This window comes from Pseudomonas artemisiae (genome assembly GCF_057128685.1).
The window spans coordinates 1-57,671 of the sequence record NZ_JBSKHS010000005.1 but is presented as its reverse complement, the minus strand read 5'-3'; the positions used below and the strand labels follow the sequence as shown (position 1 = coordinate 57,671).

Below are 57,671 nucleotides of genomic sequence, written 5' to 3'. Positions count from 1 at the left end.
ACGCCCAGGAAGCTCAGGCCTTCGGCGCGCAGGGTATCCATCAGCAGGCGGGCGGTCACGAACGAGTAGTTCGGCTCACGCTCCACCAGGGTACGGGCGGTCATCACCAGCGCGGTGTTGACGTCCTTCTGGGCAACGCCGTCGTACAGGTTTTTCAAGGTTTCGCGCTGGATCAGCTCGCCATCGACTTCCGCCAGGCCTTCGCAGGCCTCGGTGATGATGGTGTTCATGCGGCCCATGTCCAGCGGCTCCAGGGTGCCGTCGGCGCGGGTCACGCGGATGCTCGGGTGCGGCTGGGCCGGCAGGCCGGCGCTGCTGCGGCTGGCGCGCTCCTTGGCCCGCTGGTCGCGGTAAATCACGTAGTCGCGCGCGACCTTTTGCTCACCGGCGCGCATCAGGGCCAGTTCGACCTGGTCCTGGATTTCTTCGATATGAATGGTGCCGCCGGACGGCATGCGTCGACGGAAAGTGGCGGTGACCTGCTCGGTCAGGCGCGCCACGGTGTCATGGATGCGAGACGACGCGGCAGCGGTGCCGCCTTCCACTGCGAGGAACGCCTTGGTGATGGCCACGGTGATTTTGTCGTCGGTATAGGGAACGACAGTACCGTTGCGCTTGATCACGCGCAGTTGGCCGGGCGCGGTGGCGCTCAGCTCCTGAGCGGAGCCCACGCCCTGGGGCGCGTGGCCTTGCGGGTGCTCGCGAGTGGTGTCGGTATGCATAGGTTCTCCACGATCTCAATGTGAAATATAGGCCCGGCGGGTCACTGCCGTTCCATGCGCTGCGCTACCCGCAACCAAACGACCGGCCATAAAGGCCAGCAGCCAGCTTGGCCGGTATGCCGCGACTTCAAGTAAAAAAAGGAGGTGCCAAACACGCCTCCTTGGCATAGCAGGGTTCGGCTGGTCGACGCGCGCGTTGGCGTATCAGCCACCCGTTTCGCTGCCGTAAACCGGCTGCGAAAAGGGCTTGAAATATTTACGGGACTAGTGCTCAAGCGAAACGGCTAACCACTACATGTAGTGGGTTTTGCGCCAACGGGCTACACGATAATGCGGTTGACGGGCCATTGCAACATCGAGAAATGTGGATAAGGTGTGGGCAAAATGTGGGGTAAAACCCTTCGCATGGCTGAGAGCCGCGCCACCACTGGGTTGTAGGAAACCCCTTAGGAATTTCGCCATTCGTCATGTAGGGCAGGGACAGAAACCAGAGTCAGCACCTGTTGCTCAAGGACGCAAAACTGGCCATCGAGTTCCGTACCCGCAGGCCAATCCGACCCTAGGTCATGGAGCAACCTCATGCGAGCGCGACCGTCCATGGACCACGCCAGCACTTCGGCGGCCTCGAAATAAAAGCGTTGCCTCACCAGCGGATACAGCGCCTTGAACAGGCTTTCTTTCAACGAAAAGGTCAGGGTAACGCCCAGGGCTGCACGGTCAGGCCTGTCAGGCAATCGGGCCAGCTCGGCGGGGGTGAGAATTTCCCCCGCCAGGCGCTGCGCGCGCTCGGGCGCCAGCAGGGTTTCAACGTCTAGCCCTAGGCCCCGCTGGCTGCGCGCCGGGGCGGCGATAGCGGCGGCCCAACCGTCGCCATGGGTAATGGCGCCCACCAGGCCAGCAGGCCATTGCGGCGCCCGGTCCTCGCCGATGGCCAGGTTTTGACCTGCCAGGCCCAGTAGCGCCAACGCCCGACGCGCGCACAGGCGCCCTGCGAGAAATTCTGCCTGCCGCTTGGCCACCGAGCGCTGGATGCTGGGGGGGTAGTCCACGCCGCAAGCAAGAAAGTCGCCCGGCACAAAGTGCGAAGGCGCAAAGCCGCAACTGGCAAAGGTACTGCCCGCTACCGGGAAGGGCAGCGGGCAGTGCTCAATCAGGGGGGTGCAGCAGTTAGGTAGAGCGGCGTTATCGGTCATGGGCGTTAGTGTGCGGGGCAGCGCGGGGATTGCCCATCAGCGTGATGGTTTTTAGAAGAACACCTTGACTAGCAGGCTTGCGGTGTTCTGGTCGGTATCGAAGTAAGGGGTGTCCTTGATGCCGTATTTATCGCTCCAGTAATCATATTCGATCCCCACATACAGCTGACGCTCGGTCATGTTCAGGGCTTTGCCCAGGTCATACTTGATTTGGGGGTTAAAGTGCAGGTTGGCGTGATAGTCACCGTGGCGGTTGCTGTCGTTGCCCACTACCCAGTCCATAAAGCCGTCGATCAATACATCCGACTTGCCCACCGGCAGGGTGTAAGACCATACCGGCGTGATCTGCCAAACGTTATCCCCGGCCCTCGGGCCATCAATGACACGCTTATAGACGTTGAGCTGGAAGAAATCGAAGCCCGGTACGTTTAGGTCGAAACCTGGGCCGAACAGGTAGGCCTCGGTGTCGCCTTCGCCAAACTCATAGGTCAGGGCCAGCAGTACATCTTTCACCGGGCCGAAACTCACCGGCCGGTTGAAGATCTTGCTGGCGGACAGGCGTGGACTGAACTCACCGTAGTAGGTGTTGGTGCCGGCGCTGGCCGAAGGCTTGCCGTTGTAGAAGATCTTGTCCACAAACAGGAAATTATCACCGTACTTCCACGCATCGGCGTGCTCGAAGGTAAAGGTCTGCTGGATATGCGGGTCAACCGTAAAATCCCTGCCGTTGAGGTACGTCAGGCTGTTGCTCTGCCATTGCAACCAATCCCCCGCCGCCTGGGCATCATTGCCTGCCGCGAGCAGGCCGCCCGCAACCACAAGGCCGGAAAACGTACGGTTCATTCAGAAACTCCCAGTAATGGCGGCGGCGCGAAAGGCGGTGATGGCACCAGCCGTGCCTAAGGCGGCTGGCAAAGGGCGCGCAGCATAATGAGGTGCATTCTGAAAGGCAACGCCCTAGGCCTAAGCAGGCTATAAAAACTCGGTCCGCGCTCGAAAACCTTACGGTCGCCTCAGCGCTGGTGCACCAACTCCCCATAGGCATAGGTACGCTGTATCGCGCGGTCATCCCCCAGGGTCATCAGCACGAACAAGGTTTCTTCAATGCTTTTACACTGGGCCAGGCGGTAGTCCAGCAGGGGCGTGGCTTTGAGGTCCAATACAAGAAAGTCTGCCTCACAGCCTACGTCCAGGCTGCCGACCTGGCCTTCGAGGGCCAATGCCCGCGCGCCACCAAGGGTCGCCAGGTACAGGGACTTGAATGGGCTCAGAGGCGCGCCTTGCAATTGCATCACCTTGTACGCCTCGTTAAGGGTTTGCAGGATGGAAAAACTCGTGCCGGCGCCCACGTCCGTACCTAGGCCCACCTTGACCTTATATCGCTCGGCCATGGGCAGGTTGAACAGGCCGCTGCCCAGGAACAGGTTGGAGGTGGGGCAGAACGCAACTGCCGAGCCGGTTTCGGCCAGGCGCGCGCATTCGGCTTCACACAGGTGCACGCCGTGAGCGAACACCGAGCGCTCGCCCAGTAGCTGGTAATGGTCGTAGACGTCCAGGTAGCCCTGGCGCTCAGGGAACAGCGCCTTTACCCATTCGATTTCCTTGAGGTTCTCGCTCAAGTGGGTTTGCAGGTACAGGCCGTCATGCTCGCTCAGCAAGCGGCCGGCCAGGGTTAATTGCGCCGGGGTGCTGGTAGGGGCGAAGCGCGGGGTAACCGCGTAATGCAAGCGGCCCTTGCCGTGCCAGCGTTCGATCAAAGCCTTGCTCTGGGCATAACTGCTTTCGGCGGTATCAGTAAGGTAGCCTGGGGCGTTGCGGTCCATCATTACCTTGCCAGCGATCAGCCGCAGGTTCAGCCCCAGCGCGGCTTCGAACAAAGCGTCGACGGATTCAGGGTGCACGCTGCCGAACACCAGGGCCGTGGTAGTGCCATTGCGCAGCAACTCGGCCAGGAAGCGCCCAGCCACTTCATCGGCATGGGCCTTGTTTTCGAACTGCCGCTCACAGGGGAAGGTATAGGTGTTGAGCCAATCCAGCAGCTGCTCACCGTAGGCGCCGATCATGCCGGTTTGCGGCAGGTGAATGTGGGTGTCGATAAAGCCTGGGGTAATGAGCGCGTGCGCCAGATGCTCCACCGGCGTGCCCGCGGGCAGGGTTGGCAGCAGGGCCTGCGCATCGCCCTTTGCAAGGATTCGACCGTCTTCTACCACCAGCAAGCCGTCGCTGAAATACTCATAGGAGGCGTTGACGCCGACCTCGGTAGGGTCGCCCAAGCTGTGCAGCAGGCTGGCGCGGTAGGCTGTACGGGTATGGCTCATGGAAATCTCTGTAGTACCGAAGGGGCACACGGCGCGTGTTGCGGCAGTGGGCAAACCCGGTTCGAGGGGCATGGGCCGAATGTAGTAGCCGAAGCGCGGGCGGGTCAATGGCTTTCTGACCTTGGAGTCAGCTTTACGCCCAGGCTTACGCGCGCGCTAGCGCTGACTGCTGCACCGGTTCGGTCGGGCAACATTTGCTATACAATCGCCGCCTTGCGTATAGACCACAGCCTGTAGAGACCCCCATGACGTTCAAGGCTTCGGACAGCCTCGCCGAGCAGATAGCCCGCCACTTGGCCGACCGCATCGTGCGCGGCGAGCTGCGCCCGGGTGAGCGTATCCAGGAACAGAAAGTGACCCAGGCGCTGAACGTCAGCCGAGGGTCGGTGCGCGAAGCACTGCTGATACTGGAGCGCCGTCACTTGGTGGTGATCCTTGCGCGGCGGGGCGCGCAGGTCAGTGAGCTCAATGCCCACCATGCGCGTAGTCTATGTGCCCTGATGAGCGAGCTGTACATGCTGTTGGGCTATGCGGTGGCCGAACACTGGCGTACCGAAGCAGACCTGGCGCCCTTCCTGGCCGTGCAGCAACGGCTCACCGCCAGCGCCGAGACCGGTGCCATACAGGCCTTCGTGGATGACAGCTTCAATGTGATGCGCGCCGCGTACCCTTTCGCCAATAACCCTTACCTGCGCGACACCGTGGAGAATTTGCAGCCGGCCATGAACCGCAATTATTACCTGGCCCTGGAGCAACGCAAAGCTGCCATGGCTGATTACCTGGCGCTGTTCGAAGCGCTTCTGGCTGCCGTGCGCGCCCGCGACCTGCCCAGCATCCGCACGCAATTGCAGGCCTATGGCCAATTAAGTTGCCAACTGGTGCTGGCCGCCTTGGGTAAGCCCTGACCATGCGCCTTAAATGCATACGCTTGGCCGGGTTCAAATCCTTCGTAGACCCCACCACGGTGAACTTCCCCAGCAATATGGCGGCCGTGGTAGGGCCCAATGGTTGCGGTAAGTCCAACATCATTGATGCGGTGCGCTGGGTCATGGGCGAAAGTTCGGCCAAGAACCTGCGCGGCGAGTCCATGACCGATGTGATTTTCAACGGTTCCACCAGCCGTAAACCGGTCAGCCAGGCCAGCATCGAACTGGTGTTCGATAACAGCGAAACCACGCTGATTGGGGAATACGCCGCGTACGCGGAAATTTCCATCCGCCGCAAGGTGACCCGAGAGGGCCAGAACACCTATTTTCTCAACGGCACCAAGTGCCGGCGGCGAGACATCACTGACATCTTTCTAGGCACCGGCCTGGGCGCGCGCAGCTATTCGATCATCGAGCAGGGGATGATCTCGCGGCTGATCGAGGCCCGCCCGGAGGAACTACGCAATTTCATCGAAGAAGCCGCAGGCATTTCCAAGTACAAGGAGCGCCGTCGGGAAACCGAAAGCCGCATCCGCCGTACTCAGGAGAACCTGGAGCGCCTTACCGACCTGCGCGAAGAGCTCGACCGCCAGTTGGAACGCCTGCACCGCCAGGCCCAGGCCGCGGAAAAATACCAGCAGTACAAAGGCGAGGAGCGCCAGCTCAAGGCCCAACTGACGGCCCTGCGCTGGCGCGCCTTGGACGAGCAGGTGGCTCAGCGCGAAGGCCTGATCGGGGAGCAGGAAGTGGGCTTCGAGGCCTTGGTGGCCGACCAGCGCAGCGCCGATGCCAGCATCGAGCGGCTGCGTGACGGCCACCATGAGTTGTCGGAGCGCTTCAACCAGGTACAGGCGCGCTTTTACTCGGTAGGTGGCGACATCGCCCGGGTAGAGCAGAGCATTACCCATGGTCAGCAACGCTTGCGCCAATTGCAAGACGACCTGCGCGAAGCCGAACGCGCCCGACAAGAGACCGCTTCGCACCTAGGCCACGACCAAACCTTGCTGGCCACCTTGGGTGAAGAGCTGGCCATGCTCGAACCCGAGCACGCCATGGCGGCCGCGACCGCTGAAGATAGCAGCGCCGCGCTGGAAACCGCCGAGGCGGCCATGCACAGCTGGCAAGAACAGTGGGATGCCTTCAACACCCGCTCCGCCGAGCCGCGCCGTCAGGCCGAAGTGCAGCAGGCGCGCTTGCAGCAGTTGGAGCAAACGCTGGAGCGCCTGGCCGAGCGCCAGCGCCGCCTGGCCGAAGAACTGGCCGGTTTGGCGGCGGACCCTGAAGACGCCGCCTTGGTGGAGCTTAACGAACAGTTGGCCGAAAGCGAGCTGCTGATCGACGACCTGCAAGCCCAAGAGCACGCGCAGGCCGAGCTACTGGAAACCCTGCGGGCCGAGCTGCAAGGCTTGAGCGACACGCAGCAGTCAGGGCAGGGTGAGCTGCAACGCCTGGGCGGCCGCCTGGCATCCCTCGACGCCTTGCAACAGGCCGCGCTCAACCCCGGTGGTGGCGTAAGCGACTGGCTGGCCGAGCAGGGCTGGCAGGCATTGCCGCGCCTGGCCGATGGGCTGCGGGTGGAAGCGGGCTGGGAGCAGGCCGTAGAGGCGGTGCTGGGCGCGGACCTGCAAGCGGTGCTGGTGGATGCCCTCAGCGCCGATAGCCTGGCAGGTTTTGCCCAAGGCGAGCTGCGTGTGGCACAGCCGCTGGCCACCCCCGCCATGGGCAGCAGCCTGCTGGATAAAGTCAGTGGCCCGGTAGACCTCTCTGCATGGCTGGGGCAGGTGCGCCCCATGGCCAGCCTGGATGAAGCCCTGGCCGTTCGGCACCACTTGGCACCGGGCGAAAGCCTGGCGACCCGCGATGGGTTCTGGGTAGGCCGGCACTTCGTACGGGTCAGCCGCGGCAGCGATACCCAAGGCGGCGTGCTGGCCCGTGCTCAGGAGCTGGACCAGCTACAGGCCACCCGTGAAGCCGCCGAAGCCGCGCAGGCCACGCTGGACGCTCGCTTGGCCGAGGGCCGGGAGCGCCAGCGCGCTGCCGAGCTTGCCCGTGAGCACTTGCGCCGCCGCCTGCAAGATGAAGCCCGCCAACTGGGCGAGCTCAAAGCCAAACGCTCGGCCAGCCAGGCCCGTGCTGAACAACTGGCGTTGCGCAAGCGCCGGCTGGATGAAGAAACCTTGGAGCTGGCCGAACAACGGGCCATGGAAACCGAAGCCATTGGCGAAGCCAGGCTATTGCTGCAAGAGGCCCTGGACGCCATGGCCGACGACAGCGGCCAGCGCGAAACCCTGGCCGCGGCGCGCGAACAACTGCGCGAGCAACTGGAGCGCGTGCGCCAAGACGCCCGCCAGCACAAAGACAGCGCTCACCAATTGGCGCTGCGGCTTGGTTCGTTGCGGGCCCAGCACACCTCCACCCGCCAGGCCTTGGAGCGTCTTGAGCTGCAATCGGCGCGCTTGGCCGAGCGCCAGGAGCAACTGACCCTGAGCCTGGAGGAGGGCGAAGCCCCCTTGGAAGACTTCCGGCTCCACTTGGAAGCCTTGTTGGAACAACGGCTGGCCGCCGATGAAGACATGCGCTTGGCTCGGGCCGCCCTGGACGACGCCAATCACGAGCTGCGCGAGGCCGAAAAGCGCCGTACCCAGGCCGAGCAACAATCCCAACTGCTGCGCGGGCAAATGGAACAGCACCGCTTGCAATGGCAAGCCCTCAACGAGCGCCGCAAGGCCCTGCACGAGCAGCTGCAACAGGATGGCTACGACCTTCACGGGGTACTGCAAACCCTGGAAGCCGACGCCAGCGAGGCTGCCACCGAGCAAGCCTTGCAAAGCCTGGCCGCGCGGATCGACCGCCTGGGCGCGATCAACCTGGCGGCGATCGAAGAATACCGCCAGCAGTCCGAGCGCAAACGTTACCTGGACGCCCAGGACGCCGACCTGGTCGAAGCCCTGGAAACCTTGCAAAGCGTAATCGGTAAAATCGACCGGGAAACCCGCAATCGCTTCAAAGACACCTTCGACCAAATCAATGCCGGCTTGCAGGCGTTGTTCCCCAAAGTGTTCGGTGGCGGCAGTGCTTATTTGGAACTGACCGGCGAAGATTTACTCGATACTGGGGTCACAATCATGGCTCGGCCGCCGGGGAAGAAAAACAGCACCATCCACCTGCTGTCAGGTGGCGAAAAAGCCCTTACCGCCTTGGCCCTGGTATTTTCTATCTTCCAACTCAACCCCGCGCCGTTTTGTATGTTGGACGAGGTGGACGCGCCCTTGGACGACGCCAACGTGGGGCGTTATGCGCGGCTGGTCAAGGAGATGTCTCAAACCGTGCAGTTCATCTATATCACGCACAACAAGATCGCCATGGAAATGGCCGATCACCTGATGGGGGTCACGATGCATGAGCCCGGCTGCTCAAGGCTGGTGGCTGTAGACGTAGAAGAAGCATTGGCCCTGGTGGATGCCTAGGCGCGGCTGCATAAACACATGCAGTCAACGGTGTAAAGTTGCCTTTGGTCGTGATAGTTTATTGTTCATATTTTAGTGCGCGTGGGAAAACACCAACCAGAACAGCGGCTTGGCACCACGTTTTAAAGGGTTTTTAACCCTATTTCAGTTCACCCTTTTTATCGAGGCACAGGACTACATGGAAATCGGTCTGCGCGAGTGGCTGATCCTCATCGGCATCATCGTGATCGCCGGCATTCTTTTCGATGGCTGGCGCCGTATGCGCGGTGGTAAGAAGGGCAAGCTTAAATTCAGGCTGGACCGTAGCTTATCTAACTTGCCCGACGAAGAAGGCGCCAACAACGAGGTACTGGGCCCCCCCAGGGTGTTAGACCATCAGGAACCCCAACTGGATGAAGCCGATCTGCCGTCCATGACCGCACCCACCCGCGAGGGTCGACGCAGGCGCCAGGAAGCGCCCCGGGCGGCCGAGGTGGCGGTGGAGGAGCCGCGCATGTCCGCTCGCGAGGCCCGTGATGACTATGCGTTGGACGACGGCCCAGGCCTGGGTGACGATGCCGCGCCGGTAGAAGAAGTGCTGGTGATCAATGTGATTTCCCGCGACCCCAACGGTTTCAAGGGCCCGGCGCTGCTGCAGAATATTCTGGAAAGTGGCCTGCGCTTCGGTGACATGGACATCTTCCACCGTCACGAGAGCATGGCAGGCAATGGCGAGGTGCTATTCTCCATGGCCAACGCAGTCAAGCCAGGGGTGTTCGACCTGGATGACATCGATCACTTCACTACCCGCGCGGTAAGTTTCTTTATGGGCTTGCCAGGCCCGCGCCACCCGAAACCCGCCTTTGAAGTCATGGTCGCGGCAGCCCGTAAACTGGCCCATGAACTGGATGGGGAACTCAAGGATGACCAGCGCAGCGTGTTGACCGCGCAAACCATCGAGCACTATCGCCAGCGTATCGTGGAATTCGAGCGTCGCGCGCTCACTCACAAGCGCTAACCTTAGTAGGTTGAAGCGCCAGCCTTGCTTGCGAAGCGTTATTGCTTTAGCAGGCACAGGCTGGCGTTTTCGTTTTAACGCTTTGAACAGCGATTTAACTTGCCCCGGCCGGACAGACGCCAGATGAATAACGCCGACACCCGCATCCTCGAACTACGCCATGAACTGGACGAGCATAATTACCGTTATTACGTGCTCGACGAACCCAGCATCCCCGACGCCGAATACGACCGCCTGTTCCGTGAACTCAAGGCGTTGGAAGAAGCCAACCCGCACCTGGTAACACCAGATTCTCCCACCCAGCGGGTGGGCGGCGCGGCCCAGGCCACTTTTAGCCAAGTGCGTCATGAAATCCCGATGCTCAGCCTGGGCAATGCCTTCGAAGAACAGGACCTGCTGGACTTCGACCGGCGTGTGCGCGACGGGCTGGAAGCCCAAACGGTGGAGTACAGCTGCGAGCCAAAGCTGGATGGCCTGGCGGTCAGCCTGCTGTACCAGGACGGGCAACTGGTGCGCGGCGCCACCCGCGGCGACGGCACCACCGGCGAAGACATCAGCGTGAACGTGCGCACCATTCGCAATGTGCCCCTCAAGCTCAAGGGCAGCGGCTGGCCCGCTACCCTGGAAGTGCGCGGCGAAGTGTTCATGAGCAAAGCGGGCTTCGAGCGGCTTAATGCCGCCCAAGCGGAAATAGGCGGTAAAACCTTCGCCAACCCCCGCAATGCTGCTGCTGGCAGCCTGCGGCAGCTGGATTCTAAGATCACCGCCAGCCGCCCGCTGGAATTCTGCTGCTATGGCATCGGCCAAATCAGCCACGACATCGCCGACACCCATATTGGTAACCTCAAGCAGTTGCAGCAATGGGGCCTGCCCATCAGCCGCGAGCTAAAGGTGGCCACCAGCGCCCAGCAGTGCTTTGAGTACTACCAGGACATCGGCACCCGCCGCCAGGCCCTGACCTACGAAATCGACGGCGTGGTGTTCAAGGTCAATGCCATTGGCGCCCAGCGCGAGCTAGGCTTCCGCTCCCGCGAACCGCGCTGGGCCATTGCGCATAAATTCCCTGCGTCTGAAGAACTTACCGAGCTGCTGGATGTGGAATTCCAAGTCGGCCGCACCGGCGCGGTTACCCCCGTGGCCCGGCTTAAACCGGTGAAGGTGGCAGGCGTGACCGTGGCCAATGCCACCCTGCACAATATGGACGAAGTGGCCCGCCTGGGCCTGATGATTGGCGACACGGTGATCATCCGCCGCGCCGGGGACGTGATCCCCCAAGTGATGCAAGTGGTCACCGAGCGCCGGCCCGCCGATGCGCGCCCTGTGCCTATCCCGACCCATTGCCCAGTATGCGGCTCGGAGGTGGAGCGTACTCAATTGATCAAGCGCAGCAAAGGCCGCCAGGTTGTCAGCGAGGGCGCGGTGTACCGCTGCGTGGGCCGTCTGGCCTGTCATGCCCAGCTCAAGCAGGCGATCATCCATTTCGTTTCCCGCCGCGCCATGGACATCGACGGCCTGGGCGACAAGATCGTCGAGCAGTTGGTCGATAAAAGCCTGGTGGCTTCACCGGCGGACCTTTACACCCTCACCCAAGAACAGGTGCTGGGCCTGGAAGGCTTTGCACAAATCTCCAGTCGCAACCTGGTCAACGCCATCGAGCACAGCCGTACCCCGGCCCTGGCGCGTTTTATTTTCGCACTGGGCATCCCGGAAGTGGGCGAGGAAACCGCCAAGGTGCTGGCCCGCTCATTGGGTAGCCTTGAGCGCATCATGGCCGCCAAGCCCCTGGTACTCACCTACCTGCCGGACATCGGCAACGAAGTGGCCTACGAGATTGGCCATTTCTTCGAGGAAGCACACAACCGCACGGTAATCGCCCAACTGCTGGAGCGCGGGGTTCAGCTGCAAGGGGAGGGCGATGTGCATGCCGAATTCGCCGCCGCTACCACCTTCGAAGGCTTGGTAGCCAAGCTGGACATCCCTTATGTGGGGCCAGGCGCTGCACAAAAGCTCGCGCACCGCTTTGGTTCGCTGGAAGCACTGGCCCACGCCGACTGGCTGGACCTGCGCCAGGTGGTGGCCGAACGCACCGCCAAGGCGGTACGGGATTACTTCGACGACGAGCCGCGCCGTACCGAGGCACTGGCCGTTGAAGCCCAGCTGCGTGACTTTGGCATGCACTGGGCCAGCATCAAGAAGGTGGTGCAAGGGCTGCCACTGGCAGGGCAGACCTGGGTACTGACCGGCACCCTGGAACGCATGAGCCGGGACGAAGCCAAGGACAAGCTAGAGGCGCTGGGGGCCAAGGTGTCCGGGTCGGTATCCGCCAAGACCCACACCGTGGTGGCGGGGCCGGGGGCGGGGAGCAAGCTGGCCAAGGCGCAGCAGTTGGGGGTGGCGGTGATGGATGAGGCACAATTCTCAAGCATGCTGGCTGACCAAAGCGTTTGATCCAGGCGCCGTGCCGCCTGGCTTATGCCAGGAACTGCGGCGCCTTGGGACAATTTAAGCTATTGGCTCAAGGTCGAAACCGCCAAGCGGCGGCTGGTTGCCCAGTTGCTTAACCTCGGCCTGCCTTTGGTGGCCAAGGTCGAAAACGAAGCTACAGGCCTTGCCTTTGACTTTATCGGCGAAGACCCAAGCAGTACACCGCCCACCACAAGCCATGCCAATGGTCTAGGGACGCTGTATATCAAAGAAGCAGACGACGCCCATTGGGAAAGGGTGCGGATGTGTGGGTCAGGGCCGATGAGATATTGGACGTAATCAGCTAAGCGTCGGCCAGGATGCGCGAGCTGGCACCAATCACATCCTTACAGCCCAGCCGGGTCAGGCTGGATTGCTCATGACTGACTTCACCCCTGTAACAGGCCCAATCAGGGCCGGTTACAGGGGCGCTAGGAGGTATCAGGTCAAATGTACCGCTTTCTTATTTCGAAAAAGTGGAACACCAGTATTGAACGAAACCCTTTCCTAAGTCGATTCCGGTGGGGATGTGATTGGGGTTCCAAGCTCTTTGTTTCTCCCCAACTTTTGGGTCATCACACAGGGTCAAACCGTCCCATACGGGTCCCTGTCTGCTAGGTTCTGGAGCGGATAGCTTGAGCGCCTCCTTGGTTTTGCTGTTGACTAAGGTAGCGCAGATGACGCGCCTATCCAGGAAGGGCACGATGTGCATCTCGGTACGAACCAAGGCCTGGCCCTGATTGCAAGTAAACGGAAAGTCGTCAGTCTTGACGGTATGTTCCCTGAGGTTCTGGGGCTGATAGATATTTCCGTCAAAGTCTCGAATCTCAAGGCACGTAACTTTATGGCGTTGTGGATCGAAAGTGGGGGCGTGGTATTCGGCAATCATAGGGCCTTGATAACAAAAATATTTCGATATAGGGTCGCCATAACCATCACTGGAAGGCTCCATGCTCAGCTTGAAAGTGTCTTCCCTTCCCTCGACACTGGTCGGTAGCGTGACGGCCACACATCGCGCCTGGGCATCCGGGGTCGGTGCCTCGGACTGGCCGAAACCCACAACTTTCAAATAAGGCGCTACATAAACGTTAGATTCCGGGCCTGTCCATGCGCCCGCAAGCGTGATCAGATTGGAAATGTTGAGTTTATCGGTGGATAGGTCCCGTGTGGTCGATTCAAGCTTGACCCACCATTTTTCGCGCTCCGTGGACTCAGTACAGTAACCGGAACTGACTAACAGGGTTGCGGTGGAGGGTAACTTCAAAACGGTGAGGAAACTCATATCGCCATTATGGCAGGCATGCATAAATTTCATGGTGCCGTTACCGCTGATATTCATTGTGCACCCTGCATTATCAACATCGCTGATCATGACCTGGTAAACCGGGTCGGCGGCGCGCGCGGGCGTGGAGAACCCAAAGGGTAAGAAAGATAAATAGGCCGCGTATAAGTACATTGCCTTGATGTTCATATGAACCTCTTTAGAGTGAACTGGAGGGGTTCAAGTTAAACTGAACGCTGTAGAGCGGGTACCTAGCAACCCTGCTAGGGCTTTCACTGTTCGCTCGGTGGGCCCGGTGGGATGCGTTCAACCCGTTGAGCTGTAATGTTTTTTTATCCGCGCGGTTGTATCCGCCCGCCAAGCCTGTACAATAGCCCCCGCTTACCGGGCAACCCGGCAAGCGTGCGTTATGGCGGCCCCATCGGTCCCCTCGCAATGATTACCCGTTAACCTGGTCAGGCCCGGAAGGGAGCAGCCATGGCGGGAACATCGTGTGCCGGGGTGTGGCTGGTGGGGTTGCCACCTACCTTTCCCGTCTTCGAATTTTCTGGCCCAGTTATCCTGCGCCAGCGTCAGGGTATGCACGTAAACTGGGCAGTCGCAGCCAGCTTCTTGCAAACCCCGGCCTGCGCCCGGCCATTGGCCGGGCGAGGGTGTCATTCATAGGTCAGCAAAAAATTCAGCGCACCTGTTAGCGTACCTGGCGTGACTGCCCCGGTATGCTTGACCAGCTTTACATTAAGCGGCATTTTCATGTCCCCGGTGGGCAGGGTCATGATGGGCACTTTGATGCCCAATGGCATAGGCTGGATAGCATCCTGCCTGAACAGCTGGAAAGCCACGCCCCCACCCGTTGACCCAGCCCCAGTACTGAACAGGCCGTTGGCTGCGTCAATCTCGGTCGAGCCATTGGTTGGGTCGAGTTGCAGGTGTACCCGAGGCACCGTGCCTTGGGCCGGAGGCTGGCAGTTGACCAGGTTCAATTCGAAGCGAACCGGGGCGCTGGCAGCGCCGGCTTGCTGGAAATCCTTGGCTTCGAACTCTCCAAGGTCCACCGGGTCAGGGGTAACCGGGTCGGCGGCGGTACCACACCCGGCTGACACCAGGCTGCCGGACAGGCGAAAGTTCAGCACGGTGTCTACACCCGTTACTGGCTGGGTGACGTGCGCCTGTACTATTTCAAAACCGGGATCAAGCGTGTGCAGCCCTGCCGGAATGGGGCCGGTCTTGACCAGTGTAACGAAAAACTCGTGACCTGCTACCCGCAAAATCGTGGCATGGGCGTAGTCCCAGGCAGATGTGAAGGGTACCCGGGCTTCTGATTTTTGCAGCACGAACTTCCCTTCGCTCTGACTTTTCCCATCCACCGCACCTGACAGCCGTACGCTAACACCCAACCCGGGGATATTGGTCTCTATGATGCTGTCTTCCGGCACTGGCATGGCGATCCTTGGCAGGCCGCCGGCCAGGTTCGCAATGGGCGGCACGATGTTCGCGTGGTAGGTCGCCGCTACCACGCTGCCACCCGCGTTACTATTCTGGCAATCGAATGCGGCTTGTCTGCGCCACGTCCCCCGGCCCCTGAACTCCTGTCCGCCAACCAGGGTACCTACGGGGGCGTCCTGAGCGATATGCAGGGTCGGGGGAATGGGAAACTCAATTTCCAGGGGGCCGGGCCATTTCGGGTCCCAATGGCAGCCGTTGGCCGGCAGAGTGGCGAGCGTGGCATGGCTTGAAGGAGGGCCGGCGAGGGCGATCAATAGCAGGGCGGTCGCTGCGGTGCGGTGCTTCATGGGTGCCTCGGCAGTAAGGGCAGGGCATCGCACAGAGCGTGCCCCGCGGCAATAAGAGAGGTTCGAAAATGGGCATGGTCAGCGTGTGCATACGGCATCGACCAGGTGATAGCCCTGCTCGGCGCGGGCGGCTTGCGGGTCTATACGCAGTTGGCAGCGCTTCTCGCCATCCTCGCCCCAGCGCGCCATCAGTGTTTGCGGCTGAGCGGTACCTTCGAGCAGGGCCTGGCCGCCTTGGCCTACCGTTGCCACCCAGTCCCCCTTTTTATCCAACAGCTCTGCGCCAAAGGCGAGCTTTTCGCCGTTTGGCAGGCGTGCTGTCAGGAGAATCCGGGTTACCTGGCGGCCACTGAACGTGGCTTTCACCACAGCTCCACGGCGCGGTATGACGCTCTGAGTACCGTTGTCGATCAGCACGTCCGGGCCCAGGTCACTGGTGTCCAGGCTTACGGTATTGACGCGGTAGGGCCGCAGCGGACTGGAAACCCCATGGCCTTGCGCGTTGGTGCGCCCGGCGCCGTTGCGGATGCCTACGTTTTCAATGCCAGGTACCTCGACGATGGCGAACGTATCGCTGACCTGGGGCGAGGCGATCACTCCGCCAGGGTGGAACACCAGCGAGCCGCTGGCATTGACCGAGGCGCTGCTATAGTTGCCGCTCTTGCTTACCGTTGCGCCGAGGTTCCCGGCCGCGCCTTGCCAGTTCGCGGAAAACGATCCGCTGCGCTCCTGCTGGCTGTCCTGGGCAAGGGTGGCGCGGTAGCTGAGCCTCAGGTCGTCATGGTAACCGGACAGCGAAGCGCGCTGGCTCATCCGCTCGCCGCTGCGCTGCGCGTTGAGGGTGGCGCTGGAGCGGCTGCTGCCCAGTGCCACGCTCACGCTCAAGCCCCACTGGCGGTATTGGCGATTACGTTCATCGAACGCCTGGCTGGCATAAAGGTTTGCGCCCACCCCATGCCACACCGTACTGAGGTTGGTCTGTACCTGCTTGCGCTGGTAGCCGGACCCCCAATAGTCTTCTTGAGAAAGGGCAAGGCTCAGGCTGGTGCGAGCCCCCAGGTTTTGGTACAGCGCGCCTTCCAGGCGGCTGCGGCGCGAACCATGGCGCAACCAGCCGCCACCTCGTTCGGCCACGGCCTCGTCGAAATCCCGATAACCTTCGGTGGAATAGCGATAGCCGGCGAAACGCAGCTGGGTACCGGTGCCAAATGCTTTGCCGTAGCGCGCCGCATAACTCATGCCTTGGCTTGCGGGGCGCGCGCCGTTGCTGTTGGTGGCCGCGTGGGTGGCATCGAAGGCCAGGGCGCCCCAGGCACCGAAGTCCCGCGACAACCCCAGTTGCCCTGCTTGATAGAAGCCGGCCCCCATGGCACCGCCGTAAACCGTCCAGTTGCCTGGCAAGCCGCGGGCCAGGCTGGCCTGTGCCAATAGCGGGCGATGTGTGGTCGCATAGGCCGGGTCGTAGCGGCCCACGGCTGCGCTATAGCGCCATACGCCGTCGCGCAGCAAGTTGCCCAAGGTGGAATAGGGCTGGGTGAACTGAGTGACCTGACCGTCGTCTTCGATGACGGAGATCTCCAGTTCGCCACTGCCGCTCACCGATAAGTCGTCGAGTTCGAACGCGCCCGGTGACACGTACGTCGTGTAGAGCAGGTAGCCGTCGCGGCGAACCTCGACCTTGGCGCGGCTCTGGGCCACGCCTCGGATCACCGGCGAATAGGCCTGCAGTACGTCCGGCAGCATCTCCATGTCCGAGGCAACCTGAACCCCCAGCAGCGGCACGCTTCGAAACACCTCGCCCTGGGTGAAGAGCTCGCCAACCGTTACGTTGCCCCGTATTGCCGGGATATCACGCTGGGCGTAGGTGTCCAGGCGCTGCCACTGGCGCCCCATGCGGTTGTTGTCGGTCAACGACTGGGTGGTGCGCAAGCGCCATTCACCCAGGTTCAGGCCGGCGTTGAGGTACAGGTCGCGCTGGCCATCGGCGCCGCCATAGCGGCTATGGCCTTGCCGCGCCGAGGCCTGGTAATTCACATAGCCTGCGGTGATGCCGCTGTCCCAGTCGGCAGGGTCGATGGCACCGATCAGCCGGCGCCGCAGGGCGACCTGAGGTACTGAAACGGCTATCTTGAAACGCCGCGTATCCACGGTGACCTGGCTGCCTTCGAGTGCCTCTTCAAGGTCGATACAAGGGCCTGGCGCAGTGTCAGGCAGTTGCAATGCCGCAGGGTTGACTCCTTTCTCTTCCAGCAAGTACAGCGGCAGGCACACTTGCCACCGTTGCCCGGCCCTTTGCAAACCAAGCCGATGTTGGCCCAGGGCCTGGCCATTGAGCAGCACCTGGAAGTCATACTCGCCTGGCGGAAGGTCTACGTTTTCACTCAAGGCCGCGAGGGCGCTGGCTGCCGCCTCGGTGCGTAAAAAGCCGGTCTCGAATTCGTCAGCCTGTGCCAGGCAGGCCAGGGCGCCGACCGGTGCCAGCCAGGCAGCGCGAAGCACCGGCCGACAGCGCCGCGGGGTGATGCACGTCATGGTTAACTCCAGCGGTGGCGATCAGCGCTTCAAAGGCAGGGGAAGGTCCAAGGGGTCGGTAAAGCCGCCGTAATCGTTGATAGCCGCCACGCTCAGGCGGGCGTCCTCGCCCAAGGGGATATCCACCGGGTAGCGTTGCCGCGACAAGGGCGCGACCATGGGCGCCACGGTCAGCGCATGCTCTTTGCCAGCACTTTGCGCGCGCAGGGTGACGAAGGAAAAATGAAAAGGCGTAGGGTTATCCACCACCAGGTAATCGCGCCCGCCCGCCCGCTCACGGTGCCAGCGTAGTTCTTTCAGGCGCAGGGTTGGGTCACCCTTGAACTGGCTGGGGCGGTGAAACACCTTGATGCGCGTGCGCAGGGCAATGCGCAGCGTGTTGCTCGGCCCTTCGGTTTTCTGCGGGATTTCCTGCAGATTGAAGTAGAACAGCGATTCCCGGTCGGTGGGCAGGTCGTTGGGCAGCCGATTGACCGTCACCAGTTGCTCCTGCCCAGGGCCCAGACGAAACAGCCCTGGAGCCGGCATCAGCGGTACCTCGGTGGTGGTGTCGTCGGCGTCGGTATTGACCCATACCTGAGCGGCATAGGTGCTGGTGCCAGGGTTACGGGCCACCACCGACACACTGCGTTTATCATCGGTGATCACCAGGCGGGTGGCGCTGAGGGTGAGCGCGGCGTCAGCGGGGCGGGCCAGCAGGCAGGCAAATGCCAGCCCCGCCATGCCCGCGACGCGCAGCGCGGCAGAGATGCGAAATACCATGGGTGCATACCTTCAGGAGCGGGCCGCCTTGCACGGCCCGTGCGGGGTCAATTGATGGTCAGCTCTACCGACACGTCGGCATCAGCGGCCCCGGCCACTACCGTGGAGGCGGTAGATTGGTAGAAGGCAGTGAAGGCAAGCCTGTCCGGCCCGTTGCCTGCCAGGGGGTAGTCCTTCGACTGCCCGCCATGACCGACGGCCGTGCCGCTGTTGTCCTTGATACCCAGCGCCACGCCGGTGGCCGGGGTGCCACTGGCATTGAGGGCGAACAGTTTGTTGTTGTCAGCGCCGCCAGCCAGGCCGAAGAAGCGGACGCTGCCTACATTGTTGCCGCCGCTGCTCCAGCCAGGGCAGGTGGTGGCATCGTCGATTTCGATGGCGAAATCACGGTGGTTCACTTCAAGGCCGGCACGGTCGAAGTTGCCAGCCATGGCCTCACCCATGTTGATGGCGCCGGTGCTGCCGCCGGCGGGGTCCTTGATAACGATGGGGCAACTGCCGGCCACTACCGTGCCGGTAAAGTTGATGACAGCGGTGTTGGCCAGCGCCGGGGCCCCCATTGCAAGTAGGGGCAAAGCGAAGAGAAAGCGTTTCATGAATGAACTCCTTGTCAAAAATGGAGCCAGCCCAGCTTGGGCCGGCATCGATCAATTGATGATCAGTTCCAGGGCTACGTCGGCATCGGCAGTGCCCGCGATCACCGCGGCGGCGGTGGACTTGTAAAACGCGGTGAAGGTGAGATCGCTCTGGCTGCCGCTGTTGAGCGGGTAGTCGCCGGACAGCGCGCCATGGCCGACCTGGGTCTTGTCTTTGTCGCGCAGGCCCAGGGCCAGCCCGGTGGCGGCACTGCTGCCGGTCTTGAGGGCAAACAGGGTGCCGTTATCGGCCGCGCCCTGCATGCCACTGAAGCGAACCTTGGCCACGTTGGTGGCGCCACTGCTGCCGTCCCAGCCGGCGCATTGGGAGGCATCGGCTACTTCGATGGCGAAGGATCGGTGGTTGGTTTCGATGCCGGCCTGGCTGAAGTTGCCGGCCATGGCCTCCCCCATCTTCACCTCGCCGCCAGTGCCGCCGGCCGGGTCGCGGATCACAATGGGGCAAGTACCTGCATTGATGCTGCCGGTGAAGTTGATGGTGCCGGTGTTGGCCAGTGTCGGGGCGCTTAGTGCCAATAGCGGCACGGCGAGCAAGTAGCATTTCATGGGGGAATCCTTTCGTGAGTGGGGCGGGCGGTGGGTCAAAAAAGCAAAACGCCCCGCCAAAGCGGGGCTCTGGCAGGGCAGGAGGTTAATCAGGACGGCTCTTCAAGGAAATTGGGGGTTTTCTGAAACGCTTCAGTGAGTACCTAATTAGTAGTATGTGCGGATTAGCTTTCCCGGCAAACCCAGGCCGAACTCTACGCTGCCGGTTACGGTAGTGGTGCTACCGCTCACATGCGGATCAAACATCCATTCCGGAAGTCCGCCGCCACCTGAGATTTCAGTTCCCGATCTTGCGCTGGGTCGGCTTGCTTGTGTTCTAGCGGTAGCGGGCCGAAGCCTTTGCCTCATCTCGGTGAGCTCTTCTATTTTAGGAACGTACCTAGTCTCATTTTGCAGAACTCGCGCATTGGGTGAGCGTCGAGGTTGAAGCAGAGGCGACGTTTGAGGCGTTGGCGGTAAAGGCGGAGCTGGCGGGGCCGTCCTTGACACCTGCGAAGGTACTGAATCCATAGTTGTTGCGGGGGCGGCGCTGAGAGGTTGAGGCCTTTTGAACCGATTGGGGACAAACCCCTTGGCTAGATCCTCAACCCTCCGCCCCGCCTTAAACGCCTTGCTCGCCATCTTCGTCAACCCCAAGCTAAAGGCGCCCACGCCAATCGCGGCATATATCAGCGCCTCGTTGTCCTCCTCGATCATCGAGGCCACCCCCAATCCGAGGGCAACCGCCGCCACCCCGGCGGCTGCGGCGCCCAGGGTCATCAACCCGCCAGTGGCGATGACCGCAGCGGTAAGCTGGACCAGGGAAATGGCTTCCCAGCCGATACCCGCCCAACCTATCATCTTCCACAGCCCACCGAACCAGCCCCCGCTTTCTTCCTGTTGTTGCATCTCAGGTGGCGCCACATAGTACGGCAGGTTAGCGGCTGTCCATTGCGGCATGTGCCCAGTAGGGTCGTGGAACATCACCGGGTTGCCACGGCAGTAGGCATAGGGGTTCAAGCCGCCTTCGTCGAACGGGCTGGCGTCGTCCGGGGCGAGAAAGCGCATCAGCGCCGCGTCATACAAGCGGTAGCCACGCCCCAGTAGGTACAGGTCACTGCCTGGCCCTTCGCGCAGCTCGCCGTTAAAGCCCAGCTCACAGACCAGTGGCGCAGCGCCTTGGCTGTTGCCATAGGCATCGTATACGGCGGCATGCAAGGCATTCTCGCGCCATTCCCCGGTCACGCTGCCGTTGCGATCCGTGATCAGGGGGGTTGCCTTGGCCCCGCCAGCTTCGAGCATGGCCAGGGGCGTACCGGCTGCGGTGAGGTAGCGCTGAACCCTGTTGCCACGGCGTAGGTGGTTCACGCTTAGGCCATCGTAGAAGCGCTGTTGGTCATCGGTGCCGTCATTCACCGCGCACAAGGTGCCCTGCGGGTCGTAGCGGTAAGTGCGAGCGCTACCCTCAGGCTGATGCAGGCTGGCCAGGCGGCCGAAGGCATCGTAGCTCAATCGCCATCCGCTGCTGCGCGATTCGAGGCGGCCATTGGCGTCGTAGGTGAAAGTTTCCTTCTCTATGGTTTTGGTGGCGCTGCTCTTGGCTATCTGTGTATGCACCAGGCAGCTGAGCTGGCAAGGGTCATTTTCAGCGAAGTACGCCCGGGTCACGCGGCTGTCGCCGCTTGGGTAGCTCGATAACACCAGTGTCAGGTTATCCAGCGCGTCAAACTCGAAGATCTGACTGCTCAGGGGCTGCCCCGTGCTGTCGCGTGGCAAATCAGCAGGCAAGCCGTCGTTGGCCTGCTGGACCAGACGGCCGCGCGTGTCGTAGTCAAAGGTCTCGCACAGCACCTGTTGGTCGCTTTCATCGAAGGTGCAGCGCTGGGCCAGGTTGCCATTGCCTTGGTACGCGTGGGTGTATCTGCGCAGCAGGCGGCCGTCGCGCAGCGTGCGGCGCTCGGTTTCACGGCCCAGGCTGTCGTAGCTGTATTCGCTCACCAGTTCGCCGCATTGGCGCATGCGCACTTGGCCGAAAGCATCGTAGCTCAGGGTAGCGCTTTCAATAGCGGTGCCGTTCTCCCCAATAGCCCGCTGTTCGCATAGCCGCCCGGCATTGTCGTAGCCATACACACTGGTGCCTGTACCACTGTCGGTGCGCTTCACTCGCCGGCCGGCAAAGCTCTGCTGGTAAAGGGTGGTATAGCGCTGACCCTGGTCGATCCGGGTGTCTTCGAGCAATTCGCCGGTCTTGGCGTAGCGATAGGCATTGGTGATTGCCGCCGAACCTTGTACCAACGGCTGCCCTTGAGGGTCGGTAGGCTCAGCCTCCAGCAACTGCGCGGTGGTAGGGTGGTAGCCGTAGCGGAAATTCAAGCCGCCACCCTGGGCGGTCAGCGGGCTGCTGGTCAGTGAAGGCTTGTAGGTGTAGGTGATCACCTGGCCATCGGCTTGGTGGGCCTGGCTGGGCGAGGCGCTGGCACCGGTATAAGAGTAACGCAAGGTACGCCCGCCCTGGGTTTGCTCGGTAACCCGCCCCAAGCCGTCGAAGCACCGTTGCGCCAACGGTTTAGGGCTTGGGTCGAGCGCGCCGTATTGCGCATAGCTGATTTGCGTGACCCAGGCCTCGCGGCTGTGGGGGGCAAATGCTTGGGTAAACACGTCATTGTTAGACTGTGTGGTGCTCCACAGTCGGCCCCAGGGGTCGTAACTCATGTGGGTACGCTGCGCGGTGCCCAAGGCCGCGCCCTGGCGGAACTGCTCGCTTTGCTCCGTGCATTGGCCCCAGCCGTCGTAGGTGTAGGTGATGCGTTGCTCAACGCCGCCGTCGACAAGCATCACTTCGGTCAGCACAGGCTTGCCGAACTCGCCGATCTCAGTACGCGTTTTGCCTTGGCAGGCACGCGCTCCATCTTCGCCAAGGGTGCCCTCCAGCCAGCTTGTGGTAACGGGCCCCGCCTTGCCAAAGGGTGAGGTTTCGCTTACCTGGCGAGTACCATCGGGCAGCAAGGTGGCCTTGACCCGCCCCCAGTTGTCGTACTCGTAGGTAGACGTAAGCGGAACTACCGCCGCCCTGTTACCGCAATCGTCGTACTCGGTTTCTTTTACCAGTCGGCTGAAGGCATCGTAGCGCCCCTCCCAGAAAAGCCCCTCTTCACTGCTTGGTAGCGTGGCCTGCCAGCCCTCGACGCGGTAGCGGGCTATCTCTCTGCCCAAGCGGTCGTACTGGGTTCGGGTGGTTACGCCGGTGGCACTGACCTGCTCGGCTTCGGGCAGGCCACTGGCGCCGCGCCGATGGTAGCGGAAGCTGCGCTCGGCCGGCGCGCTTGGGTCTTGTACCCGGGCGCTGATCAGTCTTTGCAAGGCGTCGTACCCATACGCTACCTCGGTACCCTCGGTATCGCGGCTCGCCAGGGTAAGGCCGCTGGTCAGGCACTGTTCGCGCACGGCACTGTGTTCGCAGCCATCACTGGAGGTGAAGTGCACCGTGGTACGCAGCCGACCAGCTGCCTGCTTTCCGGTTGGCGGGACTATTTCAAAATGGTGCCGCTCAACGGTGGCGCCTTGTTCAGGCCCTTGGGCTTGCGACAAGGCTTCCCGGCGGCATTGCACTCGCCCGTGCTGATGGCGCCCTTCGTTGTCAGGGGACTGGTAGTACTCGATGGCTACCTGATGATGCGCCGTCTGCCCGCTTCGGGTGCTTTGAGTGTGTATATGAACGGCCTGGATCGCACAGCCCACTGGCTCCGGTCTTCCGGGGGCGGCGGTGACACATTCCACCCGCCCGTGTCGGTAGGTAGTCACGGTTATGTCGTCAAACCAAGCATCCCCTTTTTTACGTGCCGGGCGTTGGGTAATGGTGCGGTAGTGCCGCGCGAACCCCCATGGGTCAGGCGGGCAGGCTACGCCTTCATCATCGGTTTCCCCAGCTGCCGGATAGTAGGTGAACAGGGTTTCCTGGCCGCTGGGCTGTCGTTGGTAAGTGAGGTTGCCGTGAACGTCGAACTCGGTCGTGGTGGTTTCGCTGCGTGCCAGGGCCTGGCCTTGCACCCGCCACTGGGTGGTCACGGCCTTGGGCAACTGGAATTGCGGCGGCTGCGCCTCGAAGGGTGCGCCTTCTACCAGGTGGTATTGGGTTGTTCGCTCGACGATGCAGTCACCTTCCTGGGTCGTTTCGCAGGTCAAGAGGTGGAAGCCGTTGTACACCCGGGTGGTTGTACGTGCTTGGTCGCCGTTCTTCTGCACCTGAGCCACGCTGTAGGTGTAGCCAGGGGACGCCCGGTAGAGGTTGTCAGTGCCGTCGTCTTGCCAATTACCTATTCCGCCAAAGCCAAGGAAGTTGTGGTTGTCGTCGCCATACCGGTACTCATTGACGATCACAGCTGTATCGGGCCCACCGTCCACTTCGTGACGGCTTACCCGAGGCACGTTCGGCATGCCGTTGCCAGGCACCAGGTGGTGATCGTCGTAGGTCAAACGCTCGACAGCACCAAAGGGCTGCGTTACCTGGGTAATGTTGGCGTAGGGCACGCCATCGCCGGTGTACTCGAAGGCCCAGGTACCACCTACGTCCTTGGGCAGATCGAGGCTGCGCAGGCGGCCGCTATCGAAGTTCAAGGCAAACTGGCCGCTGGGGGTGATGATCTGGATCAGGTTGGCCCCGACCTTGATCAGTTGGAGCAGCAGCGTGCCATGGTCATCGCTTATGGTTGCCAACCGCGGCCGGCCTTCATCGGCCTCGTAGGTCAGGTGTAGCGCATGGCCGGTAGGGCCTTGCAGCATGTGCGGCAGCAGGTAATCGCCCACGCCAGGATGGTGCAGGTGCTCCACGGCACCGGTGCGGTAAATGATCTGCGCGCTTGACTCGCTGTGTTGCAGGTAACGAAAGCTAGGCAGCTTGCGCTCGCTGATGCCAGGCTCCGAACCGCTGCCGTCCACCTTGAATTGTTCACCGGTGCTGAGCTTGAGTAGGCGCGGCTCGCGCATTCGAACATGGGACAAGTTGGTGGACCAGCCCGTGCCTAATGCCCAGTCATCGCCGCCGATAGGGTTGAATGTCAGTGCCAGGGAAAATTCGGGCCCGGCCAGGTCTCCTGACGTGATACTGGGTAGTGAAAGGGTGAAGGTATACAGGCCCGTACGTGGGTCAACCCCGCCGCTGGCGAAACTGGGGAAGTTCTGCGCGTTAGTATGAATGCTTTCATTGGCCATGACGGTTTTTCCGTAGGTTATAGGCAATTGAAAATAGCCAGTAATCGTATGCTGACTTCCCGGAAAGTATGCGGTGCTTGTTCTCGAATTAAGACCTGGTAGCTTTGCTAGGGTCGGGTAGCCAATAGCGCTTAAGGCTCTGATCTACCGAGAGCGACAATAAAAGTCGGGCATTGTTTACCTGGCTAGTTGCTAGGTAGGCAGCGCGCAAGTGGTTTGCCAAAGTGGTAGAACAGTTACCACGGAGTGCATGCCATGTTGGCACAAGATTCTACTTTACCGCCCGTGAGCGCCGATCTGGTTGAAGACGGCTATCTGGACGCCGACCAGGTACCAGCGCAAGGGTTGACGGCAAAAGTCGTGTATAGCGGCTTTGAAATCAACGACGAAGTCACAGTGTACTGGTACTCGGTCGACCTCAACGGCCGTGTCAGCGATTGGTCAAAAACCTGGGCACTGATTCCTACCGAACCCGATTACGACCACACTACCCAAACCCTGAGCTTTGTTTTGCCAAAGGCGGCGATTACCTCAGCCGTTGGTGGCCAGGCGTTCTTCAACTGGGTGCACAAGCATGCGCGAGACATAGCGTACGCACCCAGCCAGCGGCTGGCACTACACGTAGGCCGCTTGGCCCCGGTGCCGCAGGTGCGCCATTCCCACCAGTTGCAAATACTGCTCCCACAGGACTCGGGTCCCGTGGAAGTGGTAGGCCCGGCCTTTACGTCTTTGCGGGCAGGCGACGTGGCCATATTGCAGGCCGTGCGCGATCCCGATGGTACGCCTAGCACCAAGCGCTACCAGTTCACCGTGGAGGCTGAGCATCTGGGCCAGCCGTTGACCTGGCAGGTAGAGAAAAGCTTTCTGACCGTCGCACAAACCCTGAAAAAGCCGGTAGGCCTGCATATAGAGTTGTTACTCGGAGGCGCTGCCGGTGTGCCCGCTGCGTTTGCTCTGCAGCGCTTTGCGGTTGTAAAGGAGTTGCCTGCGCGGGAGGCGCCCGTCGAGCTGCCTGGGGTAATGCGGCGCGGGCATGGCCTGGCCATCGACCCTGCCGAATTCCCAAATGGGCTGGAGATGCGCGTCCCGCTGGCCGGCCTGGTACAGCGAGGCGATCTTATTCTGCTGCGGGTATCAGCCGCTAGCGGCACCGACGACCTGCTAATCCAGGCGGTCGCGGATTTGACCACGGTAAAAACCGGATACTTTGGCGCCATGCTGCCCCAGACCTGGCTGCTGGCCAACGATGGCAAGGGCGTTACGCTGGAGTGGCAGCTAGACCGCATAGGCGCGACCTTCAGTGGCGAGCCGCTGATCGCTCAGGTTCAGTCCGCGCGCACCCTCACATGGCCGAACGTGCCCCAGGCCACGGCGGAAGGCGAAGGTCCTGAAGGCTATAAGGGCTACTTGCCCGCGGCTTCTGTTGCTGCCGGCCTGCGGGTCGAGGTGCCCTCAGGGTTCACCTTGCAGCCGGATGAAGTGCTTACCCTTCACTATGAAGGGGACCCGTCCGGCGGGCGCTACGAGACAAGCACGCCCATCGCCGGCCAGGAACGCGCTTTCCTGATTCCGGCCCAGTACCTGGCGCCCAACATGGGTGGTGAAGCCAAGCGCGCACCGATTTATTACAGCATCACGCTCCCCACCGGAACTGTATTGAAATCCCCGGCCTATCAACTGTGGGTCAAACAACTGTCGCCCACGGCCCTAAACAATATCGTCTGCCCGCAGGCCCCCGGTGGCGCCCCGTTATCAATCAAACAGTTGAAGGACTTACATAATGGTCAGGCCGATGTAATACAGGATGCATGGCCATTAATGGCTCAGGGGCAACGTATTCGAATCGAAGCCATTGGGGTATCCAGTAAGACCAATGCTGAACTTTCGCAAGTACTGCTAGACGGCGTTGCACGCGGCGTTGAAAAGGTTGAAACACAGCTGCCAGTTAGCTTCTTGGAGCAACTAAGGCTGAATGAACAATTTACCCTTACCGTGGCTGTCGCGTTCGACACCAAAACGTTCATCCTGCAGAAATCCACCTCGCTGCAGTTAGTCGCCTGACAGGCGGGAGATAAAACATGACCCTTGCAGAACTGCTCAAAGCACTTGAGCCCCGTAGCCAAACGCTCGGCTGGGGCGCGGTGATGGCTGTAAGCCAACGCCAGATCAATACGCAACTCACCGATGCTTACGCGGGCTCGGCCACTCGGCTGCCAGCGTTGAGCGGCAAGATCAATTTGATACAAGACGCCAGCGAATTCCTAGAAGCCAGCGAGCTCACCCTGGGGGCACCGCAGCTTAAGTTGGGGCAGTCGCGCGGTGGTCCACGAGTGGCGGTACGCTTGCCGCTGGTGGGCGGCACTGGCGTTTACCGTACCGTTCCCAGCCAATCAGCCGGGAGCGGCAGATTGCTGACCACCCAATCGATCAGCGCCGAGGCCGGTTACCACGTTGAGCTTACCGCCGAGGTTAAAGTGGCCATTGACGCGTTCGGCAACCGCGCGCACCTCTTCGTGGACCTGACTACCGCCGACAGTGCCAGCACCAACCTCTGGCCGTATGAAGCCGGTGCCACGCGCATCGCCGCGACCTTTCTTGCCCATGTCAAGGCGTCCCCCCGCGCCTACAGCCAAGTACCCTTGGCCACCATTGACCTGGATGTCCGCGATGGCTTCAGCGTGAAGGACCTGCGGGTAACCTTCCAGGCCAACCCGGACGATGCCGATGACGGAGCGCTGCTGGTCTTGATGCAGCTTAATGCCCCGGACACTCTTGGCACCTTCCCAGGGGCCACTTACCCGTACCTAATCCCCTCCGACACAGACACCACAGGCAAGCCACTCTACGACGTTACCTGGCTGATCAAGGATGAACTGGCCAGCCTGCTTGGCCGCGAAACCTCGACTCCGCTGCCAGCTTGCATTCGGCATACCACCTTTGGCGACAGTCAGGTATTGCGCGAGCGCGTGCGCCATGTACCCAGGGATTGGGCCACCTTTGGGCAGCTGACGGGCGCTGGTAGCGCGCTGACCATCGTGCCGAGTAATGCGCAGATAGTGGCGGGGCAGACCCTACGGTTCAGCGCGCAGGCCGCCGATGGCACGCCGCTGACCGGCGTTACCTGGTTACAGCCTCAACCTGTCACCTCTCGGGCACAGGCCGGCACCATCGACCCGGCGGGTAATTACACGGCCCCTGCCGCAGACACCTTCCCAGTAGATGTGATCCAGGTAAGGCTCAGTGCCCAACGCACGGCCAATGGGCAAACCCTGCAAGTGTCCACGGTGATCGATGTCCGCCGCGAGGCACTTATGCAGCAAGCGCCCATGCAGGTGGTGGAGCTTTGGCGCAACGATGGGAAGAACAAAGTGTTGGGCGCGCTGAGCTTGGGCGATGACGATCTTGACTGGGCCTTGGTTGGCGCGCCTCTGCCCGGCGAAGCGGTACAGGCCGACCCGTCCCGGCCGCGATTGGCGCACTACACCGCGCCCGCCCAACTGCCTGAGCAGTTGTCGGTGCGCTGGGTGCGGGTTGGGGCTCATAACGAGGCGGCCCAGGCAGGGCCGGCGAGCAAGGCCGGTTTGATCGTGCTAGCCAACCCACATTCGTTGAACGTTGAGCCGCCCTTGGTGAGTCAGGTCAAGCCCGGTGGTACCTGCACGTTCAGCGTCCTAGGGGCAAGCAATGGCCGCATTACCCTTCCAGATGGGCAAATTTACGTCATGGCGGCGGACGAGAATTATTGGTCAGTTATCGGCGAGGGCAGCATCACCGATCAGGGCGTGTATAGCCCGCCCGCCAACCCCACGCTGCCGTTCGATGTGGTGTATTTCAACCTGTCAGGGTTCGCCGCAGGCTATGCAGTGGTCAAAACCGCGCAACCCATCAGCGCCGCCGCGCGTTGGGCGGAGATTGCTAAGTTTTCCCTGACCGTGGATTACGGCAACGCCGTTTACGCCAACGGTGGCCAGCAGGTTCCCGTCAAGATCACGGTCATGACCAAACCGGTTATTGACCCGATCGCGGGTACCCTGCACCTGCCCATCTCGCCTGTTGAGTTGGCGTCAATCAAACTGCGCTCCAAAACCTCGCGCCAGCTGGTGCCGATGCTGGAGCTTTTTGAAGAAGGGCTGGCCGAGGGCAGCTCGTGGGCGACCAGCACGGCGCCAAACCGGTATGAGCGGTTCCAAGGCATTCAGACCGCGCCGGACATTTCGCCGCTGGCAGCCGGTGATGTGGAGCGCACCCGTACTCGCACGCTGTACCTGCACACCCGCGTGCTTGAAGCATTTGAAATCGTCGCCACCTTCGATGCCCAGGGGGGCGAGGGCGGCGTTTACGACTCTGACGGCGCCGCTTACGAAGGCCCCACTTCGCTGACAATCGTCCCGCAGCCTGTGCGACCCTTCGACCGGCGCAGCTATCGCTTCCCTGACGGCGGTGACGAGGCGGGAAATGGCCGAATCGACAAGCCGACCTATTGGCGTGGCCAGGAATACACCGGCAGCGACAACGAGCTGGAGCGGTGGTACAGCATGGCAAGCGATACCGCCACCCGGTACCCACTGTCGTTAGCCCAGGCTGGCCGCTTCTTCGTATCCATGGGCCTGGTCGGTAGCCAGGGCGGCTCGCAGCCGGCGCCCGACGAAGTGATGGTGAACCAGGCTCGCTGGGAGTCGGACTTCTGGGGCGAGGGTGGCTTCAGTTATACCGCGGCAGCACTGAACCCCATGTCGCCCTTGGCCGGTAGCCCAGCTAGCGATTTTGTGGGGCTGGGCATTGCACTTCGGCGGATGGACGCGCAGCAGCGCCGGGCCGGCTTGCCAATTCGCCCACCCGCCAATGGCCCTTACCCAAACCCGCCCGCCCCGGTGCCCTTGTTCAACCAATTGGCCGATTCCGCACCGCTAGGCGCTGTGGCAATCATGCTCGAACGCCGTGGCGACATGCCTTACCAATGGGACGATGAGGCCGCGGGTGACCGGCTGCGCGCCTGGCAGGGCGAAATGACTCACCCCTTGCGTATGAGGTTGCGCGATAACGTAGGCAACCTTCACTACGTGGAAGTCGGGTTCCGTCCAGATAGCCAGCAATCCAGTGGCCGTAACGACCTACGCATGGTCTATCCGACGGGTACCTTGTCTACCAGCGAAGACACGGGCCCGGGATCGGCCGCCCGCCCGGCAGCACATGCCACACCCGCCCCAAAGGCGACGGCCACAGCTCTGCACTCTAATGCGTTCAATTTCCTGAGCTTCCTGGAAGGGGGCGTTGACCCGCGCACTGGACAGTACACCCTGCAGTTGGCACTGCCTCCGGTGCAAGCCAATCAGTTGGCGGGGCCGGAGTTGGCCCTGCGCCTAGGCTTTGACCCCTTCAATAGCGTGGACGCCGGCTACGGCCTGGGCTGGGGGCTGAACCTGAGCCAGGTCGACACCTACGGCAGGGGCCGGTTGCGGCTTAGCACCGGCGAAGCCTACGTCCTCGACGCGGTGGGTGAGGACGGGGAATACACCATGGTCGAGCGCAAGGTGCCTGTATGCCGCCTATTCAGGGATGGCGCCAGTTACCGCCTGGTACACCGGGACGGCACCGTCGAGCTACTGGAGGTACCCGGAGTAGGCGACCTTGCGTTGCCAAAAACCATTCAGGCCCCGACCGGGCACCGGCTTCACTTTAGCTACAGCGACCATGAGGGCAACGCTCGACTCAAAGAGATCACCGACGATACCGGGCGCCTGTTGCTGCGCATAGACGCCATCGGCGGCAGTTTCCTTGATTTTGTGTTCCCCGCCGAAGGCCAGCAAGCGCCGGTTACCTTCAGGGCCGAGCTCACCGCCCGGCGGCTGGAGCGCTTGGTACTGCCCACTGAAGAAGCCGCCAGCTGGCGCTTGAGCTACCGAGATTTCAACGGGTATACCTGCCTTGCTGACGTGCAAACGCCTGCTGGCGCCCGCGAGACCATCGACTACCACAGTACCGGCCATAGCGTACCTGGGAATGCCAAACCGGCCCTGCCGCGGGTGGCCAAACATACGGTAGCGCCTGGCGCCGACCAGCCCGAGCAAATCGCCAGCTATACCTATTCCGGTGAAAACTTCCTGGGCTATCCCAATGTTGGCGCATGGCGCGAAGAGGAGGATAACCTCTACCAAGCCGCTTGGAATTTCACCTATTGGAGCGAGGTGACCTACACCGATGCAGGCACTGCGCGGACCGTAAAGCGCACCTATAACAGCCTGCATTTGCTGCAGGAGGAGCAAACGGTTCAAGACGGCCATGTGCATACGGTAAGCACTGAGTTCCACTGGCGGCCGGGAGAGCCTTTTGCCGCGCAACCGAACCAATGCCAGTTACCGAAGAAGGTCACCACCCAGTGGCGACTGGAGGCTCAGAATGCGGTCCGCGACGAGGTGGTCGAAACCCAGTACGATAGCCACGGCAACCTGGAGCGGCACACCGCCGAAACCGGCGTGGTGACCCTCTATACCTACTACCCTGGCGACCAGGATAGCGAGGGCTGCCCCAAGGATCCGCACGGCTTCACCCGCTACGAGAAAACCCGCACCGTGGTACCCAGTGCCCGCTTCGCCGACCCCGGCGCGCCTGAGCTGACTACCACTACTACCTACCGTCAGTCACCGGCACTGCCCACCTCCCCCTGGCCAGGGCCGGTCTTGATGCACACCAAGACTTCGGCCGATGCTACCTCCGGCGTAACCGCCCGGGTAGATGCCTACACCTGGTACAACGACCCGGGTCAAGCCTTCACCCTGGGCCGTCTGGCTTCCCAGCAGACCACCCTGTGGGACGACCCGAACACTGCTACCACGGATCACTATGCCTATGGGCTGGGCGACAGCGAGGCGGGCGACGGCACCGTACTGAAAACCGACATCACCACCGTAGGTTTCGATAAGACCGAACAGGTGAAGTACCTGGAACAGTCGATCGTGACCGGGTTGGTGCTGCTGGAGCGTGATGCCCAAGGTGGTGATGAAAACGTCGACATTCGCCGCCGCTACGACGCGCTGCAGCGGGTGGTCGAAGAAACCATTGCCCCTGGCACGCCTCAGGAAGCGACCCGCCTGTTCAACTATTGGCTGGTCGACGGTCTGGGTCAGCAGGCCGAGCAAACCGTCACTGACGTCAAAGGCCTGCGTCTGCGTACCCGGGTGGACGGCCTGGGGCGGGCCGCTGCCGAATATCGCCGCGAGCCCGAGGCTAGCGCCGAGATGCAAACCTATGCCGCGCGTTACGACGGCTTGGGGCAATTGGTCCAAGTCACTGAATGGGACGATTTCGGTACCCAACGCAGCCCAGTGGCAATGAGCGAACACTATCAGTACGACAGCTGGGGCGAGCGCTACGCCACCCTGGGCGCCGATGGCGTTCGCCGGGTGGAATGCACTGACCCGCTGGGGGTGCCTAGTGAAGGCGTTACCCAGGTGCGCACGAGCTGGCTGGAAAGCCAGGACGGCAGCGTGGTCAGTGGCAGGGAGGTGACGCATGTCAATGCCTTCGACCAAGTGGTGAAAACCCTGCGCCACGAAAGCGAAGCCGCGCCAGCGAATCACGTATTCACTTACGCCTATGACGGGCTCGGCCGCAAAGTATCGGAGGTCAACCCGCGCCGGGAGCAAACGAAGTACACCTACGACCTGTTTGATCGCATTCTGGAGACCAAGCTGCCGGATAACGCCGTCGTCGAGCGCCGCTATGCGCGGCATTCCACAGAGGACCTGCCCATCCACATTGCTGTTCATAGCGGCGGGCAGGAGTACGTGCTGGGTACCCAGGCATTCGATGGCGTGGGGCGAATGATTGAAGCGGTGACCGGTGGGCGCAAGCGGCAGTTCAACTACAAGCACAACCAGGCCCGCCCGGAAACCGTGATCACCCCCAAGGGCGCCACCTTGGTCTATGAATACCAGCCGAGGTTGGGCGACCAGCCTATTCTGCGGCGCGTGGGTGAGGGCGCAGGGCCCTTGGCGGGCAACGAGGAGCGTTATGAATACGACCCTAAGGATGCTCGCCTGGTACGTTGCCTGCGCGCCCAGCAGGAAGTGCTCACGCGCAGCTATCACAGCAATGGCCGGTTGCTCAGCGAAACGCGCCAGCACCAGGGCCAGGCGCTCGAAATGCGCTATGCCTACAGCGTACAAGAGCGTTTGCTGAGCTATACGGATGTGACCGGCCAGCAACAGTGCTACCACTACGACGTCGCCCACGGCGGGCGCTTGCTGGGCAGCACGCTGAGCGGGCTGGAATGCACTCTTGAATATGATGCGTTGGGCCGGGACAGCCAGGTTGTCACGGTTGACACCCAAGCAGGTACTTCACTGAGCACCAGCCTGCGTTACGACGCCTACGGTCGCGAAATCGAGCGTTGCTTCGAATTCGGCCAAGGCGACCGCGAGACCTTGACCCAGGTGTATGACGAGCTGGACCGGATCATTTGCAAAACGCTTACCGCGGCCGACGGTGGCGTATTGCGAGAAGAAACATTCGAGTACGACGCCCGTGGGCACTTGAGCCTCTATAGCTGCATGGGGCCCGAATGCCCGCTTGATCCTTACGGCAACAAAATCAGCGGGCAGTTCTTCGAATGCGACGCGCTCGACAATCACACGCTGGTGCTCACCACCTGGACTGAAAGCGCCTACGGCCGCGCCGAGCGGGCGTACCGCGAAGGGCGCACCGCCAAGGCCCTGGCCGGTGTCGCAGGGGAAGGCATGAACGTGGCCACCTACCTGTTCGACAACCCCGAAGACCCGGTTCAACTCACCGGCATCGAAAACGAGGGCGATGGCGGCTATCCGCCAGTCGTGGCGCTGGAGTATGACGCTGACGGCAACCTGCTCAATGACGAATGGGGGCGCCGTTTCGAGTATGACGAGCTGGGGCGGCTTATTCACGTCAGCGCCCTGGCCGAGGAAAGCCCCAGTACCTACCACTACGACCCATTGGATGTGATCAGCGCCCGTACCGAAGTTGCCGATGGCAGCAGCGAAGGCCGTTTCTATCGCGATGGCGTGTTGCACACGCTGCTTGAAGAGGGCGGCAATGCCACGGTGATCGTGCGAGCCGGCGAGCATTTATTGGCCGAACAGGGTCGCTTCAACCATCTAAATCTGTCCAAGAGGGAACAGCAATGAACAGTACTTATGAGAGTATCGATCAGTTATTGTCTTGGTTTAGAGAAGCTCCACGGACAAAACGCTGGGATGCGGTGCTGGCCTTTGACCAAGCTACTACCAATACGTTGTTATTGCAGCAATACATTGAGCGCTTTAACACCGGCAGTTACTTGGAACCGGTAAACGGCATCATCGATTTGGGCAGCGGCCAGGTGGCGGAAATTCGAAACTATATATTCGACACACCCCGGCTGTCATTCGAGAACGCAAACCTTGATGCGCCTACCGCTACTTTGCGTATTCAGGGGCTAGGTGGCACTCGGTTTACCTGGAGTACCTCCGGCGCCACTCGGCAGTTAAAATCCATCGCCTACGAATCCCCGATCAATGGCGATGTCCATGAATCTACCGTGATGCTTCACGATAAAAGCGTTTCGGTGCGCGAGCATCAGGTGGTCATTGACACGTCAAGTGGTCGCGACGCACAGCTGAAGTTTGGCGCCACACTTAACGAAAAAAAGAGAGCCGGTGCCTGGATCAGCAGCAAGCTTGGGCTGCAGCCACCCGAAGTGCGGGAATATGTACTCAGCGAGCTAAAGGGCGAGGCAGGGTCACCGTTCGAGCCGGAGCATATATTGTTGCTCACTCAACCTGCGCCCAAAAGCAACCAGCGCGACAGCGCCCATTACGGGGACGGCGCGATACTTGCTTTTGTTGCCATGAAAGGCGGCACCGTGGGTGATCGACCGGTCGCGGGCGATCCCACCTGGAAATACTTGCTGGACCCGAGTCCCGATGGACATTCGGCGATATTGGTGTTGAGCCAGAGGTTTATGGTCGAGAAGTTGATATCCCCGGCACTACTGGGCCAGATCGTTGATGATAACGTTAAAATCGAGAGCGACGTAGAAGCCAGCCTGGTTGAGAGGGACGGCTGGTGGAAGATGGAAGCGACGAGTGGCGGGTATAACTGTCATTGGCTCTTAAGCGCAGAAGATACAGGAATCGCGGAACTTAGTGTTGGCGGGTATCTAAAGCTGGGTCAAAGTCCGGGTGGAAACTTAGATTTTACCGTTGAAAGAACTGATCCAGAATTTGGTCCAAATCAAATTTACCTACAATGGGTAGGGCGCGGAGATGTTAGTTGGGAGAATGCTGCAGGAGCGAACGTGCATCCGACTTACCTATCTATATGGGCGTATGTCGACGTCAGCGCGCGTGATGCAGGTTCGGTAGATATTAAAGCATCTGGTGAGGGGTATCTTGAGGTTGACCCCGAGTTTTTTAGTAAATACTTTGCTAAAGATAGTAACTCTGCAGGGTGGATTTTAGGGAGGTCGGTGCCTCGGAAAGTTGATAGCTACCTTATGGCAGTAGATGCCGCACGACTTTCAAACATTGTATTAGCAGGTGAACGCCCCATTCGCCTCAAAGGCGCCAAACTTCCAGGCGACCTGGTGATGTACGGCAATGTCTCCGATGAGCGCACTGGCCTGGAGCTCAACCCCTTGGAGGTTACGATTGGTGCCGGCAATACCTTTCAGTTTTCTACCAATGCACCTGATGGTGTGAAGTGGGCGGTTGAGCTGGTCGACGGGGAGGCAGCAAGTGTGGGAACGGTCTCCAACAGCGGTTTGTATTCGGCGCCTGCCCTGACGTCTGCCTATGCGCGGGTGCGCCTGACTGCAACGCGCAATAGCCAAATTAGCCAAGCTTTGATCACCGTGGTCAAAGAACTGGCAGCAGTATCGCCCGCCATTCAGTTGGCGGTCGCGGGTGCTGGCGAAAGATATTTCGTGCGGGGCGGTGCGACAGGCAATTGGGAATGGGATACCACCGGGCTTAAAGGCACTCTTCAACTACCTGTGCCGGAGCCGGGTGATAAGTTCGAGCCCGGTGATATGCAATACATACCGCCGGCACCGGCCGACCTTGACACCGATTTTATCGTCGAAAACATCAATATAAAGGTTGGTTCCAACATCACCACTAGCCAGGTATTGGTTACCAAAGGCAGCAATCTCGAGATCACCGCGCAGCTCAATGCTGACGGCAGGTCCGCGACCTTGAAGGCCATGTCGATGGGGAGCGAGGTGCCAGTACCTTTTACCAAGGTGGCCGGCGGCGGGCAGATCAACGGCAATGTGGTGACGTCAGAAGACCTACCGAATGAGCCATATATCGTGGTGCAGGGCGCGATCGAACCTATGCCTGGCTTCAAATTCACGGGCTACCTGCTGCTTCCCCTCCCGCTAAGCGTACTCGAAGGCACCCGCAGCCAGGCGATTCTAAGCGACCCAACCCTTTCTTTCTGACACTGCCAGCCCCGGCAGCCCATCGGGGCTGCTCGGGCTCAAAGGAGCATGCCCATATGAGTAATATCACCGAACCGAACGTATCCCCAGCCACCCGCCATGCCCGTCACCAGCGCTTGCTCGAATCCCTCGGAACGCTGGCAGGCCCGGTAGCGACAATCGCCACGGACTATTTCGTGAACCCGGACCTGGACGATCCAACCAATGACTTCACCCTGATCCGCGCCAAATGGCTCGGCGGGCTTGAGATCACGGGTACGTGGGCCGAGTCCGGTGGCCTGAGGGGGCCTGATTTCATCGTGCAGGCCGCCCCTGGTAAAAAACCTGACGAGAGCGAATACCAGCAAATCCATCGCGAAACCCTTGACAGGGGGGCACTCACCCATACTTACAAAATCCCCACCGACACGTTGCCTTGGGAGGGCGATGTATCCCTGCGGGTCGCGGTGGTTATCAACAGCGGCACGGTTCAGCCTAGCGCGCCTGTGCGGGTACGTTTGGATCGGATCGCCCCCTATGAAGGCTCGGGTATCGAGCATCCACCGGCCGCGCAGCCCAGCGCGACCCTGGTAACCGACGCGGAGCTGACGGGTGGCTTCTCAGTGACCATACCGGGCTACCCAGATTACGCGTCAGGGGACATCGTCTACGTATGGCTGGAAAAAGAGCCGCCCACCGGTGGCCACCTGCCCCCGCTGCTTTTGGATGCTGCCCAGACACAAGCAGGCGCAACCACGCTCTCGGTGCCAGCTGACAAGCTAAAGGCCAAGGGTGACGGGCGCTTCTATATGGGCTATGTGCTGGCTGATAAAGCCGGCAATACCTCGGCGGTTTCCCAGGCCGCTCAGGTCACGCTGGTGCTGGGCGCGCTGCCTGGTACTTTGCAAGCCGCCGAGGTGCCGGCGGCCGACCCTGTGATCGACAGGGCCGACGCGTGGGCCGGGGTCTACGTCGATATTCCTGAATTCTCCGACTGGAAACCCGGCGACCAGGTGGCCGTCACCTTCGGTGGCCAGGCCCTGCCCCCTTATACCCTCAACCCAGGCGCATTCCAGGCTCTGATCGATGTGTCGGCGAGTGTATTGGTGAAGGTTTTTGGCAAGGCCACCAGCGAAATGAACGTGGACGTGAGTTATACGGTATCACGGTTGGATTGGAAGTCGGCGGCTTCGCCTGTCAAGTCAGTGCGCTTGGACTTGAGCAAGGCAGGCCCTGAAAACCCCGACTGGCCGGACCCGGTCAATGACCAGTTGCCACCGGTGAAGGTGACCAGTGACAGCGGCCAGGTGAACCAAATCCCCGAGGCCGACTTGGGCAAGGCCGCCACCTTGACCTTTACCCTTTACGCCGAAGCGGAGGAAAACCACATTGTCGATCTGTTCTGGGGGGCGGCGCTGCTGGAAAGCTATACCGTCAAGGATACCGATACCCCGGGTAATGAGCTGACATTCCCTGTTCCATGGTCAAGCATCGAAAAAACCCTGGCGCAAACGGCAGTAGCGGTGTTTTACCGCATTCGCCTGCCCAATGGGCCGGTGGAGAATTACCAGCAGTCACCAGACACCACGGTGGACGTTTCGGCGCTACCTCTGGTGGCTGTGCCCGTCACCTTCCCGGACGCAGTTGACATAGGGATTGGAGACTACCTGGTACTGGGGTGTGACACTTTGCAAGAGAACGCCAATGGCGAGCCCTGCATAGCGGTTGCGATACCCGACCTGTCTCAGGCGCCCTATAACCAGGTGGAAGGTGATGAGATCCGCCTGAGTTGGAAAGGCTTTAGCGGCATGACGTTTGAAGGCGGCAGCCTGACACCGATTGCTAAAGACGACGGTGGCGAGCTGGAGGAAACCATCAAGCTTACCGCTGAGCAGACAACGGGTTTTATCTGGTTGGTGCCCTATGACCCGCACGGTGCGGTTACTTACAAATATGGCCCAAGTGGTGGGCCAGAAGGGATGATCCAGGTGAGCTACAGCATCAAGGCGGGGAGCAAGCAAGCGGTGGCCACCGCGCCCAAGAATATCATCGCCGCTTTCTATACAGGCGCTGGCGCTTGTGATTTCACCGTCACCAGCGGTTGTGCACACTGTCGCTTGAAAGCGCTTTAAGAGTTTTCCGAAATACGGGCGTGCAAGGCTTCTCTAAGCTTGCCGCCTGTTTCGGCCCTCAAGCCGTGAGGCATTCAGGAGTACTCTTGTGACACCGACTATTTTCAGACAGCAGCCCTTGGCTGCACGTATGCGCTTGGCCGCCGTGATAGCGGTGGGGTGTGTCAGCCCCGTGGCGTTGGGCGTGGAAGTGCCTGTAGACAGGCACATCGATCAGTCCAGTACCGCAGACCATTATGTAGTGATCAACAGCGCTACCCTTAGTGGCACAAACGCAACCTTGCTTTCGGCGCAGGTCAAGGGCAGCAAGCTGTTGCTAGAGGGTGGCAGTGTTCTGGGGAACGTATCGACCACGGGTATTGACCTTACCAATAACAGTTTGGCAACGCTCACCAACGTTGCCGTCCAAGGCAAGGCCACGGCGCTGGAGCTGCAGTTGGGCAGCACGGCCCAGATTACCGGCGGCAGCCTGGTGGGCGGCGACTTCGGTGCGATCATAGGTACCGGCACTAAGCTTTCCCTCACAGGTACGCAAGTGGCCGGCACCGGCGTCGCGGCGGTTTATATGGGCGGCGCGATTCTGGAAGCGACGGGTGCTTCCCTGGTGGGCGAGGACTACGGCATCGTGGCCGAGCGCCTGGCGCCAACGGATCGCTCCACCATAAGCCTTAGCGGCTCTGACGTTGAAGGCCTTGCAGGCCCGGCGATCTCGGTAGGCTACCCAGGCAACAGCGCCGTCGCCGACATTGACCTGAGCAACGGCACCACGCTCAAAGGCGCTGACGGCAGCCTTGTGGATGTCACCGACGGTTCCCAGGCCACCTTGAATGTCACCGGGTCCGCCCTGGAAGGCAATTTACTTGCGGGCCAAGGCGCCACCTTTGCCGTGTCGCTGGGGCAGGGCGCCAGCTGGGTCGGCGACTTCTTGGCAAATGATACCGCCACGGCAAGCCTGGCCCTGGCCAACGGTGCCCGCTTTACCGGCCAGTTGGAAAACGTCCATGATTTGAGCATTGCCAGTGGTGCCAGCTGGTCATTGATGGGCGACACGATACAAAAAAACCTCGTGCTCGATAGGGGTGTGGTGCGCTTGAGCGAGGGCGGCGGCTACCGCACCTTGAGCGTGGAGAACCTTGGCGGCATCGGTGGCCAGTTCAACCTGCGCACGGATTTTGCCACGGGCCTCACCGATTTTGTAGAGGTGACAGGCACGTCCAGCGGTAGTCACCTACTGAACGTGACCAGTAGCGGCGGGGACGCCAGCCAAACCCGCATCGACCTGGCCCGCACGGCGGATGGCGGCGCCGAATTCGCTTTGCTCAACGGTCGGGTAGACCTGGGCACCTGGTCCTATCAGCTGGCGACCGATGACGGCAAGCGCTGGTACCTGGACGGCTCCGAAAAAACCGTAAGCCCAGGCACGGCGTCGGCGCTGGCGCTGTTCAACACCGCGCCGACGGTCTGGTATGGCGAACTGACCGCCCTGCGCGGGCGCATGGGCGAGTTGCGCTGGCGCTCCGCGGCCCCTGGCGGCTGGGTGCGCGCCTATGGCAACCAGTTCAACGTACAGGCCAGCTCCGGCATCGGCTACCGCCAGCAGCAGCAGGGCCTGACCCTAGGCGCGGACGCGCCCTTGCCCTGGGGCGACGGCCAATGGATTGCCGGCGTATTGGCCGGGTATAGCCAGTCCGACCTGGACTTGCAGCGGGGCACCAGCGGTACCGTCAAAAGCTATTACGCCGGGCTGTATGCAACCTGGTTAGACGAGAACAGTGGGTACTACGTCGACGCATTGGCCAAGGTCAATCGGCTTCGCAACGATGCCGACGTGGCGCTGAGCGATGGCACGCGCACCAATGGCGCTTACAGCAACTTGGGCATGGGTGGCTCGGTGGAATTCGGCCGTCATCTGGCACTGAGCCAGGGCTGGTATATGGAGCCCTTTACACAGCTGTCAACGCTGGTCGTCCAAGGCAAAAGCTTCACCCTGGACAATGGCCTGGCCGCCCAGGGCGACCACGCGCGCTCGTTGCAGGGCAAGGTCGGCGCTACCGTGGGCCGTACCCTGGACCTGGGCGATGGACGCAGTGCACAGCCATACCTGCGTGCCGCCCTGGCACACGAGTTCGCCAAGCGCAACGATGTTTCGGTAAACGGCAACCGCTTTAACAATGACCTGGCCGGCTCCCGTGGCGAGTTGGGTGTAGGCGTGGCGGTGAACACTGGGAGCCGTTTGCAAGCCAACGCAGACTTCGACTATGCCCACGGCGATGCCCTCGAACAACCCTGGGGCATCAGCGTGGGGCTTCGTTATAACTGGTAAAGCACACCTGAAGGGTTAACCATGCAAAATGACACGCGCGAACAAGCCAGCCTCCCGCCAGCCGAAGTACTGGCCGTGCTGCCCGACCTGCCGGGCAGCGCCATCAACCTGCTGCCGGTGACAGCCCTCGCTGCTCCGCTAAAGGTCAAGCTTCCCATGTGGCCGGAAAGTGGCGGGCTCAGCGGGCCAAGGGTGCGGATCTACTGGGACGCCACCTTGGTTGCCGACGAGCGTCTGGACCGCGACTTTGATGAAGACGACCTAACGTTCGGGCTTCAGGGATTGAACCTGGAGCATGGGCCACATCAGCTCAGTTACGACGTGACCCTGGGCAACGGCAGCGTAAGCCTGGGCGAAGCGGCCACGGTCACTGTGGACCGGGTGCCCCCAGACCTGGGTACGCCGCCGGCCAGCCCGCTGCTCCCGGCAGACCTGGGCAGCGACGTGACCGATGATTACCTTCAGGCCCATGGCGACCAGCTTCTCGCCACGCTGCCGGCCTACGGGGGCCAGGCCCCGGGGGACCAGGTCACCTGGTACCTGGACCGTAACCTCAATGCCAACGAACGGGTTGCCCAGGAAGCAGTGGCTGGTCTGCGGCCCCCCATGACCCTGGTATTCCCTGGCGACACCTTCCGCGAGCGAGGGGATGGCGCGCGCTTTATTCACTACCAGATCACCGATTACGCGGGCAATTCAGCTCAATCTGGCACCGTGCAGCTGGCCGTGAAGGCCACCCCGATCCCTCGGGTGCTGCCGGTGCCCCAGGTTGTGGGCGCGACGGGCAGCGGGGCGAGCCAAACGTTGAAGGCAATCCAGGCCAAGGGGGGCATTCAGATACGCATTCCCGCCACTGCGGTGATCAAGCCTGGCGAAACAGCGGCATTGATCTTCGGTGAGCCAGGGCAGGTAGGCGGGGCGCGCGTACCGATCACCAGCGGCGCGGGGGCTACCGTGGATATCGCCGAGCGCGATATAGCGGCCCACCTCGATAGCCAAGTGCCCGTGCGTTATGAAACCACTGACCTGCAAGGCGTGATCCATCAGTCAGATACCCTGCAACTGGCAGTGACGGACTCACGGGGCTTGAACTTTCCGACGGTGCAATGCCCTCTGGTTCAGGGGGTAGAGCTTGCATTGAATCGCGTGCCTGAAACCGGCGCGCCCCTGATGCTGCGCCCTTGGAACCTGATGACGGACTACCAGTGCGTGATGATTCGGGTGGTCGGAGTTGACCGTAATAACGCTGAGCTCGATGAAGCGGTAGTTGCGGGTAGAAAGGTACAGGCCGCCGAGCTGGATACGGGCATAGGCCTGGACGGCAGCCTGGTCATTCCCAAGGCCTTGCTCAGCCGTTTGAAGCTTAATGAAACGTTCTATGTGGAAGGGTACCTGAGTTTTGATGGGTCGGGCCGCTGGCCAGCGAGCCCAACGTTCACAAGCCTGGTGCCGTGGCTAAGGCCATGATCGCCCACTTGGTGCTACCGTGGCCTTGCGTCGATACCGCAAGGCCGGGTAACAGCGCGCATTTACAAGGCTCTGCGGCTGCTTCATATTCCTGCGCTCGGCAAAAGATCAATCGTTTTGGAGTACCTGCACGTGGAACAGTCGCTCAGCCCGCCCTTGGATACGGTCTATATCGTACGTATCGACGGCACCCGCCTTGGCCCTTTTGAGACGCAGCTCGAAGCGAACAAGGCGCTTATCTGGGAGGTCACCCTCAATGCCGGGGCCGGCGATACCCTCGAGTATCACCAGCCGGATGGCAAGGTTGTGAGTTACCTGATCACCAATACGCACTTTCAACCGAAAATGACCGGGATCGAGGCGCACTACACGGTGCGCCTACGCCACGACTAAGCATCGTCCAGCGGGTGGTTGACTAGCCACTGCGCCAAGTCGAAGCAGGGGCAGGCCTTGATGAATTCGCTCGAGGTAATCGCCCCGTCGCCGTTGAGGTCCGGGGAAAAATCCCGGTGGCCGCGCATCCCGACGCCAGGGTAGCGGCCCTGGAGTTCACCGAGCAGGGTGCGCAGCCGAGCGAACTGCCCCTGGGTAAAGTTGTTCTCGGGCTGGCCATCAGGGTTCAGCCCGCCTACCAGGCAAATGCCAACCGACACTTGGTTGAAGCCCCTCACATGGGCCCCGACAGTGCCTTCGGGACGGCCTGTTTCAAGGGTGCCATCGCGGCGGATCACATAGTGGTAGCCAATATCGCTCCAGCCCCGGGCAAGGTGCCAGCGGCGGATGTCGGCGGCGCCGATGTCGGCACTGGCGCGGGTGGCGGAGCAGTGCACTACCAGCCAGTCAGTGCGCGTTCGTCGCTTGAAGGTAATTGCAGTCATTGCGGTTGTCCTAAACGGGTAAAAAGGGTGCTAAGCGAACCGCAGCGGCACAATCAGACCAATCCGGAAAAATTGCCCGCCCACTGCCAGGTGCGCCAGCGAGTGCTTTTTAGGCCCTGCTCGGCTACGATTAGCGGTCCCTCGCTTCAGGTCATGATGGTTTCCATGGGTTATCAGGTTCTTGCACGTAAATGGCGGCCGCGCTCCTTCCGCGAGATGGTCGGGCAGGGCCATGTGCTCAAAGCGCTGATCAACGCGCTGGATAATCAACGGCTGCACCACGCTTACCTGTTCACCGGCACGCGTGGGGTGGGTAAAACCACCATTGCCCGCATCATCGCCAAGTGTCTGAACTGCGAGACCGGCATTACCTCCACGCCGTGCGGCACCTGCTCGGTGTGCCGGGAAATCGACGAAGGCCGCTTCGTAGACCTGATCGAGATCGACGCCGCCAGCCGAACCAAGGTGGAGGACACCCGGGAGCTGCTGGACAACGTGCAGTACGCCCCCAGCCGGGGCCGCTTCAAGGTGTACCTGATCGACGAAGTGCACATGCTGTCCACGCACTCGTTCAACGCCTTGCTTAAAACCCTTGAGGAGCCGCCGCCCTACGTCAAGTTCATCCTGGCTACGACAGACCCGCAGAAACTGCCGGCAACCATTTTGTCCCGTTGCTTGCAGTTCTCGCTGAAGAACATGACCCCTGAGCGGGTGGTGGAGCACCTGGCCCATGTGTTGGAGGCCGAAAACATCCCCTTCGAACAAGACGCGCTCTGGTTGCTGGGCCGCGCCGCCGACGGCTCCATGCGTGACGCCATGAGCCTGACCGACCAGGCCATTGCCTTTGGCGAAGGGCGGGTGCTGGCCGAGGATGTGCGCGCGATGCTGGGCACGCTGGACCACGGGCAGGTGTTCGGGGTCATCCAAGGGTTGCTAGAGGGTGACGCTAAAGGTTTGTTGGCTGCCGTCGCGCACCTGGCCGAACAAGGCCCGGACTGGGCTGGGGTGCTAGCCGAGATCCTCAACGTATTGCACCGAGTGGCTATCGCCCAAGCCTTGCCAGGGGCCGTCGACAACGGCCAGGGGGATCGCGAACGGGTGTTGGCCATGGCCCAGGCCATGCCCGCCGAAGACGTACAGTTTTATTACCAGATGGGCCTGATTGGCCGGCGAGACCTGCCTCTGGCCCCTGAGCCGCGCGCCGGTTTCGAAATGGTGCTGCTGCGCATGTTGGCGTTCCGCCCGGCCAGCGAGGCAGCACCCCCGGTGCAACTAAAGCCGGCGGGGATCAGCCAGGCCACGGCTGATTCCTCCACGCCGGTGGCCGATGCCGCTGTGCAGCAACCTGCCACTGCGCCCGAGACCAAAGCCTCGAGCGCGCCTGTGCCGGAGGCTAAAGTAGAACCGAAGCCGGAACTCGAACCCGATTCCGAGCCGGCAACCCTGGCGGCAAGCGACCCTAGCCTGCCCTGGAACGAGCCGGAAGTGCCCATGGATGCCCCCGCGCCGCCACCCCAGGCGTTGCTCGATACCCGCGCCCAGGCACCCGATCTGCCACCGATGCCTGCCCCCACGCCGGCCAGTGCGGTGCCTCCAGCGCCGGATAACCACCCTGAGCGCGATGATAACGCCGGGGCGCCCATCGAGTATCAGCCTGCCGGCATGCAGCGTGACGACGAGCCACCGCTTGACGACGACTATTACCCGCCCGAGCCAGACCCTAACGGCTACGCTTACCTGGATGAACTGGCCAGCCATGCCGCCGAGCCTGAACTGCCACCGGAGCCGGCGCCCGCGTCCAAGCCCGCGACGGGCCTGGCCCTGCAGTGGTTGGAGCTGTTCCCCAAGCTGCCGATCTCTGGCCTTACCGGTAGCATCGCCGCCAACTGCAGCCTGGTCGCCGTAGAGGGCGACACCTGGCTGTTGCACCTGGACCCAGCACAGGGCGCGCTGTTCAACGCTACCCAGCAACGCCGCCTGAACGACGCGCTGAACCAGCATTTGGGCCGCAGCCTCACCGTCAAAATCGAATTGGTTCGCCCTGAGCAGGAAACCCCCGCCCAGGCCGCCGCCCGGCAACGCGCCGAGCGCCAGCTGCAGGCAGAACACGCCATCGCCGCCGACCCGTTCATCCGCCAGTTGGCGGAACGGTTTGGCGCCACGGTGCGCAACGATACTATTGAACCCCTAAGCTGAACCCTTGAGCGCCCCGGCCAACCGGGGCACATGACACAGCACGCCAATGGAGAACCGAACCATGATGAAAGGTGGCATGGCAGGCCTGATGAAGCAGGCCCAGCAGATGCAAGAAAAAATGGCCAAGATGCAGGAAGAGCTGGCCAACGCCGAGGTGACCGGCCAATCGGGCGCGGGCTTGGTAAGCGTGGTGATGACGGGCCGTCATGATGTGAAGCGCATCAGCCTGGACGACAGCCTGATGCAGGAAGACAAAGACGTACTCGAAGACCTGATCGCCGCGGCCGTGAACGACGCGGTGCGCAAGATCGAGGCCAACAGCCAAGACAAGATGTCGGGCATGACCTCCGGCATGCAGCTCCCGCCAGGCTTCAAGATGCCGTTCTAACTGCATCGGATACCGCGCCGAACGCTCTAGCCCAGGCGCGGTCTTCCTTCAATCCCCCTTGATTGAAGGAGCACTGACTTATGGCCGCAGCTGCCACTGAAAACCGCCGTATCGTTTTAGCCTCTCGCCCCAAGGGCAAACCAAGCGCCGATAACTTGCGCACTGAAACCCAAACCCTCCCAGCATTGCAAGAAGGCCACGTGTTGCTGCGTACCCTATGGCTTTCCCTGGACCCCTACATGCGCGGGCGCATGAGTGACGCGCCGTCCTATGCCGCGCCTGTAGCGATCAACGAGGTAATGACTGGCGGCGCCGTCAGCCGCGTTGAAGCTTCGCGCAACCCTAAGTTCCAGCAAGGTGACCTGGTGGTGGGCATCACTGGCTGGCAAACCCATTCTATTTCCGATGGCACGGGCCTGATGCCGTTGCCGGCCGGGATTCCCGAACCTTCCATGGCCCTGGGCGTGCTGGGCATGCCAGGGATGACGGCCTTCACCGGCCTGACCTACATCGGCGAACCCAAAGCGGGGGAAACGCTGGTCGTAGCTGCCGCGTCCGGCGCGGTGGGCTCCGTGGTAGGGCAGATCGCCAAGCTCAAAGGGCTCAAGGTAGTAGGCGTAGCCGGTGGCGCTGACAAGTGCCGTTATGTGGTGGACGAGTTAGGCTTCGATGCCTGCGTCGATCACCGTGCCGAGGACTTCCCCGAGCAGCTTAAGGCCGCGTGCGGGGAGGGGATTGATGTGTACTTCGAAAACGTCGGCGGCAAGGTGTTCGACGCCGTGCTACCGCTACTCAATACCAGCGCACGTATACCGGTGTGCGGCTTGATTGCCCATTACAACGACCAGGAGCTTCCCGAAGGCCCTGACCGTTTAAGCCTGCTGCCGCGCATGCTGCTCACCAAGCGTGCCCGCATGCAGGGCTTTATTGTATTCGACGACTTTGGCGACCGTTACTCGGAGTTCTTTGCCGCCATGGTGCCCTGGGTACGTGACGGCAAAATCAAATTCCGCGAGGACGTGGTCGAAGGCTTGGACAACGCCCCAGACGCCTTCTTTGGCCTGCTGGAAGGTAAGAACTTCGGCAAGCTGGTGGTGAAGGTCAGCGACTGACCCCTGGCCGTTGACCGGCCAACAGGGCGCGGGTATAACCCGCGTCTTCGCTGTTTTTTGCAGGTTATTACCGATGAGCTTTAGCCCACTGATCCGCCAGCTGATTGACGCGCTGCGCATACTGCCAGGCGTGGGTCAGAAAACCGCCCAACGCATGGCCTTGCAAATGCTTGAGCGCGACCGCGGCGGCGGCGCTCGGCTTTCTCAGGCATTGGCGCAGGCCATGGAAGGTGTAGGCCATTGCCAACGCTGCCGTACGCTCACTGAGCAAGCCCTATGCCCACAGTGCGCCGACCCGCGCCGGGACGATAGCCTACTGTGCGTGGTGGAAGGGCCCATGGACGTGTATGCGGTGGAGCAAACGGGCTATCGAGGGCGCTATTTCGTGCTCAAGGGGCACTTGTCACCCCTCGACGGCTTAGGTCCCGAGGCCATCGGCATTCCACAATTGATGGAGCGGATCGCCGAGCAAAGCGCCCTGGCCGAAGTGATCCTCGCCACCAACCCCACGGTTGAAGGCGAGGCCACCGCCCATTACATTGCCCAGCTGTTAGGCGAGAAGGGCCTGGTGGTCTCCCGCATCGCCCACGGCGTGCCTTTGGGCGGGGAGCTGGAGATGGTCGATGGCGGCACCCTGGCCCACTCCTTCGCCGGGCGCAAGCCCATGGCGATGTAACGCTATAGTAACCCCGTAGCAGCCGGGCTTGCCCGCGACCCGATCCAGCGCGGTGGTGAAACCGTTCGCTGGCAGGCCAGGCTGCTACGCGACCGGAACCTGGGTCAGGTATTTAAAATCAGGGCTTACTGCTCGTCCAACGCAAACGCGGTCAGGCTGAACACCGGTACGCCGGCTTCGGTCAGGCGTTGACCACCGCGCAATTCGGGCAGATCGATGATTGCCGCGGCCTCATGCACATGGGCACCCAGGCGGCGAGTAAGGTTGACCGCCGCCAGCAGCGTGCCGCCCGTAGCGATCAAGTCATCAAACAGCACCAAGGAATCCCCCTCGCACAGGCTGTCGGCGTGCACTTCCAGGAAGGCTTCGCCGTATTCGGTCTGGTAGCCCTCGCTGATGACATCAGCAGGCAGCTTGCCCTGTTTGCGGAACAGGATCAGGGGCTTGTTAAGCTCATGGGCAACCACCGCCCCGATTAGAAAACCCCGGGCGTCCATGGCGCCAATATGGGTAACGTTCTGCTCTACATAGCGCTCGACGAAATGATCGATGATGGTGCGCATCGCTTTGGGGGACTGGAACAGTGGGGTAATGTCACGGAACACCACGCCAGGCTTGGGGAAGTCCACCACGGGGCGGATCAAGGCTTTGAGGGACGAATCGTCAAAAGGCATTGGTACATCTCGGCAGGCACAATGGCGCGCATTATAGCCAGCCTAAGATTGCCATGGTTACCCTTGCATCGACCCGCCTGCCAGCGCGCACAGCTGTTCAGGGTCGAGAATCCGCACTTCCTTGCCTTGTGCGGCAATTAGCCCCACCTGCTGGAAGCGGGTAAAAACCCGCGAAACGGTTTCCACCGCCAGCCCGAGAAAGTTGCCGATTTCATTGCGAGACATACTTAGCCGGAACTGATTGGGTGAATAGCCCCGGGCGCTAAAGCGGGCCGAAAGGTTAACCAGAAAGGTCGCGATACGCTCGTCGGCGTTTTTCTTCGAGAGCAACAGCATCATCTGCTGGTCTTCGCGGATTTCACGGCTCATTAACCGCAGCAATTGCCGACGCAGCTGAGGCAGCTGTGAGGCCAACTCCTCCAACCGCTCGAAGGGGATTTCACACACCGACGTGGTTTCCAGCGCGACGGCCGATACCGGGTAATGGTCGCTATCCAGGGCCCCTAGCCCGACCAGTTCACTGGGCAGGTGAAAACCGGTGACCTGCTCCTGGCCGGTATCGCTGAGGCTGAAAGTGCGGATGGCTCCGGAACGCACGGCGAACAGCGGGCCGAAAGGGTCCCCTTGGCGGAACAGAAAATCCCCCTTTTTCAAGGGACGACCACGCTTGACGATAGCGTCCAGGGCGTCCATGTCTTGCAGTTCGAGGGACAGCGGCAGGCACAGCGGTGCCAAGCTGCAATCCTTGCAGTGAGCCTGATGGCTGGCACCCAACTTGAGTGGCTCGGTCATCTTGGAAATTCCTTGAATCACTTACAGTAATGCAAGGGTAACCGATTTTTTCAGGGGTAGGGCTCGGCCTGACCCTAAAGGGGAACTGTTAGAGGTAGTTAGCTAACATTCGTACCATCTGGTTTAGCCCATCAGTGTCATTAGCCAATGCCGATGCGGACCTGGCAGGCTCCATAGGCCAAACCCCAGCACGAGTAGCCCCACGCCCCGGCGTACCCCCTTGCGCCTTAGCCAGTTGCGCAAGCCTTGGCTGGCGTATCCGGTTGCTAGCATCAGCGGGCAGGTGCCCAAGCCGAAAGCCAGCATCAAGACCGCGCTCTGTAAGGCATTGCCCTGTGCGGCGCTCCACAGTAAAGCGCTGTACCCCAGGCCACAGGGCAACCAGCCCCATATGGCACCCAGCCCTAGCGCTTGGCCCAGGTTACGTACAGGGAGTAATCGCTTCGCCAAGGGTTGCAAGTAACGCCACAGGCCTCGGCCCGAGGCCTCAATGGCAGTCAGCCCATGCCACCAGCCCGCCAGATACAGCCCCATGGCAATGAGCAGCAGGGCGGCCAAGGTTCGTAAGGCGGCGATAACGGGCGTGTGGGCTACGACCAGGCCAAGGCTCCCGAGGATCAGCCCGGCCAGGGCATAGCTCAAAACCCGGCCCAGGCTGTAACCGAGCATCAGGGGCCAACGGCCGCGCTGGCCAGGGGCCGCCGCCAGGCTCAATGCTCCCATCAGGCCTCCACACATGCCCAGGCAATGGCCACTGCCTAGCAGGCCTAGCATAAAGGCGCTGACCAGCCCCGGCAGCCACTCAATCACCAGGTGTACCTTCTTTAGGCGCGTCTAGGTAATCGTCATCCAGCAGTAAGCGCCGGGCAGGGGTGTCCAGGTCGTCGTACTGGCCACTGCTTACGGCCCAGCAGAACAATCCTATAAGCAACGCTACCATAAGCAGGGCCACTGGGATCAAATAATACAAGGCAGTCATCGGCGCCCTCGCTCAGGCAGCAAGCGCATGGCGTTGAGTACCACCAGCAATGAACTGACAGACATGCCCAGCGCTGCCCAAGCCGGAGTGATCAGCGCAGTGGCGGCCAGGGGCAGCATCAGGCCATTGTACGCCATAGCCCAGGCCAGGTTTTGCCGGATGATGCGTCGGCAGCGAAGCGCCACGGCGAGCGCGTATGGCAGTATGGTCAGTTGATTGTTCAGCACCACGCCATCGGCCTGGGTGCGGGCGAGATCAGTCCCCTGACCCATGGCTATACCTATGTTGGCCTGGGCCAGCAGTGGAGCATCGTTGCTGCCATCGCCCAAGGCCAGCACGGTGCGACCCTTGGCTTGCAGCTGTTGCAGCAGGCGCAGCTTGTGTGCCGGCAGCAAGCCTGCATGAACGTTATCTATGCCCAGGGCCAGGCCCAGCCGCCCCACAGCGGGTGAGCGGTCGCCGGAGGCCATGATCACTTGCCAGCCCAGGCGCTTAGCCTGAGCAACTAGCGTTGCAGCATCCTCGCGTGGGCGGTCTTCCAAGCCGAACCAAGCCAGTGGGCCCTGGGTATCGGCCAGTAGTACCCATTGTTGCTCATCATCGGGCTGGGGAGGGGTAATGGCAGTGGCCAGGCCGCAAGCCCATGCCGGGCTCCCCAGACGCAGGTGGCGATCATCGACCAAGCCTTCCAAACCCTGGCCTGGGTGCGCTTGCACCTCTTCTGCCAACAGGGCAACCGGCTTGAATGCATGGCTCAGTGGGTGCCCCGAGCCTTGTTGCAGGGCACAGGCCAGCGTCAGGCACTGTTGTTCGGTGAGCTTGCCCAGTGCGCGCACACCGGTGAGGTAGGGCCTGCCCTCGGTGAGGGTGCCGGTCTTGTCCAGCAGTAGGGTGTCGATATGGGGCAGGGCCTCCAGTACATGGCCGCGCGTGATCAACAACCCGCGCCCTTGCAGGCAGGTGAGGGCGGCGGTAAGGGCCATGGGCGTGGCCAACGCCAAGGCGCAGGGGCAGGTACTGACCAGCAGGGCCAGCACTACCCAAGGGGCCTTGGCTGGCGCCAGCCACCCCCAGAGAGCACCCACCACCAGCGCTGCCACCAGCGAGACAAGCAGCAACGCTTTGGCCATACGGTCGGCCAGCTGCGCCGCTGCCGGCTTATGCTGCTGGGCGCCGCGTAGCAAGCGGGTGATGGCCGAGAGGCTGGTGTGCCCGCCTAACGCCTGAACCTGCAGGTGCAGGCGCTGATCCAGGTTCAGCGTGCCAGCGCTGACCAAACCGCCGGGGCCGCACGGCCGAGGTTTGAATTCGCCGGTAAGCAATGCTTCGTCTAGCCGCGACTGGCCTTCGACCACCACGCCGTCAGCAGGCACCCGCGTGCCAGGTGGTATCAGCACCTGATCGCCGAGGGCCAGCGCACTCACCAGTATCGGTGTGGCCTGGCCGTTGGCTTGCAGTTTCAGGCAGGTCGTGGGCAGGCGCGCTTCCCATTCGGCGCTGCCCTGGGCCGCGCGCTGGCACACCCGGGCCTGGAGGTAGCGGCCAGCTAGCAGGAAAAACGCGAACATGCTTACAGCGTCGAAATACAACTCGCCATGGCCAGTAAGGGTGGTATAGATGCCCGCCAGGTAAGCGCCGCCGATCGCCAGCCCGGCCGATACATCCAGGCTAACCTGGCCCGCGCGCAGGGCGCGGCTGGCGCCCTGGAAGATAGGCGCGCAGCTATAGAACACCACAGGCGTGGTGAGAAAGAACCCTGCCCAACGCAGAATCTCATGCAGCTCGGCGGTAAGGCCCAGGTTGAATTCCGGCCAGGTGGCCATGGTCGCCATCATGGTTTGGAACCACAGCAGGCCAGCGACCCCCAACCGTTTGAGTGCTTGTTTGGCCTCGTGTGCTTGGGCTTGGGCGGCCTCATCGGCCTGCCAGGGCCGTGCGCGGTAGCCAACGCGGCGCAGGTGTTCGAGGGCATCGCTCAAGGCCAAGGCCTCAGGCCGCCAAGCCAGGTGCAAGCGTCGTGCTTCCAGGCTTACCTGGACCTGCTCGATGCCGGGCAGGGCGTGCAAGCGCCGCTCGATCAGCCAAACACAGGCCGCGCAGTGCAAGCCTTCAACCGCCAGGTCGATGCTGGCCAGGCCCGCCACCTGGCTGATAAAACTGCCATAAAGGACTTCGGCGGGCAGTTCCTGGGCATCGCTTACCGGGATGCCTCGCGCGGGCACCCGGGGTGGCGAGCTTTCTCGGTGTTGGTAATACCGGCCCAGCCCAGCCTCGACAATGCTGTCGGCCACCAATTGGCAGGCGGCGCAACAAAAGACCCGACGCTCGCCTAGCAGCTCAAAGGCGTAGCGCTCGAGCAGTACCTCGGCGACAGGCCCCTGACAGTGGAAGCACAGTGCTCCACCGGTGACGCACGCCTGCACGCTCATGGCAGTGGCCCGGTGAATTGACTATCGACGTTCAACACGTGGCGAGCATCGTCACTGGCGGCCTGGAATATCAAGGCATGGCGGGCGGCATGCGCTGCCGGAAGGGCCAGCCGAATAACCTGTGCGCGCTCTTCATAAGGGGCCAAGCGCAGGTGGCTAGCGCCTTGCCAGGCCAGCTCAGCGGGGCCTGTGGCGGTAAGGGTATAGGTATGAGGGTGTCGATCTCTGTTCTTGAGGGTCAGGGTAAAGACATTTTCGACCCTGTCATCGCCAAGCGCTCGATACAGTTGGCGGTCCTTGCTCACGCTGAGCGAGAACAGCGGGCGGGTGGCCAAGCCATGGCCCAAGAAGGCCGCGCAGGCGAGCAACACCAGGCCATAACCGATAAGCCGTGGTCGCAGGCCACTCTTTTTAAGACCCGGCTGGCCGTAGGCGATCAGGCCCAGCGGGCGATGTAGCTTTGCCATTACGCCATTGCAGGCGTCTACACAGGCGCCGCAGGCGATGCAACCGATCTGCAAGCCTTGGCGAATATCGATGCCGGTCGGGCACACCTGCACACAGAGGGTGCATTCTACGCAATCGCCCTGCTCACTGGAGGGCCGCCCGGCACGGTACCGGCCACGCGGCTCGCCGCGCGCTGCGTGGTAGGTCACCACAGGGGTGTGTGGGTCAAACATCACCGCCTGGAAGCGCCCATAGGGGCACACATACACACACAACCTTGACCGGAACCACCCGACATTGCCATAGGTCGCCAGGGTTAACCCTATCAGCCAGGCCCAGGTGGCGTTGCCTGAGGCACCGCTGAGTAATTGACCCCACAACATTGGCCGAGGGATAAACAGCGCCACCAGGGTAAAGGCGGTGAGGGCGCTAAGGGCCAACCATAGTAGGTGCTTGACCGGCCACCACCCTTTGGCAGCGCGCTCGCCTGCCACGAACAGTGCTGTCCACAGGGTTTGCGGGCAGGCGTAGCCGCACCACACCCGGCCTGCCAATACCGTTACCCAGAACAGGCCGAAGGCCGCCACCAATAACACACCCGCCAGCAACCCCAGGTCTTCGGGCCAGAACCTAGCCCCTGCCAAGTGCAATTGCCGCCCAGGTACATCCAGCCATAGTAGAGGGGCGCCTTCCCAACGCAGCCAGGGCAGGGTGAAAAACAGCCCGAGCAGCCCCAGGCCCAGGGCGGTGCGCAGCTGTGTATAAGGCCCACTGACGTGCCGAGGCACGGCGGGGGTAACGTCCTTCAAAGGCACCAGGTTCATTGGGCAGGTTCGCCGGTGTCAGAGGGCGTTCGCGTGGGCTCACTGAGCGTCAGGCTCAGGCTAAGTACATAGGCCGCAAGCAAGTGAACCCGATCATCACCCATCAGCGGCGCCTGCGCGGGCATTTGGCCCTGGCGCCCGTCGCGGATGCTCATCAGCACCTGCTCGAAGCCTGCGCCGTATATAAAGCCTGCGGCCTGGGTAAGGTCTGGCGCGCCCATAAGGGGGTTGCCCTTGGCCTGTGGGCCGTGGCAGGCCACACAAAACTGAGCGTACAGGCGTTCGCCGTTGGCGGCGTCGGCACTGTGACCGCTAGCGGCGCGAGCATTTAATTGCAGCACATAAGCGGCCGCATCGCGGCTGCCTTGCTCGCCTAGCACTGCGCCCCAAGGCGGCATCACACCGAACCGCCCCTGGCCGATGCTGGCTTTGATGGCCGCCACGCTCGCGCCCCAGCGCCATACGTTATCGGCAAGGTTTGGAACGCCTGGCGCGCCTCGACCGTCCGCCCCATGGCAGGTTGCGCACTGGTTGGCGAACAACCGTGCGCCTGTGGTCAGGGCTTGAGGGTCCGTGGCCAGCGCTTCTACCGGCAGGGCCGCATAGCGCGCATAGAGTGGGGCGTACCGTGCCTCGGCCTGGGCCTGCTCCCGTGCCCACTGCTCGGCGCTGCTCCAACCTGCCTTGCCCTTAGTGGCGGGCCACAATCCACGCCAATTGCCTAGGCCTGGGTACAGCACCAGGTACACCACAGCGAACACCAGCGTTGCTACGAACAACCAGCGCCACCAGCGGGGCAGGGGGTTGTTGTGCTCTTCGATGCCGTCGAACCTGTGCTGGGTAGGCGTGCTGTCGCCTTGGGGTGGCGGGGGGCGGCCGCTGGCATGGAGCAACCAAGCCATGGCCAATAACGTGGTCAACGTCAGCACGCTGATATACAGGCTCCAGGCGCTACTCATGGGGGCAAGGCCCCTGCGGCTCATCGGCGAAAGGTAGCTGCGCCGCCTCGTCGAAACTCTGCTGCCGAGCGTTGCTCAGCGCCCAGATCAACAAGGCCACAAAGCTCACCCCTACCAGTAGCGTACCCAGGCCGCGCAAGGTGCCGATGTCCATGGTCAGGGCCTGCCTTTAATGGCGGTGCCCAAGCCTTGCAGGTAGGCCACTAGCGCGTCCATCTCGGTTTTGCCCTGTACCGCGGCACTGGCCTCGGCAATGTCGGCGTCAGTGTAAGGCACGCCCAACGCCCGTAAGGCGCGCAGCTTGCCTGGTGTTTGGCCAGGGTCCAGGGGCGTTTGCGCCAAGAAAGGATACGCCGGCATCACCGATTCAGGTACCAGGCTGCGGGGGGCTGCCAGGTGCGCCACGTGCCAGGCATTGGAGTAGCGACCGCCTACCCGGGCAAGGTCCGGGCCGGTGCGCTTGGAGCCCCAGAGAAACGGATGGTCCCAAGCGCTTTCTCCGGCCTCGGAGTAGGCACCATAGCGCTCGGTGTCCGCGCGCAGCGTACGGACCATCTGCGAATGGCAACCCACGCAACCATTGGCGATATATACATCGCGGCCTTCAACCTCCAACGCGCTACGCGGCTGCATGCCCGTTATGGGCTGGGTGGCGATGTCTTGGAAAAACAGCGGCACGATCTGGGTAAGCCCGCCCACGCTGATCGCCAGCACCATCATCAGGGCCATCAGGCCGATGTTTTTTTCCAGCCGCTGGTGGTTCACGCCCGTGCCTCCTGCCCAGGCGCCGCGCGTACGGTACGCCACAGGTTCCAGGCCATCACCAGCATGCCGCTGGCAAAACAGGCCCCGCCCAACAGCCGTACCTGATAACCCAGGCTGCTGGTTTGAACAGTTTGCGCGAAGGTATAGGCCAGGGTGCCGTCATCATTGACCGCGCGCCACATCAGCCCCTGGGCCAAGCCATTGACCCACAGCGCGGTTACGTAGAGCACGGTACCCACGCAGGCCAGCCAGAAGTGCGCGTGCATGGCCGTTACGCTGTACATGGCCGGTTTGCCAAATACCCGTGGGGCCATGTGGTAGGTGGCGCCGATGGTGATCATGGCCACCCAACCCAAGGCCCCGGAATGTACATGACCGATGGTCCAGTCGGTGTAGTGGGTCAGCGCGTTCACGGTTTTGATGGCCATGACCGGCCCCTCCAGGGTGGACATGCCATAGAACGCCAGGGCAACCACTAGAAAGCGCAGGATCGGGTCCGTGCGTAACGTATGCCAGGCCCCGGCCAGGGTCAGCATACCGTTGAGCATGCCGCCCCAACTGGGCACCCAGAGGATCACCGACATCACCATGCCAAGGCTTTGCGCCCAGTCTGGCAGGGCGGTGTAGTGCAAATGGTGCGGCCCAGCCCAGATGTACAGGGTGATCAACGCCCAAAAGTGCACGATGGACAACCGGTAGGAATACACTGGCCGCTCGGCCTGCTTGGGCACGAAGTAATACATCATTCCCAAAAAACCCGTTGTGAGGAAAAACCCAACAGCGTTATGCCCGTACCACCACTGGATCATCGCGTCGGTGGCGCCGGCGTAGAGGGAATAGGATTTGAACAGGTTGACCGGTAAGGCGAGGTGATTGACCACATGCAAGATGAGCATCACCACAATGAACGCCCCGTAAAACCAGTTCGCCACGTAGATATGGCGTACCTTGCGCGCCAGGATGGTGCCGAAGAACAACCAGGCATAGGCCGCCCAAACCACCGCCAGCAGTAGGGCGATGGGCCACTCTACCTCTGCGTACTCTTTGCTGGTGGTATAGCCCAAAGGCAGGGTGATCACGGCCGCTACCAGCACCGCCTGCCAGCCCCAGAATACGAATTGCGCCAGGGCGTCGGACACCAGCCGCGCCTGGCAGGTGCGCTGCACCACATAGAGTGAGGTACCGAACAAGGCACAGCCGCCGAAGGCAAAGATCACCAGGTTGGTATGCAAGGGCCGCAGGCGACCGAAGGTGGTCCAGGGCAGGGCGAGGTTCAACCCTGGCCACACCAGTTGCGCGGCGATAAATACCCCCACGGCCATGCCCAGGATGCCCCAAATCACTGTTGCCACGGTGAACTGGCGCACCACCTGGTAGTTGTAAACCGCGGGGTGTTGCGTGGGATTCATAAAGGGTTCCGGCGTCAAACTGAAACGGCGGGCGGCAGTGTGGGGGAAGGCGTTTCACCGTGCAATGCGACCAGGCGCCTCGTAAGCGCCATGGCGCGGCGCGGCGGGCTCAGGCACAGTGGGAATTTTGTTACGGAGGATGTCCAGTGAACGAAGAATGGGCTGAGCGGGTTCAAGAAAACGGCTGGTTGTGGGATAGCGCCATTAGCGAGGCCAGTGAGGACGAACGTATTTGCCTAATCCTCGCCCACGGTGCCGGCGCGCCCATGGATAGCCCCTTTATGAACACCCTGGCCGGGCTGTTGGCCAAGGGCGGGGTAGACGTGTTGCGTTTTGAGTTTCCCTACATGGCCTTGCGCCGAGAAGGGGGGAGCAAACGACCACCCAATCCCACCCCGCGGTTGTTGGAAAAGTGGCGAGAAGTCTACGCCCTGGCCCGCATGGTGGTGCCCGGGCGCCTGGCTATCGGTGGTAAATCCATGGGCGGGCGCATGGCCAGTTTGCTGGCCAACGAGCTGGGCGCCGATGCCTTGGTGTGCCTGGGGTACCCGTTCTATGCCGCCGGTAAACCGGACAAGCCCCGGATTGAACACCTGGCTGAGCTGCAGGTGCCAACGTTGATCATTCAAGGGGAGCGCGACGCCCTGGGCAACCTCGCCACTGTGGAAGGTTATAGCCTGCCTTCGGCGGTGGAGCTGTACTGGCTGACCGCCGCGGACCACGACCTAAAGCCCTTGAAGGCCTCAGGTTTTACCCATCAACAACACCTGGAAACCGCCGCTGACCGTATCTGCGCGTTTTTGTAATGACGTGTGGCAGAGAGGCCAGGCGGACCTCTTTCGCGAGCTTTGCTCGCTCCTACAGTGTGAACTGCGCCCCAAAACCTGGACAGTGATCGTTAAGCCGTTTGAGCCTGGGCCCTGTACGCTACAGGGCTTAGGTC

The 57,671-nt window shown here is 61.7% G+C and carries 39 protein-coding genes and 1 other RNA gene (1 of these 40 running past the window's edge); 18 read left to right on the top strand and 22 right to left on the bottom strand.

Annotation, left to right across the window (positions count from 1 at the left end; genetic code table 11):
• The 4 genes from ACWKV4_RS07810 to guaD all read right to left on the bottom strand — a co-directional run.
• Positions 1-722, bottom strand: partial view of a ribonucleoside-diphosphate reductase subunit alpha gene (locus tag ACWKV4_RS07810; RefSeq protein WP_483831514.1) — the 5' end (the start) only. 2,170 nt of this gene lie to the left of the window's left edge; 722 of the gene's 2,892 nt are visible here — the first part of the coding sequence; it begins with the start codon at positions 720-722; its stop codon lies off the left edge, out of view.
• A gap of 446 nt (positions 723-1,168) precedes the next feature.
• Entirely contained in the window at positions 1,169-1,915 is a 747-nt protein-coding gene (locus ACWKV4_RS07805; protein WP_483831513.1) for a 4'-phosphopantetheinyl transferase family protein, read from the bottom strand.
• Between the two features lie 51 nt (positions 1,916-1,966).
• The gene (locus ACWKV4_RS07800; RefSeq protein WP_483831512.1) at positions 1,967-2,758 is read right to left on the bottom strand and encodes an outer membrane protein OmpK; all 792 of its coding nucleotides are present in this window, start codon (positions 2,756-2,758) and stop codon (positions 1,967-1,969) included.
• A 170-nt stretch (positions 2,759-2,928) separates the two neighbouring features.
• Positions 2,929-4,233, bottom strand: a complete 1,305-nt coding sequence (gene guaD, locus ACWKV4_RS07795) for a guanine deaminase (RefSeq protein WP_483831511.1) — start codon at positions 4,231-4,233, stop codon at positions 2,929-2,931.
• A gap of 245 nt (positions 4,234-4,478) precedes the next feature.
• Here guaD and ACWKV4_RS07790 point away from each other — a divergent pair, with 245 nt between their 5' ends.
• The 5 genes from ACWKV4_RS07790 to ACWKV4_RS07770 all read left to right on the top strand — a co-directional run bounded on the left by ACWKV4_RS07790 (position 4,479) and on the right by ACWKV4_RS07770 (position 12,386).
• Positions 4,479-5,138 carry a GntR family transcriptional regulator gene (locus ACWKV4_RS07790; RefSeq protein WP_483831510.1) on the top strand — a complete coding sequence of 220 codons (660 nt, stop codon included), beginning with the start codon at positions 4,479-4,481 and terminating at the stop codon, positions 5,136-5,138.
• 2 nt (positions 5,139-5,140) lie between these two features.
• On the top strand, positions 5,141-8,626 hold the full coding sequence (gene smc / locus ACWKV4_RS07785; RefSeq protein ID WP_483831509.1) for a chromosome segregation protein SMC: 3,486 nt from the start codon (positions 5,141-5,143) through the stop codon (positions 8,624-8,626).
• A gap of 178 nt (positions 8,627-8,804) precedes the next feature.
• Positions 8,805-9,623: a cell division protein ZipA gene (gene zipA, locus ACWKV4_RS07780; protein ID WP_483831508.1), complete on the top strand. Its 819-nt coding sequence runs from the start codon at positions 8,805-8,807 to the stop codon at positions 9,621-9,623.
• 123 nt (positions 9,624-9,746) lie between these two features.
• Complete coding sequence (gene ligA / locus ACWKV4_RS07775) at positions 9,747-12,071, top strand: NAD-dependent DNA ligase LigA (RefSeq protein WP_483831507.1); 2,325 nt, start codon at positions 9,747-9,749, stop codon at positions 12,069-12,071.
• Between the two features lie 24 nt (positions 12,072-12,095).
• Positions 12,096-12,386: a putative zinc-binding metallopeptidase gene (locus ACWKV4_RS07770; protein ID WP_483831506.1), complete on the top strand. Its 291-nt coding sequence runs from the start codon at positions 12,096-12,098 to the stop codon at positions 12,384-12,386.
• Between the two features lie 163 nt (positions 12,387-12,549).
• Here ACWKV4_RS07770 and ACWKV4_RS07765 read toward each other — a convergent pair whose 3' ends face one another.
• Positions 12,550-13,557: a hypothetical protein gene (locus ACWKV4_RS07765; RefSeq protein ID WP_483831505.1), complete on the bottom strand. Its 1,008-nt coding sequence runs from the start codon at positions 13,555-13,557 to the stop codon at positions 12,550-12,552.
• A 230-nt stretch (positions 13,558-13,787) separates the two neighbouring features.
• On the opposite strand from ACWKV4_RS07765, the gene ffs reads away from it, so the two are divergent.
• Positions 13,788-13,884: signal recognition particle sRNA small type (ffs, locus tag ACWKV4_RS07760), an RNA gene on the top strand.
• Positions 13,885-14,024: 140 nt separating this feature from the next.
• Here ffs and ACWKV4_RS07755 read toward each other — a convergent pair.
• The 6 genes from ACWKV4_RS07755 to ACWKV4_RS07730 form a co-directional block, all read right to left on the bottom strand.
• Entirely contained in the window at positions 14,025-15,161 is a 1,137-nt protein-coding gene (locus ACWKV4_RS07755; RefSeq protein WP_483831504.1) for a fimbrial protein, read from the bottom strand.
• Between the two features lie 78 nt (positions 15,162-15,239).
• Entirely contained in the window at positions 15,240-17,693 is a 2,454-nt protein-coding gene (locus ACWKV4_RS07750; protein WP_483831503.1) for a fimbria/pilus outer membrane usher protein, read from the bottom strand.
• Positions 17,694-17,714: 21 nt separating this feature from the next.
• The gene (locus tag ACWKV4_RS07745; protein ID WP_483831502.1) at positions 17,715-18,455 is read right to left on the bottom strand and encodes a fimbrial biogenesis chaperone; all 741 of its coding nucleotides are present in this window, start codon (positions 18,453-18,455) and stop codon (positions 17,715-17,717) included.
• A gap of 47 nt (positions 18,456-18,502) precedes the next feature.
• Positions 18,503-19,051, bottom strand: a complete 549-nt coding sequence (locus ACWKV4_RS07740; RefSeq protein WP_483831501.1) for a fimbrial protein — start codon at positions 19,049-19,051, stop codon at positions 18,503-18,505.
• 51 nt (positions 19,052-19,102) lie between these two features.
• Positions 19,103-19,657, bottom strand: a complete 555-nt coding sequence (locus tag ACWKV4_RS07735) for a fimbrial protein (RefSeq protein ID WP_483831500.1) — start codon at positions 19,655-19,657, stop codon at positions 19,103-19,105.
• A 147-nt stretch (positions 19,658-19,804) separates the two neighbouring features.
• Complete coding sequence (locus ACWKV4_RS07730) at positions 19,805-24,844, bottom strand: RHS repeat domain-containing protein (protein ID WP_483831499.1); 5,040 nt, start codon at positions 24,842-24,844, stop codon at positions 19,805-19,807.
• Positions 24,845-25,099: 255 nt separating this feature from the next.
• Here ACWKV4_RS07730 and ACWKV4_RS07725 point away from each other — a divergent pair, with 255 nt between their 5' ends.
• The 7 genes from ACWKV4_RS07725 (at position 25,100) to ACWKV4_RS07695 (ending at position 42,593) form a co-directional block, all read left to right on the top strand.
• Positions 25,100-26,905 (top strand): hypothetical protein, encoded by a 1,806-nt coding sequence (locus tag ACWKV4_RS07725; protein WP_483831498.1) that lies wholly within the window; start codon positions 25,100-25,102, stop codon positions 26,903-26,905.
• A gap of 17 nt (positions 26,906-26,922) precedes the next feature.
• The gene (locus tag ACWKV4_RS07720; RefSeq protein WP_483831497.1) at positions 26,923-34,002 is read left to right on the top strand and encodes an RHS repeat domain-containing protein; all 7,080 of its coding nucleotides are present in this window, start codon (positions 26,923-26,925) and stop codon (positions 34,000-34,002) included.
• Positions 33,999-36,299, top strand: coding sequence for a hypothetical protein (locus tag ACWKV4_RS07715; protein ID WP_483831496.1), 2,301 nt, complete (start codon positions 33,999-34,001; stop codon positions 36,297-36,299). The genes ACWKV4_RS07720 and ACWKV4_RS07715 overlap by 4 nt, the downstream gene beginning before the upstream one ends.
• Before the next feature lie 56 nt (positions 36,300-36,355).
• A complete protein-coding gene (locus ACWKV4_RS07710) occupies positions 36,356-38,410 on the top strand; it encodes a hypothetical protein (protein WP_483831495.1) in 2,055 nt (684 codons plus the stop codon).
• A gap of 88 nt (positions 38,411-38,498) precedes the next feature.
• Positions 38,499-40,733 carry an autotransporter outer membrane beta-barrel domain-containing protein gene (locus tag ACWKV4_RS07705; protein WP_483831494.1) on the top strand — a complete coding sequence of 745 codons (2,235 nt, stop codon included), beginning with the start codon at positions 38,499-38,501 and terminating at the stop codon, positions 40,731-40,733.
• A gap of 21 nt (positions 40,734-40,754) precedes the next feature.
• Positions 40,755-42,200: a hypothetical protein gene (locus ACWKV4_RS07700; protein ID WP_483831493.1), complete on the top strand. Its 1,446-nt coding sequence runs from the start codon at positions 40,755-40,757 to the stop codon at positions 42,198-42,200.
• Positions 42,201-42,332: 132 nt separating this feature from the next.
• Positions 42,333-42,593: a hypothetical protein gene (locus ACWKV4_RS07695; protein WP_483831492.1), complete on the top strand. Its 261-nt coding sequence runs from the start codon at positions 42,333-42,335 to the stop codon at positions 42,591-42,593.
• Here the strand turns inward: ACWKV4_RS07695 and ACWKV4_RS07690 are convergent.
• The gene (locus ACWKV4_RS07690; protein ID WP_483831491.1) at positions 42,590-43,078 is read right to left on the bottom strand and encodes an N-acetylmuramoyl-L-alanine amidase; all 489 of its coding nucleotides are present in this window, start codon (positions 43,076-43,078) and stop codon (positions 42,590-42,592) included. The genes ACWKV4_RS07695 and ACWKV4_RS07690 overlap by 4 nt on opposite strands.
• A 165-nt stretch (positions 43,079-43,243) precedes the next feature.
• On the opposite strand from ACWKV4_RS07690, the gene dnaX reads away from it, so the two are divergent.
• The 4 genes from dnaX to recR all read left to right on the top strand — a co-directional run bounded on the left by dnaX (position 43,244) and on the right by recR (position 47,450).
• Positions 43,244-45,274, top strand: coding sequence for a DNA polymerase III subunit gamma/tau (gene dnaX / locus ACWKV4_RS07685; protein ID WP_483831490.1), 2,031 nt, complete (start codon positions 43,244-43,246; stop codon positions 45,272-45,274).
• Positions 45,275-45,335: 61 nt separating this feature from the next.
• The gene (locus tag ACWKV4_RS07680) at positions 45,336-45,662 is read left to right on the top strand and encodes a YbaB/EbfC family nucleoid-associated protein (RefSeq protein WP_168081661.1); all 327 of its coding nucleotides are present in this window, start codon (positions 45,336-45,338) and stop codon (positions 45,660-45,662) included.
• Between the two features lie 80 nt (positions 45,663-45,742).
• A complete protein-coding gene (locus tag ACWKV4_RS07675; protein ID WP_483831489.1) occupies positions 45,743-46,774 on the top strand; it encodes an NADP-dependent oxidoreductase in 1,032 nt (343 codons plus the stop codon).
• A 73-nt stretch (positions 46,775-46,847) separates the two neighbouring features.
• Positions 46,848-47,450 (top strand): recombination mediator RecR, encoded by a 603-nt coding sequence (gene recR, locus ACWKV4_RS07670; RefSeq protein ID WP_483831488.1) that lies wholly within the window; start codon positions 46,848-46,850, stop codon positions 47,448-47,450.
• Positions 47,451-47,575: 125 nt separating this feature from the next.
• Here the strand turns inward: recR and ACWKV4_RS07665 are convergent, their stop codons facing one another.
• From ACWKV4_RS07665 to ccoN, 10 genes are all read right to left on the bottom strand, one after another.
• Entirely contained in the window at positions 47,576-48,124 is a 549-nt protein-coding gene (locus ACWKV4_RS07665) for an adenine phosphoribosyltransferase (protein WP_483831487.1), read from the bottom strand.
• A gap of 57 nt (positions 48,125-48,181) precedes the next feature.
• Positions 48,182-48,916, bottom strand: coding sequence for a fumarate/nitrate reduction transcriptional regulator Fnr (fnr, locus tag ACWKV4_RS07660; protein ID WP_483831486.1), 735 nt, complete (start codon positions 48,914-48,916; stop codon positions 48,182-48,184).
• 123 nt (positions 48,917-49,039) lie between these two features.
• A complete protein-coding gene (locus ACWKV4_RS07655) occupies positions 49,040-49,726 on the bottom strand; it encodes a sulfite exporter TauE/SafE family protein (protein WP_483831485.1) in 687 nt (228 codons plus the stop codon).
• The gene (ccoS, locus tag ACWKV4_RS07650; protein WP_483831484.1) at positions 49,719-49,895 is read right to left on the bottom strand and encodes a cbb3-type cytochrome oxidase assembly protein CcoS; all 177 of its coding nucleotides are present in this window, start codon (positions 49,893-49,895) and stop codon (positions 49,719-49,721) included. Before ccoS ends, ACWKV4_RS07655 begins: the two co-directional genes overlap by 8 nt.
• Complete coding sequence (locus ACWKV4_RS07645) at positions 49,892-52,324, bottom strand: heavy metal translocating P-type ATPase (protein WP_483831483.1); 2,433 nt, start codon at positions 52,322-52,324, stop codon at positions 49,892-49,894. Before ACWKV4_RS07645 ends, ccoS begins: the two co-directional genes overlap by 4 nt.
• A complete protein-coding gene (locus ACWKV4_RS07640) occupies positions 52,321-53,595 on the bottom strand; it encodes a 4Fe-4S dicluster domain-containing protein (protein WP_483831482.1) in 1,275 nt (424 codons plus the stop codon). The genes ACWKV4_RS07645 and ACWKV4_RS07640 overlap by 4 nt, the downstream gene beginning before the upstream one ends.
• Positions 53,592-54,554, bottom strand: a complete 963-nt coding sequence (gene ccoP, locus ACWKV4_RS07635) for a cytochrome-c oxidase, cbb3-type subunit III (RefSeq protein WP_483831481.1) — start codon at positions 54,552-54,554, stop codon at positions 53,592-53,594. Before ccoP ends, ACWKV4_RS07640 begins: the two co-directional genes overlap by 4 nt.
• Complete coding sequence (locus ACWKV4_RS07630; RefSeq protein ID WP_483831480.1) at positions 54,547-54,708, bottom strand: cbb3-type cytochrome oxidase subunit 3; 162 nt, start codon at positions 54,706-54,708, stop codon at positions 54,547-54,549. Before ACWKV4_RS07630 ends, ccoP begins: the two co-directional genes overlap by 8 nt.
• Before the next feature lie 2 nt (positions 54,709-54,710).
• Entirely contained in the window at positions 54,711-55,319 is a 609-nt protein-coding gene (ccoO, locus tag ACWKV4_RS07625) for a cytochrome-c oxidase, cbb3-type subunit II (protein ID WP_483831479.1), read from the bottom strand.
• Complete coding sequence (gene ccoN / locus ACWKV4_RS07620) at positions 55,316-56,728, bottom strand: cytochrome-c oxidase, cbb3-type subunit I (protein ID WP_483831478.1); 1,413 nt, start codon at positions 56,726-56,728, stop codon at positions 55,316-55,318. The genes ccoO and ccoN overlap by 4 nt, the downstream gene beginning before the upstream one ends.
• Positions 56,729-56,874: 146 nt before the next feature.
• Here ccoN and ACWKV4_RS07615 point away from each other — a divergent pair, with 146 nt between their 5' ends.
• The gene (locus tag ACWKV4_RS07615) at positions 56,875-57,534 is read left to right on the top strand and encodes an alpha/beta family hydrolase (protein ID WP_483831477.1); all 660 of its coding nucleotides are present in this window, start codon (positions 56,875-56,877) and stop codon (positions 57,532-57,534) included.
• Positions 57,535-57,671: the final 137 nt, after the last annotated feature.

Bases quoted from the DNA above. Each gene is read 5' to 3' on its own strand.
- ACWKV4_RS07805 (WP_483831513.1), bottom strand. From the start codon at position 1,915: ATGACCGATAACGCCGCTCTACCTAACTGCTGCACCCCCCTGATTGAG.
- ACWKV4_RS07800 (WP_483831512.1), bottom strand. From the start codon at position 2,758: ATGAACCGTACGTTTTCCGGCCTTGTGGTTGCGGGCGGCCTGCTCGCG.
- guaD (WP_483831511.1), bottom strand. From the start codon at position 4,233: ATGAGCCATACCCGTACAGCCTACCGCGCCAGCCTGCTGCACAGCTTG.
- ACWKV4_RS07790 (WP_483831510.1), top strand. From the start codon at position 4,479: ATGACGTTCAAGGCTTCGGACAGCCTCGCCGAGCAGATAGCCCGCCAC.
- smc (WP_483831509.1), top strand. From the start codon at position 5,141: ATGCGCCTTAAATGCATACGCTTGGCCGGGTTCAAATCCTTCGTAGAC.
- zipA (WP_483831508.1), top strand. From the start codon at position 8,805: ATGGAAATCGGTCTGCGCGAGTGGCTGATCCTCATCGGCATCATCGTG.
- ligA (WP_483831507.1), top strand. From the start codon at position 9,747: ATGAATAACGCCGACACCCGCATCCTCGAACTACGCCATGAACTGGAC.
- ACWKV4_RS07770 (WP_483831506.1), top strand. From the start codon at position 12,096: ATGCCAGGAACTGCGGCGCCTTGGGACAATTTAAGCTATTGGCTCAAG.
- ACWKV4_RS07765 (WP_483831505.1), bottom strand. From the start codon at position 13,557: ATGAACATCAAGGCAATGTACTTATACGCGGCCTATTTATCTTTCTTA.
- ACWKV4_RS07755 (WP_483831504.1), bottom strand. From the start codon at position 15,161: ATGAAGCACCGCACCGCAGCGACCGCCCTGCTATTGATCGCCCTCGCC.
- ACWKV4_RS07750 (WP_483831503.1), bottom strand. From the start codon at position 17,693: ATGACGTGCATCACCCCGCGGCGCTGTCGGCCGGTGCTTCGCGCTGCC.
- ACWKV4_RS07745 (WP_483831502.1), bottom strand. From the start codon at position 18,455: ATGGTATTTCGCATCTCTGCCGCGCTGCGCGTCGCGGGCATGGCGGGG.
- ACWKV4_RS07740 (WP_483831501.1), bottom strand. From the start codon at position 19,051: ATGAAACGCTTTCTCTTCGCTTTGCCCCTACTTGCAATGGGGGCCCCG.
- ACWKV4_RS07735 (WP_483831500.1), bottom strand. From the start codon at position 19,657: ATGAAATGCTACTTGCTCGCCGTGCCGCTATTGGCACTAAGCGCCCCG.
- ACWKV4_RS07730 (WP_483831499.1), bottom strand. From the start codon at position 24,844: ATGGCCAATGAAAGCATTCATACTAACGCGCAGAACTTCCCCAGTTTC.
- ACWKV4_RS07725 (WP_483831498.1), top strand. From the start codon at position 25,100: ATGTTGGCACAAGATTCTACTTTACCGCCCGTGAGCGCCGATCTGGTT.
- ACWKV4_RS07720 (WP_483831497.1), top strand. From the start codon at position 26,923: ATGACCCTTGCAGAACTGCTCAAAGCACTTGAGCCCCGTAGCCAAACG.
- ACWKV4_RS07715 (WP_483831496.1), top strand. From the start codon at position 33,999: ATGAACAGTACTTATGAGAGTATCGATCAGTTATTGTCTTGGTTTAGA.
- ACWKV4_RS07710 (WP_483831495.1), top strand. From the start codon at position 36,356: ATGAGTAATATCACCGAACCGAACGTATCCCCAGCCACCCGCCATGCC.
- ACWKV4_RS07700 (WP_483831493.1), top strand. From the start codon at position 40,755: ATGCAAAATGACACGCGCGAACAAGCCAGCCTCCCGCCAGCCGAAGTA.
- ACWKV4_RS07690 (WP_483831491.1), bottom strand. From the start codon at position 43,078: ATGACTGCAATTACCTTCAAGCGACGAACGCGCACTGACTGGCTGGTA.
- dnaX (WP_483831490.1), top strand. From the start codon at position 43,244: ATGGGTTATCAGGTTCTTGCACGTAAATGGCGGCCGCGCTCCTTCCGC.
- ACWKV4_RS07680 (WP_168081661.1), top strand. From the start codon at position 45,336: ATGATGAAAGGTGGCATGGCAGGCCTGATGAAGCAGGCCCAGCAGATG.
- ACWKV4_RS07675 (WP_483831489.1), top strand. From the start codon at position 45,743: ATGGCCGCAGCTGCCACTGAAAACCGCCGTATCGTTTTAGCCTCTCGC.
- recR (WP_483831488.1), top strand. From the start codon at position 46,848: ATGAGCTTTAGCCCACTGATCCGCCAGCTGATTGACGCGCTGCGCATA.
- ACWKV4_RS07665 (WP_483831487.1), bottom strand. From the start codon at position 48,124: ATGCCTTTTGACGATTCGTCCCTCAAAGCCTTGATCCGCCCCGTGGTG.
- fnr (WP_483831486.1), bottom strand. From the start codon at position 48,916: ATGACCGAGCCACTCAAGTTGGGTGCCAGCCATCAGGCTCACTGCAAG.
- ccoS (WP_483831484.1), bottom strand. From the start codon at position 49,895: ATGACTGCCTTGTATTATTTGATCCCAGTGGCCCTGCTTATGGTAGCG.
- ACWKV4_RS07645 (WP_483831483.1), bottom strand. From the start codon at position 52,324: ATGAGCGTGCAGGCGTGCGTCACCGGTGGAGCACTGTGCTTCCACTGT.
- ACWKV4_RS07640 (WP_483831482.1), bottom strand. From the start codon at position 53,595: ATGAACCTGGTGCCTTTGAAGGACGTTACCCCCGCCGTGCCTCGGCAC.
- ccoP (WP_483831481.1), bottom strand. From the start codon at position 54,554: ATGAGTAGCGCCTGGAGCCTGTATATCAGCGTGCTGACGTTGACCACG.
- ACWKV4_RS07630 (WP_483831480.1), bottom strand. From the start codon at position 54,708: ATGGACATCGGCACCTTGCGCGGCCTGGGTACGCTACTGGTAGGGGTG.
- ccoN (WP_483831478.1), bottom strand. From the start codon at position 56,728: ATGAATCCCACGCAACACCCCGCGGTTTACAACTACCAGGTGGTGCGC.